At 73.2% G+C, this 56,425-nt stretch carries 52 protein-coding genes (2 of these 52 running past the window's edge); 16 read left to right on the plus strand and 36 right to left on the minus strand.

All coding sequences use genetic code 11. The features are described 5' to 3' along the window. Both hisD and CHC11_RS14750 read right to left on the minus strand, forming a co-directional pair. A protein-coding gene (hisD, locus tag CHC11_RS14745; RefSeq protein ID WP_089312281.1) for a histidinol dehydrogenase crosses the window boundary here: on the minus strand, positions 1 to 339 show its 5' portion. It extends 969 nt beyond the left edge of the window; 339 of the gene's 1,308 nt are visible here — the first part of the coding sequence; the start codon lies at positions 337 to 339; the stop codon falls past the left edge of the window. Positions 340 to 400: 61 nt separating this feature from the next. After that, entirely contained in the window at positions 401 to 1,225 is an 825-nt protein-coding gene (locus CHC11_RS14750) for a PhzF family phenazine biosynthesis protein (RefSeq protein ID WP_089312282.1), read from the minus strand. Between the two features lie 120 nt (positions 1,226 to 1,345). On the opposite strand from CHC11_RS14750, the gene CHC11_RS14755 reads away from it, so the two are divergent. Beyond that, on the plus strand, positions 1,346 to 2,068 hold the full coding sequence (locus CHC11_RS14755; RefSeq protein WP_425427312.1) for an LON peptidase substrate-binding domain-containing protein: 723 nt from the start codon (positions 1,346 to 1,348) through the stop codon (positions 2,066 to 2,068). Positions 2,069 to 2,090: 22 nt separating this feature from the next. Then, positions 2,091 to 2,588, plus strand: a complete 498-nt coding sequence (gene ybaK, locus CHC11_RS14760; protein ID WP_089312284.1) for a Cys-tRNA(Pro) deacylase — start codon at positions 2,091 to 2,093, stop codon at positions 2,586 to 2,588. On the opposite strand, the gene CHC11_RS40320 is transcribed toward ybaK, so the two are convergent. Beyond that, positions 2,472 to 3,074: a hypothetical protein gene (locus CHC11_RS40320; protein ID WP_245919224.1), complete on the minus strand. Its 603-nt coding sequence runs from the start codon at positions 3,072 to 3,074 to the stop codon at positions 2,472 to 2,474. The two genes, ybaK and CHC11_RS40320, sit on opposite strands and share 117 nt — an antisense overlap. 128 nt (positions 3,075 to 3,202) lie before the next feature. Between CHC11_RS40320 and CHC11_RS14765 the strand changes: the two genes are divergently transcribed. Beyond that, positions 3,203 to 3,898, plus strand: a complete 696-nt coding sequence (locus CHC11_RS14765) for a DUF6882 domain-containing protein (RefSeq protein WP_089312285.1) — start codon at positions 3,203 to 3,205, stop codon at positions 3,896 to 3,898. A 321-nt stretch (positions 3,899 to 4,219) separates the two neighbouring features. Here CHC11_RS14765 and dnaE read toward each other — a convergent pair whose 3' ends face one another. After that, positions 4,220 to 7,750: a DNA polymerase III subunit alpha gene (gene dnaE, locus CHC11_RS14770; RefSeq protein ID WP_089312286.1), complete on the minus strand. Its 3,531-nt coding sequence runs from the start codon at positions 7,748 to 7,750 to the stop codon at positions 4,220 to 4,222. Positions 7,751 to 8,209: 459 nt separating this feature from the next. Between dnaE and CHC11_RS14775 the strand changes: the two genes are divergently transcribed. The 3 genes from CHC11_RS14775 to CHC11_RS14785 are packed head-to-tail and all read left to right on the plus strand — an operon-like array spanning position 8,210 to position 9,755. Beyond that, on the plus strand, positions 8,210 to 8,572 hold the full coding sequence (locus CHC11_RS14775) for a chorismate mutase (RefSeq protein ID WP_089312287.1): 363 nt from the start codon (positions 8,210 to 8,212) through the stop codon (positions 8,570 to 8,572). Beyond that, positions 8,569 to 9,447 carry an AzlC family ABC transporter permease gene (locus tag CHC11_RS14780; RefSeq protein WP_089312288.1) on the plus strand — a complete coding sequence of 293 codons (879 nt, stop codon included), beginning with the start codon at positions 8,569 to 8,571 and terminating at the stop codon, positions 9,445 to 9,447. The genes CHC11_RS14775 and CHC11_RS14780 overlap by 4 nt, the downstream gene beginning before the upstream one ends. Next, complete coding sequence (locus CHC11_RS14785; RefSeq protein WP_089312289.1) at positions 9,444 to 9,755, plus strand: AzlD domain-containing protein; 312 nt, start codon at positions 9,444 to 9,446, stop codon at positions 9,753 to 9,755. Before CHC11_RS14780 ends, CHC11_RS14785 begins: the two co-directional genes overlap by 4 nt. A 2-nt stretch (positions 9,756 to 9,757) precedes the next feature. Here the strand turns inward: CHC11_RS14785 and CHC11_RS14790 are convergent, their stop codons facing one another. From CHC11_RS14790 to CHC11_RS42655, 3 genes are read right to left on the minus strand one after another with little or no spacing between them, the layout of a single operon-like run. Next, positions 9,758 to 10,690, minus strand: coding sequence for an RluA family pseudouridine synthase (locus CHC11_RS14790; protein ID WP_089312290.1), 933 nt, complete (start codon positions 10,688 to 10,690; stop codon positions 9,758 to 9,760). Beyond that, positions 10,690 to 11,442, minus strand: coding sequence for a signal peptidase II (lspA, locus tag CHC11_RS14795; RefSeq protein ID WP_089312291.1), 753 nt, complete (start codon positions 11,440 to 11,442; stop codon positions 10,690 to 10,692). The genes CHC11_RS14790 and lspA overlap by 1 nt, the downstream gene beginning before the upstream one ends. After that, a complete protein-coding gene (locus CHC11_RS42655; protein ID WP_245919293.1) occupies positions 11,415 to 11,795 on the minus strand; it encodes a TraR/DksA family transcriptional regulator in 381 nt (126 codons plus the stop codon). Before CHC11_RS42655 ends, lspA begins: the two co-directional genes overlap by 28 nt. Positions 11,796 to 12,655: 860 nt before the next feature. Between CHC11_RS42655 and ileS the strand changes: the two genes are divergently transcribed. Then, the gene (ileS, locus tag CHC11_RS14805; RefSeq protein ID WP_089312592.1) at positions 12,656 to 15,829 is read left to right on the plus strand and encodes an isoleucine--tRNA ligase; all 3,174 of its coding nucleotides are present in this window, start codon (positions 12,656 to 12,658) and stop codon (positions 15,827 to 15,829) included. A 115-nt stretch (positions 15,830 to 15,944) separates the two neighbouring features. Then, positions 15,945 to 16,721 (plus strand): DUF1707 SHOCT-like domain-containing protein, encoded by a 777-nt coding sequence (locus tag CHC11_RS14810; RefSeq protein ID WP_342749984.1) that lies wholly within the window; start codon positions 15,945 to 15,947, stop codon positions 16,719 to 16,721. Positions 16,722 to 16,748: 27 nt separating this feature from the next. Here the strand turns inward: CHC11_RS14810 and CHC11_RS43875 are convergent, their stop codons facing one another. The 20 genes from CHC11_RS43875 to mraZ form a co-directional block, all read right to left on the minus strand. Then, positions 16,749 to 16,916, minus strand: coding sequence for a pentapeptide repeat-containing protein (locus CHC11_RS43875; RefSeq protein ID WP_425427325.1), 168 nt, complete (start codon positions 16,914 to 16,916; stop codon positions 16,749 to 16,751). Beyond that, a complete protein-coding gene (locus tag CHC11_RS42660) occupies positions 16,865 to 18,253 on the minus strand; it encodes a hypothetical protein (RefSeq protein WP_089312292.1) in 1,389 nt (462 codons plus the stop codon). Before CHC11_RS42660 ends, CHC11_RS43875 begins: the two co-directional genes overlap by 52 nt. Positions 18,254 to 18,406: 153 nt before the next feature. After that, the gene (locus CHC11_RS14825; RefSeq protein ID WP_089312293.1) at positions 18,407 to 19,327 is read right to left on the minus strand and encodes a DivIVA domain-containing protein; all 921 of its coding nucleotides are present in this window, start codon (positions 19,325 to 19,327) and stop codon (positions 18,407 to 18,409) included. Positions 19,328 to 19,384: 57 nt separating this feature from the next. Continuing rightward, positions 19,385 to 19,681 (minus strand): YggT family protein, encoded by a 297-nt coding sequence (locus CHC11_RS14830; RefSeq protein ID WP_089312594.1) that lies wholly within the window; start codon positions 19,679 to 19,681, stop codon positions 19,385 to 19,387. A 21-nt stretch (positions 19,682 to 19,702) separates the two neighbouring features. Next, on the minus strand, positions 19,703 to 20,239 hold the full coding sequence (locus CHC11_RS14835; protein WP_089312294.1) for a cell division protein SepF: 537 nt from the start codon (positions 20,237 to 20,239) through the stop codon (positions 19,703 to 19,705). 105 nt (positions 20,240 to 20,344) lie between these two features. Further along, the gene (locus CHC11_RS14840) at positions 20,345 to 21,040 is read right to left on the minus strand and encodes a YggS family pyridoxal phosphate-dependent enzyme (protein ID WP_245919294.1); all 696 of its coding nucleotides are present in this window, start codon (positions 21,038 to 21,040) and stop codon (positions 20,345 to 20,347) included. A 74-nt stretch (positions 21,041 to 21,114) separates the two neighbouring features. Further along, complete coding sequence (gene pgeF, locus CHC11_RS14845) at positions 21,115 to 21,843, minus strand: peptidoglycan editing factor PgeF (protein ID WP_089312296.1); 729 nt, start codon at positions 21,841 to 21,843, stop codon at positions 21,115 to 21,117. After that, complete coding sequence (ftsZ, locus tag CHC11_RS14850; protein ID WP_089312297.1) at positions 21,840 to 23,294, minus strand: cell division protein FtsZ; 1,455 nt, start codon at positions 23,292 to 23,294, stop codon at positions 21,840 to 21,842. Before ftsZ ends, pgeF begins: the two co-directional genes overlap by 4 nt. A gap of 313 nt (positions 23,295 to 23,607) precedes the next feature. Continuing rightward, entirely contained in the window at positions 23,608 to 24,375 is a 768-nt protein-coding gene (locus CHC11_RS14855) for a cell division protein FtsQ/DivIB (RefSeq protein ID WP_089312298.1), read from the minus strand. Between the two features lie 133 nt (positions 24,376 to 24,508). Continuing rightward, positions 24,509 to 25,948: a UDP-N-acetylmuramate--L-alanine ligase gene (murC, locus tag CHC11_RS14860; RefSeq protein ID WP_089312299.1), complete on the minus strand. Its 1,440-nt coding sequence runs from the start codon at positions 25,946 to 25,948 to the stop codon at positions 24,509 to 24,511. Next, the gene (murG, locus tag CHC11_RS14865) at positions 25,945 to 27,039 is read right to left on the minus strand and encodes an undecaprenyldiphospho-muramoylpentapeptide beta-N-acetylglucosaminyltransferase (RefSeq protein ID WP_089312300.1); all 1,095 of its coding nucleotides are present in this window, start codon (positions 27,037 to 27,039) and stop codon (positions 25,945 to 25,947) included. The genes murC and murG overlap by 4 nt, the downstream gene beginning before the upstream one ends. A gap of 39 nt (positions 27,040 to 27,078) precedes the next feature. Then, entirely contained in the window at positions 27,079 to 28,335 is a 1,257-nt protein-coding gene (gene ftsW, locus CHC11_RS14870; protein ID WP_143227070.1) for a putative lipid II flippase FtsW, read from the minus strand. A 2-nt stretch (positions 28,336 to 28,337) separates the two neighbouring features. Then, the gene (gene murD, locus CHC11_RS14875; RefSeq protein ID WP_245919226.1) at positions 28,338 to 29,756 is read right to left on the minus strand and encodes a UDP-N-acetylmuramoyl-L-alanine--D-glutamate ligase; all 1,419 of its coding nucleotides are present in this window, start codon (positions 29,754 to 29,756) and stop codon (positions 28,338 to 28,340) included. Continuing rightward, positions 29,753 to 30,811, minus strand: coding sequence for a phospho-N-acetylmuramoyl-pentapeptide-transferase (mraY, locus tag CHC11_RS14880; protein ID WP_089312302.1), 1,059 nt, complete (start codon positions 30,809 to 30,811; stop codon positions 29,753 to 29,755). Before mraY ends, murD begins: the two co-directional genes overlap by 4 nt. Beyond that, positions 30,808 to 32,250: a UDP-N-acetylmuramoyl-tripeptide--D-alanyl-D-alanine ligase gene (locus CHC11_RS14885; RefSeq protein ID WP_089312303.1), complete on the minus strand. Its 1,443-nt coding sequence runs from the start codon at positions 32,248 to 32,250 to the stop codon at positions 30,808 to 30,810. The genes mraY and CHC11_RS14885 overlap by 4 nt, the downstream gene beginning before the upstream one ends. Further along, on the minus strand, positions 32,247 to 33,821 hold the full coding sequence (locus CHC11_RS14890) for a UDP-N-acetylmuramoyl-L-alanyl-D-glutamate--2,6-diaminopimelate ligase (RefSeq protein WP_089312304.1): 1,575 nt from the start codon (positions 33,819 to 33,821) through the stop codon (positions 32,247 to 32,249). The genes CHC11_RS14885 and CHC11_RS14890 overlap by 4 nt, the downstream gene beginning before the upstream one ends. An 81-nt stretch (positions 33,822 to 33,902) precedes the next feature. Beyond that, positions 33,903 to 35,984, minus strand: a complete 2,082-nt coding sequence (locus CHC11_RS14895) for a penicillin-binding transpeptidase domain-containing protein (protein WP_179278866.1) — start codon at positions 35,982 to 35,984, stop codon at positions 33,903 to 33,905. A gap of 325 nt (positions 35,985 to 36,309) precedes the next feature. Then, positions 36,310 to 37,104, minus strand: coding sequence for a cell division protein FtsL (gene ftsL, locus CHC11_RS14900; RefSeq protein WP_089312306.1), 795 nt, complete (start codon positions 37,102 to 37,104; stop codon positions 36,310 to 36,312). Next, complete coding sequence (gene rsmH, locus CHC11_RS14905; RefSeq protein WP_089312307.1) at positions 37,101 to 38,123, minus strand: 16S rRNA (cytosine(1402)-N(4))-methyltransferase RsmH; 1,023 nt, start codon at positions 38,121 to 38,123, stop codon at positions 37,101 to 37,103. The genes ftsL and rsmH overlap by 4 nt, the downstream gene beginning before the upstream one ends. A gap of 245 nt (positions 38,124 to 38,368) precedes the next feature. Then, entirely contained in the window at positions 38,369 to 38,800 is a 432-nt protein-coding gene (gene mraZ, locus CHC11_RS14910) for a division/cell wall cluster transcriptional repressor MraZ (RefSeq protein WP_089312308.1), read from the minus strand. Positions 38,801 to 39,203: 403 nt separating this feature from the next. On the opposite strand from mraZ, the gene CHC11_RS14915 reads away from it, so the two are divergent. From CHC11_RS14915 to CHC11_RS14925, 3 genes are all read left to right on the plus strand, one after another. After that, positions 39,204 to 40,244 (plus strand): AAA family ATPase, encoded by a 1,041-nt coding sequence (locus tag CHC11_RS14915; RefSeq protein ID WP_089312595.1) that lies wholly within the window; start codon positions 39,204 to 39,206, stop codon positions 40,242 to 40,244. Between the two features lie 3 nt (positions 40,245 to 40,247). Next, on the plus strand, positions 40,248 to 41,516 hold the full coding sequence (locus CHC11_RS14920) for a DUF58 domain-containing protein (RefSeq protein ID WP_089312309.1): 1,269 nt from the start codon (positions 40,248 to 40,250) through the stop codon (positions 41,514 to 41,516). A 118-nt stretch (positions 41,517 to 41,634) separates the two neighbouring features. Then, complete coding sequence (locus CHC11_RS14925; protein ID WP_245919230.1) at positions 41,635 to 44,139, plus strand: transglutaminase TgpA family protein; 2,505 nt, start codon at positions 41,635 to 41,637, stop codon at positions 44,137 to 44,139. 17 nt (positions 44,140 to 44,156) lie between these two features. Here CHC11_RS14925 and CHC11_RS14930 read toward each other — a convergent pair whose 3' ends face one another. Beyond that, entirely contained in the window at positions 44,157 to 44,723 is a 567-nt protein-coding gene (locus CHC11_RS14930) for a CGNR zinc finger domain-containing protein (RefSeq protein WP_089312311.1), read from the minus strand. A 108-nt stretch (positions 44,724 to 44,831) separates the two neighbouring features. Between CHC11_RS14930 and CHC11_RS14935 the strand changes: the two genes are divergently transcribed. Continuing rightward, positions 44,832 to 45,869: an alpha/beta hydrolase gene (locus CHC11_RS14935; RefSeq protein WP_089312312.1), complete on the plus strand. Its 1,038-nt coding sequence runs from the start codon at positions 44,832 to 44,834 to the stop codon at positions 45,867 to 45,869. Further along, positions 45,869 to 46,774, plus strand: a complete 906-nt coding sequence (locus CHC11_RS14940; protein ID WP_089312313.1) for an arginase family protein — start codon at positions 45,869 to 45,871, stop codon at positions 46,772 to 46,774. The genes CHC11_RS14935 and CHC11_RS14940 overlap by 1 nt, the downstream gene beginning before the upstream one ends. Before the next feature lie 179 nt (positions 46,775 to 46,953). On the opposite strand, the gene CHC11_RS14945 is transcribed toward CHC11_RS14940, so the two are convergent. From CHC11_RS14945 to CHC11_RS14970, 6 genes are all read right to left on the minus strand, one after another. Next, positions 46,954 to 47,346: a DUF3040 domain-containing protein gene (locus tag CHC11_RS14945; RefSeq protein WP_089312596.1), complete on the minus strand. Its 393-nt coding sequence runs from the start codon at positions 47,344 to 47,346 to the stop codon at positions 46,954 to 46,956. 147 nt (positions 47,347 to 47,493) lie between these two features. Then, entirely contained in the window at positions 47,494 to 48,750 is a 1,257-nt protein-coding gene (locus tag CHC11_RS14950; protein ID WP_089312314.1) for a DNA polymerase IV, read from the minus strand. 4 nt (positions 48,751 to 48,754) lie between these two features. Then, entirely contained in the window at positions 48,755 to 49,507 is a 753-nt protein-coding gene (locus tag CHC11_RS14955; RefSeq protein ID WP_089312315.1) for a methyltransferase domain-containing protein, read from the minus strand. Between the two features lie 218 nt (positions 49,508 to 49,725). After that, entirely contained in the window at positions 49,726 to 50,142 is a 417-nt protein-coding gene (gene nusB / locus CHC11_RS14960) for a transcription antitermination factor NusB (protein ID WP_089312316.1), read from the minus strand. Position 50,143: 1 nt separating this feature from the next. After that, complete coding sequence (gene efp, locus CHC11_RS14965; RefSeq protein WP_089312317.1) at positions 50,144 to 50,701, minus strand: elongation factor P; 558 nt, start codon at positions 50,699 to 50,701, stop codon at positions 50,144 to 50,146. A 34-nt stretch (positions 50,702 to 50,735) separates the two neighbouring features. Then, a complete protein-coding gene (locus tag CHC11_RS14970) occupies positions 50,736 to 51,827 on the minus strand; it encodes a M24 family metallopeptidase (protein WP_089312318.1) in 1,092 nt (363 codons plus the stop codon). 159 nt (positions 51,828 to 51,986) lie between these two features. Between CHC11_RS14970 and CHC11_RS14975 the strand changes: the two genes are divergently transcribed. Further along, positions 51,987 to 53,465 (plus strand): flavin monoamine oxidase family protein, encoded by a 1,479-nt coding sequence (locus tag CHC11_RS14975; protein ID WP_218826100.1) that lies wholly within the window; start codon positions 51,987 to 51,989, stop codon positions 53,463 to 53,465. A 127-nt stretch (positions 53,466 to 53,592) separates the two neighbouring features. Continuing rightward, positions 53,593 to 54,303 carry a hypothetical protein gene (locus CHC11_RS14980; RefSeq protein WP_089312319.1) on the plus strand — a complete coding sequence of 237 codons (711 nt, stop codon included), beginning with the start codon at positions 53,593 to 53,595 and terminating at the stop codon, positions 54,301 to 54,303. Here CHC11_RS14980 and CHC11_RS14985 read toward each other — a convergent pair. After that, positions 54,278 to 55,324, minus strand: a complete 1,047-nt coding sequence (locus CHC11_RS14985) for an LLM class F420-dependent oxidoreductase (RefSeq protein WP_089312320.1) — start codon at positions 55,322 to 55,324, stop codon at positions 54,278 to 54,280. The genes CHC11_RS14980 and CHC11_RS14985 overlap by 26 nt on opposite strands. Before the next feature lie 79 nt (positions 55,325 to 55,403). Further along, complete coding sequence (locus CHC11_RS14990) at positions 55,404 to 56,069, minus strand: enoyl-CoA hydratase-related protein (protein ID WP_089312321.1); 666 nt, start codon at positions 56,067 to 56,069, stop codon at positions 55,404 to 55,406. Positions 56,070 to 56,240: 171 nt separating this feature from the next. Here CHC11_RS14990 and CHC11_RS14995 point away from each other — a divergent pair, with 171 nt between their 5' ends. After that, a protein-coding gene (locus tag CHC11_RS14995) for a TetR/AcrR family transcriptional regulator (RefSeq protein ID WP_089312322.1) crosses the window boundary here: on the plus strand, positions 56,241 to 56,425 show its start. 391 nt of this gene lie beyond the right edge of the window; 185 of the gene's 576 nt are visible here — the first part of the coding sequence; the start codon lies at positions 56,241 to 56,243; the stop codon falls past the right edge of the window.

Here is a 56,425-nt window from a genome sequence, read left to right on the forward strand (position 1 = left end):
GGTGCCGCCGGGCACGACCTGCGTGGTGACGTCGGTGCGGCGCTGGGCGCGGTGCACGGCCCTGGCGCGGCGGATGCTCTCCTCAAGCGCGTCCCGGACGGCCGGGTCGAGTTCGGCGAGCGCCCGGTGCACGGCGTCGACCGGGACCCGGACGCGCTCCAGCTCGACCCCGTCGAACCGGCTGGTGTGCTCCCGTACCGCCGCCGAACCGCGATGGCGCACGTCCTCGCAGATGGGCCGCACCTTGTCCAGGGCGGCCTCGACGTCGAGTTCGGCGCGGGGCAGCACGGAGCGCAGATCGCCGGGAAGCGAGCCGCGCAGGTCGATACGGGAAATCACCCGTCCAGTCTACGGAGTGCCCTCGGTCCCTCGCGCACCGTCTCACGTCCCGAGACGGAGGTCACGGCGCGATCCTCAAGGCCCCGTCGAGGACGGTCACGGCGGTTCCGGACAGGACCACGCGGTCGCCCCGCAGGACGACCCGGACATACCCTCCGCGCTCAGACGCCTGGAAGCCGAGCAGCTCGCCACGCCCCAGGCGGGCGGCCCAGAAGGGGGCGAGGGCGCAGTGCGCCGAGCCGGTCACCGGGTCCTCCCCGTCGCCTTCCAGCACGCGCGCCCCGAAGAAGCGGGACACGAAGTCGTGCCGCCCGGCCGGATCGGCCGCGGCCGTCACGATCACCCCGCGCCCGTCGATCCGGCCGAGCGCCGCGATGTCCGGGGTGAGGCCGAGGACGGCGGACTCGCCGTCCACCTCGATGAGCCAGTCGTTCTGCGCGTTCCGTCCCGCTCCGGCGATCGCGGCCCCGAGCGCTTCGGCGAGCCCCTCCGGGGCCTCGGCGGGCTCGGCGGGCTGGGCCGGGAAGTCCATGGCCAGCTCGCCCCCGGGGTCCCGGGTGACGGTCAGGACACCGCTCCTGACCGTCTGGAACCGGATCGGACGGTCGGGAGCGACCGCCCCGGCCTCGTAGAGGGCGTGGGCGCTCGCCAGGGTGGCGTGCCCGCACAGCGCGACCTCGACCTTCGGCGTGAACCACCGCAGTTCGAAGTCCGCACCGGGGTGCGCGGACCCGAGCGGCCGGACGAACGCGGTCTCGGAGTGCTTCATCTCCGCCGCGACCCGCTGCATCCACTCCGGCGGGACCGGCCCCTCGAGCAGGCAGACCCCGGCGGGGTTGCCGGAGAAGGGGCGAGTGGTGAAGGCGTCCACGACCAGCATCCTCATGGCATCGGACGCTACAAGGCGCATGTTCGGCGGCGGCAGAGCCAATCCACCGGGAATGGCCCGGCGGCCCGCGGCCCAGGCCCCACATTGCGACAAAGGACCACTTATTAAGATCATCATATGGACGTACCCTTGCGGCGAGGGCGCTTCGGCGGCGCCCAGGAGCGCGGGAGAGAAGATGTGACCGAGCGGCTCGCCCTGTTCCCCCTCGGCACCGTGCTGTTCCCCGGCCTGGTGCTGCCCCTGCACCTGTTCGAGGACCGCTACCGCCGGCTGGTCGGCGACCTCCTCGAACAGCCCGAGCCCCGCGGCTTCGGCGTCGTCGGCATCGAACTCGGCCACGAGGTCGGCGAGGGCGCGGCGCACCGCCTCGCCGAGGTCGGCTGCCTCGCCGAGCTGCGCGAGGTGACGCCGCACCCGGACGGGCGGTACGACATCGTCGCCGTCGGCGCCCGGCGGTTCCGGGTGAAGGAGCTGGACCGGTCCCGGCCCTACCTGCGGGGCGAGGTCGAGTTCCTGCCCGAGGAGCCCGGCGCCGACCCCGAGCCCGCCGCGGCGCGGGTCCGGCGGCTGTTCCGGAGCTACCGGCGGCGCCTCGGCGCGGCCGGCGCGGGCCCGCTGGAGGAGGTCGAGGCGCCGGGCGACCCGGTCGAGCTGTCGTATGCGATCGCGGCGTCGCTCGTCCTGGACGGGCACGAGAAGCAGCGCCTGCTGGAACACGAGGACGCGGCGCTGCGGCTGGAGGCGGAGGGCGAGCTGCTGGCCAGGGAGAACCGCATCCTGGACGTGCTCCCGATGATCCCCGCCGGGCAGTTCCTGGACGGGTCGTTCACGCCGAACTGAGCGATCACGGCAGACTGCCCCCATGAGCACTGCCAAGGCCAAGGGCGGCAAGGGCACCCCCGCGACGATCGCCGCGGCGAAGGCCGGCGTCGACTTCACGCTGCACGCCTACGAGGCGGACCCGAACGCCGAGTCCTACGGGGAGGCCGCCGCCGACGCCCTCGGCGTCCCGCACGACCGGCTCTTCAAGACGCTGCTGGCCGAGGTCGACGGGAACCTCGCCGTCGGCGTCGTCCCGGTGTCGTCGACCCTCGACCTGAAGGCGCTCGCGGCGGCGGCCGGCGGCAAGAAGGCGCGGATGGCCGACCCCCGCGACGCCGAGCGCGCCACCGGGTACGTCGTCGGCGGGATCAGCCCGCTCGGGCAGCGCAGGCGGCTGCCGACCGTGGTCGACGCGTCGGTCTCAGGGCTCGCGACCGTCTACGTCTCGGCCGGCCGGCGCGGACTCCAGATCGAGCTCGTCCCCGCCGACCTCGTCCGCCTCACCGGCGCCCGCGTCGCCGCCATCGCCCGCGGGTAGCCTCCGCACGACCAGTTCCAGCAGCCCGTAGGCGGCGACCGCCGGCAGCGCCCAGAACACCAGCACGCCCCTGGCGCGCAGGTCGGCGACGCCGGTGACGGTGGAGCCGTCGCGCCCGTGCCGGACCGCGTCCTCGAAGTGCCCGAGCCCGATCAGGTGGCCGGTCTGCCAGGCGAGGACGGCCGCCGCGACGCCGCCCACGGCCAGCCCGAGCAGCAGCGCCGAATCGTTGCCCCGCCCGCCGGCCAGGTAGGCGCCGACGCCGCACGCGATCCCGGCGACGAGCGCGATCAGGGCGAAGCGGGCGTCGATGTCGATCGGGCCCTGGCCTTCCGGGTCGGCCAGAAGGGCCTCACCCTGCACGACCACGTACGTCACCTTCGGGACGACCGCCGCCCACAGCAGGCCGGCGAGCGGCCCCAGCAGCGTGACGACGGCGCTGGTGACCGCCCAGACCGCCAAGAGCCTCCCGGTGGGTCGCCGCACCTCGTACGCTCCTAGTTGCAAGTCGTCCGACAGCGAAAGCCTAGCCTGCCCCGGTCAGCCGATCGACTCTCGAAGGGTGTCCGATTCCCGCCCACGGCAGCCCCGATTACTGGGATAATGTGCCCGACATGTCCGGATTCAGCCCTGCGTTCGAACGCCTCGGCGCCGCTCTCGCGGCCGTCGTCCTGCAGCAGCAGGAGACGCTCGCCGAGTTCCTGCCGCGCGAGGACTGGAGCGCCGACCTGACCGCCCGCACCTACACCAGCGGCGGTGTCACGGTCCGCGTCTCGCTGCTCGGCAGCTACGCCGCCCGCGAGCGCACCTGGCTGTGGGGCTGGGCCAACCCCCAGTTCGGCGACGCGCACCCCGCCGTCGCCCCGACCCTGGTCATCCGGGCCATCGGCGAACGGCTCGGCATCACCGAGTTCACCACCCCCGAGGTCGACCTGTCCTGGTACGAGGGCCCGGCCGGGCACGGCGGCGAACTGATCGCGATGGCCGCCGGCGGCGTCCTCGGCGGCTCCGGATACATCGGCGCGGGCTACGACGGCGGCTCCGCCTACCTGCACGTCGACGACCCCCAGGCGCCGCCCGCCCAGTGGGACCCCGTCCCGCTCCCCCGCCTGGTGGCCAACGCCGCCAGCCTCTTCCCCCACGAGCCCCGCCTCACCCTCGCCGGGTTCCTGTCGCACCACCGCGTCCCCTACCGGCAGAGCGACGTCCTCACCGAGGTGTCCCTCCCCGGCGGCGGTAACGCCCGCGCCCACTTCGACGGGCTCGGCCGCTTCGTCGACTGGAAAGCTGAACTTGTTGCGGTTTCTTAGGTTTTCGGGCCTTGGGGGCCTGAAAACCTAAGAAACCGCGTGCGATCGCTGCATCGCTTCGACTCGCCTTGCGGCTCGCTGCGCGATCAGTTTCCTGCTTCGCTCGAAACTGCCTTCGGACGCGATCGCGATTCCCGAGGTCCCGGGATGGCCGGGATGCCGGTCGCGGTCGCTGGGGTGGCGGTTGCGGTCTGTGCGCCGCTGTCGGCGAGGGGCGGATCCCATGACGCCCTGAACGTGGGGTGTGTCAGGGGATCACCGCGCCGTACCCCTTGGCGGGTTGCGGGCGCGGCCTCGTTCAGCGGCGGGACGGCGGCCGGGTCATCCCAGGCAGGATGGGCCCAGGAGTTGTTTCAGGTCGCCCATCAGCGCGGGGGACGGTGCCACGCGGAGCCTGTCGTCCAGGCGGACGACGGTCGTGCGCGGGCCGTTCTGGAGGTGGAGGTGCACCTCGGCGGTGCCGGGATGGGTGATCAGCACCTCCTTGAGGCGGGAGACCGTGGGGGGCGTGCAGCGGCCGAGCGGCATCGTGACCGAGAGCGGGCCGGTCGCGTCGGTGACGCTGAGGTCGGGCTGGACGACCTCCATCGCGATGATCTTCGCGACGTCCTCGCGGCGGTCCAGGCGGCCCTTGACGACGAGGACGGCGTCCTCGGCGAGGAGGGTCGAGCACAGCTGGTAGGACGACGGGAAGCACATCACCTCGATGGAGCCGCCGAGGTCCTCCAGCTGGAACATGGCCCAGGAGTTGCCCTGCTTGGTGACCTTGCGCTGGAGGCCGGAGAGCAGCCCGGCCACGATGACCACCTGGCCGTCGGGGCGCTCGCCCCCGTTCAGGACGGCGATCGTGCAGTCGGCCTCCCGTTCGAGGATGTGCTCGACACCGAGGAGCGGGTGGTCCGACACGTACAGGCCGAGCATCTCCCGCTCGAAGGCGAGAAGGGTGGTCTTGTCCCACTCCTCGGCCTCGGGAATCGCGACGGTGAACGCGTTCTCGCCGCCGTCGTCCTCCAGGGCGCCGAACAGGGAGTCCTGGCCGACGGCCTCCTTGCGCTTGATGTCGATGACCGAGTCGATGGCCTGCTCGTGCACCATCAGCAGCGCCTTGCGCTGGTGGCCGAGCTCGTCGAAGGCGCCCGCCTTGATCAGCGACTCCACCACCCGCTTGTTGCACACCGGCGGGGGGACCTTGCTGAGAAAGTCGTTGAAGTCGGTGTAGGCGCCCTTCTCGCGGCGGGCCGCGACGATCCCGTCCACGACGTTGGTGCCGACGTTGCGGACGGCCGACAGACCGAAGCGGATCTCGGTGTCGCCGAGCGGGGTGAAGTCGGCCTCGGAGGTGTTGACGTCGGGCGGCAGCACCTTCAGGCCCATCCGGCGGCACTCCGACAGGTACAGGGCGCTCTTGTCCTTGTCGTCGCCGACGGAGGTGAGCACGCCCGCCATGTACTCGGCCGGGTAGTTGGCCTTGAGGTAGGCCGTCCAGTAGGAGACGAGGCCGTACGCCGCGGAGTGCGCCTTGTTGAAGGCGTAGTCGGAGAACGGGACGAGGATGTCCCACAGCGTCTTCACGGCCTCCTTGGAGAAGCCGTTGTCGATCATGCCCTGCTCGAAACCGACGAACTGGGCGTCCAGCTCGGCCTTCTTCTTCTTGCCCATGACGCGGCGCAGCAGGTCCGCCTTGCCGAGCGTGTAGCCCGCCACCTTCTGCGCGATCGCCATGACCTGCTCCTGATAGACGATCAGGCCGTAGGTGGTGTCGAGGATCTCCTTGAGCGGCTCGGCCAGCTCCGGGTGGATGGGGGTGATCTCCTGCGCGCCGTTCTTGCGCAGCGCGTAGTTGGTGTGGGAGTTCGCGCCCATCGGACCCGGCCGGTACAGGGCGCCCACGGCGGAGATGTCCTCGAAGTTGTCCGGCTTCATCAGCCGGAGCAGGGAGCGCATGGGGCCGCCGTCGAACTGGAAGACGCCGAGGGTGTCGCCGCGGGCGAGCAACTCGTAGGTCTTCGGGTCGTCCAGCGACAGGGCGAGCAGGTCGACCTCGACGCCCTTGTTCTTCTTGATGCCCTTGAGCGCGTCGTCGATGATCGTCAGGTTGCGCAGGCCGAGGAAGTCCATCTTCAGCAGGCCGAGCGACTCGCAGGTCGGGTAGTCGAACTGCGTGATGATCGCCCCGTCGGCGTCCCGGCGCATGATCGGGATGTGGTCGGTGATCGTCTCGCCGGACATGATGACGCCGGCGGCGTGCACGCCGGTCTGGCGGATCAGCCCCTCCAGGCCCTGCGCCAGGTCCATGATCTGCTTGACGTCGGTCTCTTCCTCGTACAGCTTGCGCAGCTCCCCCGCCTCGCCGTGGCGCGGGTGCTTGTCGTCGAAGATGCCCGACAGCGGGATGTCCTTGCCCATGACGGCGGGCGGGAACGCCTTGGAGATCCGGTCGCCGAGCGCGTACGGGAAGCCGAGGACGCGGCCCGCGTCCTTGATGGCGGCCTTCGCCTTGATGGTGCCGAACGTGGCGATGAAGGAGACCTTGTCGGCGCCCCACTTCTCGGTCGTGTACTTGATGACCTCGGCGCGCCGGTCTTCAGGGAAGTCGATGTCGATGTCGGGCATGGACGCGCGCTCGGGGTTCAGGAACCGCTCGAAGATCAGCCCGTGCGGGATGGGGTCGAGGTCGGTGATGCCCATCGCGTAGGCGATCAGCGAGCCCGCGGCGCTGCCGCGTCCCGGGCCGACCAGGATGCCGTTCTCCTTGGCCCACATGATGAAGTCGGCGACGACGAGGAAGTAGGACGGGTACCCCTTGCCGAGGATGACGCCCATCTCGTACTCGGCCTGCTCCCTGTAGCCGTCCGGGAGGCCGTCGGGGAAGCGGCGCTCCAGGCCCTGCCAGACCTCCTTGCGGAACCAGCTCTCCTCGGTCTCGCCCTCGGGGACGGGGAAGCGGGGGCTGAGGTCGCGGTACTCGAACATCCCGGCGGGGTCGACGCGCTCGGCGATCAGCAGGCTGTTCCTGCAGCCCTCGGCCCAGATGTCGGAGGAGTCGATGGCGCGCATCTCGTCGGCGGTCTTGAGGTAGTAGCCGCTGCCGTCGAACCGGAACCGGTCGGGGTCGGCGAGCTGCTTGCCCACCTGCACGCACAGCAGCGCGTCGTGGGCGGTGGCCTCGGACTCGTGCGTGTAGTGGGAGTCGTTGGTGACGACCGGCGGGATGTTCAGCCGCCTGCTGATCTCGATGAGGCCGTCGCGGACGCGGCGCTCGATGTCGAGGCCGTGGTCCATCAGCTCCAGGAAGTAGTTCTCCTTGCCGAGGATGTCCTGGAAGTTCGCGGCGGCCTTCAGCGCCTCGTCGAACTGGCCGAGCCGCAGCCGGGTCTGGACCTTGCCGGACGGGCAGCCGGTGGTGGCCATCAGGCCCTCGGAGTGCTCGGCGAGCAGCTCCTCGTCCATGCGGGCGTACTTGAAGACGAAGCCCTCGGTGTAGGCGCGGCTGGAGAGCTTGAACAGGTTGTGCAGGCCGGCCCTGTCGCGCGCCCACAGCGTCATGTGGTTGATCAGGCCGCCGCCGGAGACGTCGTCGCGCTTCTGGCTCGGCTCGCCCCAGTGGACCTTCTTCTTGTGGAACCGTGACTCCGGCGCCATGTAGGCCTCGATGCCGATGATCGGGGTGACGCCGGCCGCGGTCGCCTGCCGGTGGAAGTCGTAGGCGCCGTGCATGTTGCCGTGGTCGGTCATCGCGATCGCCGGCATCTTCTGCCGGCCGACCTCCTCGAACATCTGCTTCAACCGGGCGGCTCCGTCGAGCATGGAGTACTCGGTGTGAACGTGCAGGTGAACGAAAGAGTCGGCCATGCGTGCTGCGCCTCCTGCTCGTCGCATGCGACCGCCCACGTGGCGTGGTCGACACGTGGTGGCGGCATCGGTACCGGGGGAAGGACGTCGGGCCGGCGGGCGCCGGAACGACGCGGCTCTGAGAGCCTAACCCGCATCCCTGGTCACTCGCGCCCCGACGCGCCCAATCGCGGGGGACCCCTTCCGGTCGTCTCGAAACCCTGGACGGGGTGTCCGGAGTTTGGCCGCCCGGGCGGCACGGAATACGATCGCGTCCGTGGAACGTCGCCATTTCAGGTTTACGCAGCCGGCTCCGGGTGAGCCGGTCGCCCCCGCGACCTAGCGACGACCCCGGAGCCGGCCGAGGCAGAGTCCCAGGGGACTCTGCCTTTCTGCTGGAGCTGCCTTTTCTGCTGATCAGGCGCGGCCCGGGGCACCTGCTCCCCTCGCCCGGACGGGCCGCACGAGAGGGGACCCGAGATGAACGACCAGATGACCGATCCCGCCGCCGCGGACGCGGGCCGCCCGGTACGCGAGCCGTCCGGCGTGGTGCGGGTCGCGCTGCCGTCGCCCGCCGCCATCACCACGCTCGCCGAGGCCCGCGAGGCGATCGACGGCCTCGACGCCGCCCTCGCGACGCTGCTGGAGCACCGCACCGCGGTCGCCGCCGTCGTCCAGCGGCTCAAGCCGGTCGGCGGCTTCGCCGGCCGCGACCCCGAGCGCGAGCGGCGGATCGTCGAGACCATGGCGGCGCACGCCCCGTCCCTCGGCCCGGACCGGCTCGCCCCCATCGTCAACGCGATCATCGAGGCGGGGCTGGACGCGGCCGAGTCCGGCCGATGAGCGCGCCCGAGTCCGCGCGCGCGACCGGCGAGGAGCTCCCGGGCGAGGCCCCTGGTGACGCGGCCACCCCGGACGACGCCGCCGAGGCCGCCGAGGCCGCCGAGGCCGCCCCGGACGACGTCACCCCGGCCCAGGGCGTTGCAGACGAGGGCACTGGGGACGAGGGCGGTTCGGACGAGGGCGGTTCGGACGAGGGCGGTTCGGACGAGGGGGCGCGGGCGGCGGCGGTCCGCGACGGGCTCAGCGTGGGCATCGCCGTCGGCGTGTCCGGCCTGGCGTTCGGCGCGGCGGCGGTCACGGCGGGGCTCACGGTCGCGCAGGCGTGCGCGCTGAGCCTGCTGGCGTTCACGGGCGCGTCCCAGTTCGCCCTCGCCGGGGTGATCGGCGGGGGCGGCGGGCTGGTCGCCGGGACGCTCGGCGCGGTCCTGCTCGGCGGGCGCAACGCCCTGTACGGGATGCGGCTCGCGGCGACGCTCGGCGTGCGCGGCCGGCGCAGGCTGGTCACCGCGCACGTCGTCATCGACGAGACGGCCGCCGTGGCGACCGCGCAGCGCGGCCGGGACGCCGCCCGCGCCGGGTTCTACACGACGGCGGTCACCCTGTACCTGGCGTGGAACCTCACCACGCTGCTGGGCGCGGTGGGCGCGGCGCGGCTGGGCGACCCCGAGGCCGTGGGCCTGGACGTCCTCGGCCCGGCGGCGTTCCTCGCCCTGCTCTGGCCGCGGCTCACCAGCGGGCGGACGGCGGTCCGCGTCGCCGTCGCGGCGGCGGTGATCGCGGTGGCGGCGACGCCGGTGCTGCCGCCGGGCGTGCCGGTCATGCTGGCCGCCGTCGCCGCGCTGCCCGCCCTGCTTGGCCGGAGGGCGGCGCGGTGAGCGTCTGGATCGCGGTGATCGCCACCGGTCTCGGCTGCTACGCGCTGAAGCTCGGCGGGCTGGTCACCCCGCGCCGGATGCTGGACGACCCGCGGGTGCGCCGGTTCACCGAGCTGGTCCCGGTGGCGCTGCTCACCGCGCTGATCGCCGTCCAGGCGCTCGCCGACGGCCGGACCCTGGAGTTCGACGCCGCGCGGCTGGCGGGCCTGGGCGCCGCCGTGGCCGCGCTCCTGCTGCGCGCGCCGTTCCTGGTGGTGCTGGTCGTCGCGGCCGGTGCCGCGGCGGGGCTGCGCGTGCTCGGCCTCTGAGCTCAGGACTCCGCCGCGACGATCTCCAGGGCGCGGGCCAGGTCGTCCGGGTAGGGGCTCTCGAACTCCACCCATGCGCCCCTGGTGGGGTGCTCGAACCCGAGCCGGAGGGCGTGCAGCCACTGCCGCCTGAGGCCCAGGCGCTCCGCCAGGGTCGGGTCGGCGCCGTAGGCCATGTCGCCCACGCACGGATGCCGGATCGCGGACATGTGGACGCGGATCTGGTGCGTGCGGCCCGTCTCCAGGTCGATGTCGAGCAGCGACGCCGCCCGGAACGCCTCGACGGTGTCGTAGTGCGTGACGGACGGCTTTCCGCCCGCGACGACCGCGAACCGGCCGTCGCCGGAGGGGTGCCGGTCGATGGGCGCGTCGACCGTCCCGCGGAACGGGTCGGGGTGGCCCTGCACGAGCGCCTGGTAGCGCTTGTCGATACGGCGCTCCTTGAACGCGCGCTTGAGCCGCGAGTAGGCGACCTCGCTCTTCGCCACGACCATGGCGCCGGTGGTGTTGGCGTCCAGCCGGTGCACGATCCCCTGACGCTCGGACGCGCCGCTGGTGGCGATCGTGTGCCCGGCCCCGAGCAGCCCGCCGAGGACGGTCGGGCCCGTCCAGCCGGTGGTCGGGTGCGCGGCGACGCCGACCGGCTTGTTCACCACGACGATGTCGTCGTCCTCGAACAGCACGCCCATCCCGGGGACGGGCTCGGCGACCGGGGCGGGCGGCGCGGGCGGCGGCGGGAGCGTGACCTCCAGCCAGGCGCCGGCGTGCAGCCGCTCGGACTTGGTGGCCACGGGCGCACCGTCCAGCGCGACGTCGCCCGCGGCGATGATGTCGGCGGCGCTGCCGCGCGACAGCCCGAACAGCCGTGCCAGCGCGGCGTCGATCCGCTCGCCCTCCAGGCCGTCCGGGACAGGGAGGCTTCGCACGTCGCCCATCACGACTTCTCCTCCGGCGCCGGAACCCCGGCCCCGTCCTCGGGCGCACCGGCGGGCGCGTCCCCGGCGGCGTCGTCCTCCGGGGCGTCGCCCTTGCCGGTGTCGCCCTTCGGGGCGTCGCCCTTGCCGGGGGAGGTGTCCGCTTGGGGGCTCTCGTCCGTGCCCGGAGCCTCGTCCGCGCCGGAGCCCTCGTCCTTGAGGCGCGTCCCGTCCACCTGGAGGCCGCGCGCCGCCAGCAGGACGGCCAGCACGCCGCCGCACACGATCGCGGAGTCGGCCAGGTTGAACACCGGCCAGTGCGGCAGCTGGATCCAGTCGACGACGTGGCCCTTCAGCGGGGCCGGGGCCCGCAGCAGCCGGTCGATGAGGTTGCCGACCGCGCCGCCGAGCAGCAGCCCGAGGCAGACCGCCCACGGCGCGCTGCGCAGGTTCCGGGCGGTCCGCAGGATCGCCACGACCACCCCGCAGGCGATCAGCGTGAACACGATGGTGTAGCCGGTGCCGATCGAGAACGCGGCACCGCTGTTGCGGGTCTCGCGCAGCGTCAGCAGCCCGCCGAGCAGCCGGACCGGCGCGCGGTCCTGCAGCGTCGACACCACGATGATCTTGGACACGATGTCGGCGGCGAGCGCGGCCAGGGCCACGGCGACCAGCACGCCGACGCGGCGCGGCCGGGGAGATCCCGCGGTCTCCCCGGCCTGCCGCTCTGGGTTCGTTGAGTCGCTCAGCGACGTTCCTCGCGTTTTTTGCATGTCACACACAGGGTCGCACGCGGGAAGGCCTGGAGGCGCGCCTTGCCGATCGGCCTGGCGCAGGACTCGCAGATCCCGTACGTGCCGGCGTCCATCCGCTGGACGGCCCGCTCGATCTGGGCGAGCAGGTCCTGTGAATTGTAGGCCAGTGCGAGCTCGTGCTCGCGCTCGTAGGTCTTGGCGCCCGCGTCGGCCTGGTCGTCGCCGGCCCCGTCGCTGGAGTCGCCCTCGGCGATCTGGCTGGCGGAGGCGGCGATCTCGCTGCGCAGCCCCTGGATCTGCTCCTCCAGGCCCGCCCGCACCTCGGCCAGCTCACCCGGCGTCCACTGGTGCTCTCCCTCGCGGACCGGCAGCTCCGCGGCCGCCGTCCTCGCCGGTTCCCGCGCGTCCGGCGCCGCCGCCTCGCCGGTCTTGGCGGCCGGCCCGCCCTTGCCCGGCTTCGCGGGTCCGCGCCCGGCCCCCGGCCTGCCCGGCTTCACGGCGGTGCCCTTCGCGGGGTTCTTGGCGGCGCCCGGCTTGGCCGGCCCCTTTCCGGCCCTGCCCTTTCCTGCGGCGCCCTTTTCGGCAGCGTCCTTCTCAGCCGTCCCCATTTCAGCCGCGCCTTTCCCCGCCGCGCCCGTTCTCGTGCCCGTGCTCGCGGCGGGCGTCCTGGTCTGGGACGGCCGCGCCGCGCCCCGGCTCTTGCTTGCGGCGGGCGTCGCGCCCCTCCTCGCGCCGGCCATGTCGGCCTCCCTCGCGCTGGTCGCCTCGACGGGCAGTGCGGGCAGCATCGGTCCCCTCTCTGGACACGGTAAACAACCTGGGCCGTGTTACCGACCGCTTATGCCCGGTCGCCGAACGCTTGGAAACTCCAGCACGACGTACGAGATCGCAAAGGAACCGTGCCTCCGGGGTGGGAAAGGGGAAGAGCCGGGGTCGGGCGTGCGTTAAAGTCGGGACGAGCAGTCGCATGGCAGGCACTGATGGGGACGCCTGCCGCCGCACGCAGCCATGAGCGACCCGGGGACGGTGCGAGCCCGGGGGCGAGCCCGGCGGTCTGATCACCCCGGAGCCGCCGGAAGAACCGCCCCGCCGAGGGGCTCAGTAGATCCGGCCGCCCAGACTGGAACGAAGCGGGCCGCGCCGTCAGGCACGGTCAAGGAGGGTGGTACCGCGGGGCAGCCGCCTCGTCCCTCCGGTCAACGTGTTCGCGTCGATCCGGAGGTCCGCCATCGTGAGCCGAGGTTTTCGGCCGCTGCCCGCGCAGGTCGATCTGCCCGCCCTGGAGCGGGACATGCTGCGCCGCTGGCAGGAGAACAAGGTCTTCGAGCGGTCGCTGGAGCGCACCGCTTCCGGGACCCCCTGGGTGTTCTACGAGGGGCCCCCGACCGCCAACGGGATGCCCGGCGTCCACCACGTCGAGGCCCGCGTCTTCAAGGACGTCTTCCCGCGCTTCAAGACCATGAAGGGCCACCACGTCCCGCGCAAGGCCGGCTGGGACTGCCACGGCCTGCCCGTCGAGGTCGCCGTCGAGAAGGAGCTCGGCCTCACCGGCAAGAAGGACATCGAGGAGTACGGCGTCGCGGAGTTCAACGCCCGCTGCCGCGAGTCGGTCCTGCGCCACGTGGACGCCTTCGAGGAGATGACCGAGCGGATGGGCTACTGGGTCAACACCGACCAGGCCTACCGCACGATGGACCCCGAGTACGTCGAGGCCGTCTGGTGGTCCCTGAAGCAGGTGTTCGACAAGGGCCTGCTGTTCCGCGACTTCCGCATCACGCCGTACTGCCCGCGCTGCGGGACGGGCCTGTCGGACCACGAGCTGGGCCAGCCCGGCGGGTACGAGACCGTGTCCAGCCCGTCGGTGTTCGTGCGGATGCCCGTCACCTCCGGCCCGCTGGCCGAGATGGGCGCCGCCCTGCTGATCTGGACGACGACCCCCTGGACCCTGGTGTCGAACACAGCGGTGGCCGTCCACCCCGACGTCACGTACGTGGCCGCCCGGCCGCAGGGGTCGGACGAGGTGCTCGTGGTCGCCGAACCCCTGGTCGACCAGGTCCTCGGCGAGGGCGCCGAGCGGCTCGCCACGTTCCAGGGCACCGAGCTTGAGCGGACCCCCTACCGGCGGCCGTTCGACCTGGTCGACATCCCCGACGCGCACTACGTCGTCCTGGGCGACTACGTCACCGTCGAGGACGGCACCGGGCTCGTCCACCAGGCCCCCGCGTTCGGCGGCGACGACATGACCGTCTGCAAGCGCTACGGCATGCCGATCGTCAACCCGATCGGGCCGGACGGGCGGTTCCTGCGCGAGGTGCCCCTGGTCGGCAACAAGTTCTTCAAGGACGCCGACGAGCCGCTCACCGACGACCTACGCGCGCGCGGGCTGCTGTTCCGCGGCGGGCACTTCGACCACAGCTACCCCCACTGCTGGCGCTGCCACACGCCGCTGCTCTACTACGCGCTCCCGGCCTGGTACATCCGCACCACGCAGATCAAGGACCGGCTGCTGGAGGAGAACGAGAAGACCAACTGGTACCCCGAGACCGTCAAGCACGGCCGGTACGGGGAGTGGCTGCGCAACAACGTCGACTGGTCACTGTCCCGCAGCCGCTACTGGGGAACTCCGCTCCCCCTGTGGGTCTGCGGCGAGGACGAGGAGCACGTCACCTGCGTCGGGTCGCTCAAGGAACTGGGCGAGCTGGCGGGCGGCGACCTGTCCGCGCTCGACCCGCACCGCCCGTACGTGGACGACGTCGCGTTCCCCTGCCCGCAGTGCGGGGCGGAGGCGCGCCGCGTCCCGGACGTCATCGACGCCTGGTACGACTCCGGGTCCATGCCGTTCGCGCAGTGGGGCGCCCCCCACCGCAACAACGACGTCTTCGAGGACGCCTACCCGGCCCAGTACATCTGCGAGGCCCAGGACCAGACCCGCGGATGGTTCTACTCGCTCATGGCCGTCGGCACGCTGGTGTTCGACCGGTCGTCCTACGAGAACGTCGTGTGCCTCGGCCTGATCCTCGCCGAGGACGGCCGCAAGATGAGCAAGCACCTCGGCAACGTGCTCCGCCCCATCCCGCTGATGGACCAGCACGGCGCCGACGCGGTGCGCTGGTACATGGCCGCGAGCGGGCTGCCGTGGGCGTCGCGCCGCGTCGGGCACGGCGCCCTTGAGGAGATCGTCCGCAAGGTCCTCCTCACCTACTGGAACACCGCGTCCTTCTTCGTCCTGTACGCGAACGCGGCGCAGGCGCAGGGGCGCGCGTGGACGCCCGACCGGCTGCCCGAGGCCCCCGCCCCCGCCGACCGCCCGCTCCTGGACCGCTGGGCGCTCGCCGAGCTGCACCGCACCGTCCGCGAGGTCGACGCCGCGCTGGAGGAGTTCGACACCGCCCGCGCGGGACGCCGGCTCTCGCAGTTCGTGGACGACCTGTCCAACTGGTACGTGCGGCGCTCCCGGCGGCGCTTCTGGGAGGGTCCGGAGACGCCCGAGGGCTCCGCCGCGTTCGCGACGCTCTACGAGTGCCTGGAGACCCTCACACGGCTGATGGCGCCGATCGTCCCGTTCATCACCGACCACGTCTGGGACGTGATCCGCCCCGAGGACGGCCCCGGGTCGGTGCACCTCGCCGACTGGCCCGCCGTCGACGAGAGCCTCCTCGACGAGGAGCTGACCGAGCGGATGGCGCTCGTCCGCCGGCTGGTCGAGCTCGGCCGGTCCGCGCGGGCCGCCAGCGGCGTGCGGACCCGGCAGCCCCTCGGCCGCGCCCTGGTCGGCGCCCCCGGCTGGTCCGCGCTGCCCGAGCAGCTGCGCGCGCAGATCTCCGAGGAGCTGAACGTACTCGGCTTCGAGGAGCTGTCCTCGATCGGCGGCGACCTGGTCGAGTACGAGGTCAAGCCCAACTTCCGCGAGCTGGGCAAGCGGTACGCCAAGGACACCCCGAAGGTCGCCAAGGCGATCACCTCCGCGGATCCGGCCGCCCTCGTCCGGGCGGTGCGGGCGGGCTCGGCGCAGGTCGAGGCCGACGGCGTCGGCGCGGTGCCGCTCGGCCCGGACGACGTGATCGTCACCGAGCGCCCGCGCAGCGGCTGGGCGGTCGAGAGCGCCGCCGGCGAGACGGTCGCGCTCGACCTCACCGTCACGCCCGAGCTGCGCCGCGCGGGACTGGTGCGGGAGGCCGTCCGGCTCGTCCAGGAGGGCCGCAAGGCGGCCGGGCTGGAGGTCACCGACCGCATCGACCTGTGGTGGGAGGCCACCGGCACCGACCTCGCCGAGGCGCTGCGCGCCCACGGCGACGAGGTCGCCGCCGAGGTGCTCGCCGCCACGGTGGCCGAGGGCCGCCCCGAGGGCCTGACCGCCACCCGCGACGAGGACCTCGGGCTCACGTACTACCTCCGCAAGGCGTGAGCCCCTCCGCCGCGGCCCGCCCCTCCGGGCCCGGCCGCGGCGGAGGCTTTCGCGGTTTTGGCGAAATTTCAGGATGGGGTTCTTCGCGACACATCGCGTTTGCGATGATGGACCCGTGAATCTTCCCGAGCAGCCGTCCGGTTCCGAGCCGCCCGCGCGTCCCTCCTCCGCGAGCATGCGCGCGTCGGACGCCGATCGTGACGAGGTCGCCGACCGCCTGCGCGAGGCCCTGGCCGAGGGGCGCATCACGCCGGAGGAGCACGCCGAGCGCATCGACGCCGTCTACAACGCCAAGACCTACGCCGAACTGGAGCCCGTGCTCAGCGACCTGCCCTCGCAGCACATGCCGCGACCCCGGGTCGACCTGCGCAAGGAGCAGGCACCCGCCCCGCCCTCGCCGCAGTCGCCGCACCTCGTGGCGGTGTTCAGCGGGGCGGAGCGCAAGGGGCGCTGGCTGGTCGAGCCGACCACCACCGTCACCTGCGTGTTCGGCGGCGCGGAGGTGGACTTCCGGCAGGCGGTCCTCAGCAGGAACGAGGTGACCCTCGCGGTGACCTGCGTGTTCGGCGGCGTGAACATCGTGGTGCCGCCGGGTGTGCGGGTCGTCGGCTCCAACTTCGCGATCTTCGGCGGCACCGACCTGCCCGAGGACGACACCACGGATCCGGACGCGCCCGTCATCCGGCTGACCGGGGTGCTGCTGTTCGGCGGCGTCTCGGTCGAGCGCAGGGCCGTGGGCGAGAAGCGCGGCCGCGCCCGGCACCGGGAGCGCCACCAGCTTCACCGTGGACACCAGGAACTGCACGGTGGCCACCAGGAACACCGCGAGCGGCGCGACGCGCGCCGGGACCGCCTCCGCGAGCTGCGCGACGAACGGCACCACGGCCGCTGACCCCGGACGGCTCCGGCCGCCCGGGACTCAGCCGGATACGAGCCTGGCCCGTTCGAGCCTGGCCCGTTCGAGCCTGGCCCGTTCGAGCCTGGCCCGTTCGAGCCTGGCCCGTTCGAGCCTGGCCTGTACGAGCCGGGGCGGGGTCAGTCGCGGGCGTGCTCGCGGTCGGGCTGGCAGACCAGGCAGGGCGTGCAGCCCCGGGCCTTGGCGTCCGCGCGCGACAGCGACTCCAGGTCGTCGGCCTCGTCGCCGATGTCCTCGATGAGGGCGCAGTCGACGCGGTGGTAGCGCTTGGTGCCGCTCAGGATGCGCACCTGCGGGCCGTCGGCGCCGGCCTCGCCCGCCGCGTCGCCTGCGGACGGCTCGGGCTCGCTCTCCCCGGCGAGTTCGGCGCCCGACGGCTCGTGCTCGGGCGCGGGGGCGTCCTCCGCGTCGGAGTCGCCGAACGGTGCGGCGCCGAGGTCGGCGGTGACGTCCGGCGGCGCGGATTCGGTCGCAGCGCCCCGTTCCGCACTACGCCGGGCCTCGGCCTCGGCATCGGCGGGTTCGGCCCTCTCCGGCGCCGTGGAGGCCTCCTCGGCGCCGTCGCCGGAAGCGAACAGGCCCGCGACGGGCATGTCGGTGCGGGTGGGACCGGCCGTGGTCCGCTTCGGGGCGCCGGGGTCCTCGGCGCTCCGGTCGTCGGCTTCGTCGGCGGCCGGCTCGCCGGTCCGCGGAATCTCCGCCGTCATGTCAAAGGCACCGGGCTTGTCGAACGCACCGGGCTCGTCAGAGGCGCCGGGCTCGTCGAAGGCGCCGGGCTTCTCGAAGGCGCCGGGCTTGTCGAACGAGGTGGGGGCGGGCTTGGCGAGGCCCGCGAGGCCGCTCTCGGATCGCTCGGCGCCGGGCTTGCGGGTGGCGGGTGCGGTCCCCGCCGCCTTGCTCGCATCCGACTTGCTCGCATCCGAGGACGCGGGTGCCGACGCCGCCGCGCGCGCCGCGAGTGCGGTGTCGGGCAGGCAGGCGGTGCAGGGGCTGAACCCCTCCTCCTTGGCCTCGGCGTAGGTGAGCTCCTCGGTGTCACGGCCGGCGAGCTGCCGGCAGGTGTCGAGGTGGTAGCGCTTGCGGCCGCGGACGACGAAGACCAGCGTGTCGTCGGGGACGTCGACGGCGGGGGCGGGGATCTCGACCTCGTCGCCGGTGGGGTCGGCCGGGGGCTTGGCCTCCACGGCGCCCTGCGCGTCCTTGGCCGGAGCGGACGCGGCCGGGGCGCTCTCCCGGCGCTTGGCCCGCTTGTCCTTCTTGGCCTTCTGCGCCTTCTTGCTCGGGCGGGCCGGGCCCGGCGACGCACCCGGGCCGAACAGCTCCTTGCGCCGCAGGAACACCCCGATGGCCAGGCACACCGCGGAGACGATGCTGACGGCGATCGAGATGTAGATCACCACCAGGGCGTCCAGGCCGAAGACCTGGGCGCTGTCTCCGTTGCCCGCGACGATTCCCGCTACCAGCAGGGCGATCGCCACCACCACGAGAACGCCACTCAGGATGATCACAGGGTCACTCCCACTCGTTCAGACCGCTAGGCTCCGGGCCGCGCGAAAAAGCCGGCGGCCGGCCCAGGGCACGACCGCCAGGCGCCGCGGGGATGGCGGCGCGCCATCCCCGGCGCGGCGATCGGAACGACACTATCGCCTGAGGCGTCCGTGTCAGCGCCTGTCGTGCGGCGGGTTGTCGCCGCCGGAGTGGAAAGCGCCCGTCGCCGAGTGCTGGACCTGCTGGGCGTGCTCGGGCGCGGGGAACGTGCCCGGCGCCGGCGCGCCGCCGCCGTTGCGGTTCTCGGCGTGCGGCAATGCGTTCTGCGGGCCCGTCGGCGGACCGACCTGGGGCGTGTTCTGCTGCGTCTGCACGGGGGCCGCGCCCGGGACGGCGGCGAACGCGCCGGTCTCGGTGCTGCCCGCCTCCAGGTCGCGCAGCTGGCCTTCCAGGTAGACCTTCAGGCGGCTGCGGTACTCGCGCTCGAAGGCGCGCAGGTTGTCGACCTCGCGCTCGAGCTCCTCGCGCTGCTGCACGAGCGAGCCCATGACCTGGCGGTGCCGCTCCTGGGCGTCGCGGTCGAGGGCCTCGGCGCGGGAGCGGGCCTCGCTGACGATCTGGTCGGCCTGCCGGCGGGCCTTGCCGAGGATCTCCTCGGCCTCGCGGCGGGCGCGGCCGAGCGTCTCGTCGGCCTCGCGCCGGGCGTCGGCGATCGCCTGGTCGGCGGTCTGCTGCGCGAGCGCCAGCACGCGGGCCGCGGTGTCCATGTTGTCCTCGCCGGTGGGAGCCGGGGACATGCCGAGGCCACCGAGGACGGGCTCCGGCTCGGGCTGCGGCAGCGGCTCGGGGCGGGGAGGCTCGGGCATCTTCTGGATGTCCGGCTTGGGCTCAACGATGGGAGCGGCCATGGCGGGAACCTTGCCGCGCAGGCACTCGGCCAGCTTGGCCCGCAGTTCCTCGTTCTCCTGGATGAGGCGGTCGAGCTCGGCCTCGACCTCGTCGAGGAAGGCGTCCACCTCCTCCTCGTCGTACCCCGGCCTCAACCTGGTGGTACTGAACTGCTTGTTCCGCACATCGGCGGGTGTCAGCGGCATGTTCTCGTCTCCTTGGCGCGCTTGGAGTCTGTCCCCGAAGGACGGTATCCGATCGACCTAACCTCCGCCGAATATGGAACCGACGAAGACGATCAAGACCCAGACCACAAGGATGAGGACCGTGAAGCTGAGGTCCAGGGCAACGTTACCCAGCCGGATGGGCGGGATGAAACGCCTGAGGAGTTTCAGCGGCGGATCGGTGACCGTGTAGGTCGCCTCAGCGATCACCAGCACCACCCCGGTCGGCTTCCATTGCCGGGCGAACGACTGCAGCACCTCCAGGACCAGCCTGCCGATCAGGAACAGCAGGAAGAGGTACAGGACACCCTGCAGGACGGATCCAACGATGTTCACGGACACTCTCGCATGCGACTCTCAGCTCTGGTTGAAGAACCCACGTTCTGCCATCCGGGCCTTGTCCTCCGCCGTCACCTCGACGTTGACGGGCGACAGCAGGAACACCTTGTTGGTAACACGCTCGATGCTGCCGTGCAGCCCGAACACGAGACCCGCCGCGAAGTCGACCAGGCGCTTGGCGTCGCTGTCGACCATCTCGGTCAGATTCATGATCACCGGCGTGCCCTCCCGGAAGTGCTCCCCGATCGTCCTGGCCTCGTTGTAGGTCCTCGGATGCAGCGTAGTGATACGCGCAAGGTCGGTGGTACCGGACTCGTAGAGCGCCACGGACCGTCGCTCGATGGTCGACGTGGAGTGATGGTCGCGATCGCGGTCCGACGCCTCTTCGGCTCGGGTAAGCTGACCGCCGGATTCGTCATCGCGACGGCGGCCCTGCCCGGTGTCGGTCTCCTCGTCGTAGACCTCGTACTCGTCGTATTCGCCGTACTTGTCGTCGTAGCGGTCGTCCTCCACAAGGCCGAGGTAGACCGCCATCTTGCGCATCGCGCTGGCCATACGTCCCTCCGTGTCCTGTGGCTTCGGCGCCGGGCGCGTCCGGCCCCGCCGTTGGACTGATCCGTCGTGGCCTCCCATGTTCAGGCAGGTACCACTCGGGGGACATTACCTGACGATTGCCCGTCGGCCGCCGAGCAACGCCGTACCGATCCGCAGGTGTGTCGCGCCGCACGCGATCGCCTGCTCCAGATCGCCGCTCATACCCGCACTGACGATCCGCGCTTCCGGATGGTTCCGCCTTGTTTGCGCCGCCGTCTCCGCGAGCCGGGCGAAGGCGGGCAGCGGGTCCGCGCCGAGGGGCGCGACGGCCATCACGCCGCCGAACTCCAGGCCGGGGGCGGCGGCGATCTCGTCCGCGAGTCCGGGGACGTCGCCGGGCACGGCCCCGCCCCTCTCCCCCACCTCGCCCGCCTTCCCCGCCTCGTCCAGGGAGACCTGCACGAGGCAGCGGAGCGTGCGGCCGGCGCGGGCGGCGCCCTCCGCGAGGGCCGTGACCAGTCGCGGACGGTCCACGGAGTGCACGACGTCGGCGTAGCCCGCCACGGCGCGCGCCTTGTTGGTCTGGAGCCGTCCGACGAAATGCCAGGTGAGCGGAAGGTCGGCGCAGTCGGCGGCCTTCGGGCGGGCCTCCTGGTCGCGGTTCTCCCCGACCTCGGTGACGCCCAGCCCGGCCAGCAGCCGCACGTCGGACGCGGGGAACGTCTTGGTCACCGCGATCAGCGTGATCTCGTCCTCGGTCCGGCCGGCGGCCGCGCACGCGGCGGCGATGCGCGCCCGGACGGCGGCCAGGCCCTCGGCGATCTCGGCGCGCCGCTCGGCCGCGGCGCGGTCCCCCGCCGCGTCGTCCCCGGCGGCGCCGGTGCGGTCCCGGTCGGTCACGTGCCTTCCTTCAGCCAGACATATCCGGCAAAACGCCCGGTGCGCCCGTCGCGGCGGTAGGAGTAGAGGCCCGGGTCCTCGATCGTGCAGCGGCCGTCGGCGGTCACGCGGGTCACCCCCGCGGACGCGAGCTGCTCGGCGACGCCGGCGCGGATGTCGAGGCCCGGAGTGCCCTTGGACGTGGTGGCGTACGCGGCGGGGACGGTGGCGGCGACCTCGTCCCGCATCTCCGCGGGGACCTCGTAGCAGCGGCCGCACGCGGCCGGGCCGATGGCCGCGGCCATCCGGGCGGGGTCGGCGCCCCGCTCGCACATCGCCTTCACCAGGGCCGGGACGACGCCGGCGGCCGTGCCGGGGCGGCCGGAGTGGGCGGCGCCGACGACCCCGGCGGCCGGGTCGGCGAGCAGGACGGGCGCGCAGTCGGCGACGAGGACGGCGAGGGCGAGCCCGGGCACGGTCGTGACGACGGCGTCGACCGGGCCCGGCAGGTCGGTCGAGGAGGCGAACGCGACCTCGGCGCCGTGCACCTGCCGCATGAAGACGGTGCGCTCGGGGTCGGCGCCGAGCGCGGCGGCCGCGCGCCGCCGGTTGTCCAGGACGGCGGCCGGGTCGTCGCCGACCGCGCCGCCGAGGTTCAGGGAGTCGAAGGGGGGCCCGCTCACGCCGCCGGCGCGGCCGGTGAAGCCGGCGCCGACGCCGTCGCCCAGGGCGACGGCGGTGATCACTTCAGGAAGTCCGGGACGTCGAGGTCGTCGTCCTCGTCGAACACCACGGGACGGCGGCGCTGCCCGGCGGCGGGGCCGCCGTCGTTCTCCCCCGCGTGCACGCGGGGGGAGGGCTGCTCGGAGGGCGGGCGGGGCGCGGGGGCGCGCGAACCGCCGGACTCGCCGCCGCCGGACGCGCCGGCGTCCCGGTCGGCGGGCGGGCCCGGCTGCCCGGACGCCACCCCCTCGGACCGGGACTGCTCGCCGCGTCCGCCGGACCGGTCGTCCTGGGCCCGCGCGGGCGGCTGCGCCCGGTCGCCTTCCGGCCGCTGCTGCTGGGTCGGGACCGGCGGCGGCGCGGCGGCGGCCTGCGCCACCGACTGCTGCTGCGCGGTCGGCTGCGGGACCGGGGGCTCGGACCGCCCGACCCGGCTGGGGATCGGGTTGGCCGGCGCGGGCGGCGGGACGGGACGCGGGGGCGGGGGCAGCCGCTTGCTCTCCGGTTCAGGGAGCGGCTTGGCGGGACGTCCCTCGTCGAAACCCGCCGCGATCACCGTGACCCGGACCTCGTCGCCGAGCGCGTCGTCGATGACCGCGCCGAAGATGATGTTGGCGTCGGGGGCGGCCGCGTTGGACACCAGCTGCGCCGCCTCGTTGATCTCGAACAGCCCGAGATCGGAGCCGCCGGAGATGGACAGCAGCACGCCGTGCGCGCCGTCGATGCTGGCCTCCAGCAGCGGGCTGGAGATCGCCATCTCGGCGGCGGCGACCGAGCGGTCGTCGCCGCGCGCCGAGCCGATGCCCATCAGCGCCGAGCCGGCGCCGGACATCACGGACTTGACGTCGGCGAAGTCCAGGTTGATCAGGCCCGGGGTGGTGATCAGGTCGGTGATGCCCTGGACACCCGACAGCAGCACCTGGTCGGCGGCCTTGAAGGCGTCCAGCACGCTGACCTGCCGGTCGGAGATCGTCAGCAGCCGGTCGTTCGGGATGACGATGAGGGTGTCGACCTCGTCGCGCAGGGTCTCGATGCCGGCCTCGGCCTGCATCGCGCGGCGCTTGCCCTCGAAGCTGAACGGGCGGGTGACCACGCCGATCGTCAGGGCGCCGAGCGTGCGGGCGATGTTGGCGACCACGGGCGCGCCGCCGGTGCCGGTGCCGCCGCCTTCGCCGGCGGTGACGAACACCATGTCGGCGCCCTTGAGGACCTCCTCGATCTCCTCCCGGTGGTCCTCGGCGGCCTTGCGGCCGACGTCGGGGTTCGCCCCGGCGCCGAGGCCCCGGGTGAGCTCGCGGCCCACGTCCAGTTTCACGTCGGCGTCACTCATCAGCAGCGCCTGGGCGTCCGTGTTGATCGCGATGAACTCGACGCCCTTGAGTCCCTCTTCGATCATCCGGTTGACGGCGTTGACGCCGCCGCCGCCGATGCCGACGACCTTGATGACCGCGAGGTAGTTCTGCGGTGCTGCCACGACGAGGGGCCTTTCCGCTCTCTCCGACCGCCCTGCCCGATCTGCCGACCGTGCCGTCGCGGTGTTCCCGACCTGATATTCCGAACCGTGTTCTTCGAGCTGCGTGTTCGAGCTGGTGGTGAGGCTGTGTTCCGAACCCGCGTGCGGGTAAACCCTCACCCTCAACTTGAGGCTTACAGTTATGTCAACCTGAGGACTGATACGGACAGTAGGGCGGCCTTACCGCCAGGGTCAACTAACCTCCCCCGAACTCGACCGGCGTGTCGCGGGCCGCCCGCCTCCGCGGGTTCCCCGCCCGGTCGCCCGGGTGGCGTCATTTCGTCTTGAGGACCTCCGGCGAGCTGACGTCGACGGTCCGGACCGCGCGCCCTGCCGCCGTCCGCCGCACGGCGTCCAGCAACCTGACCTTCTCGTCCGCCCGTTCGGCGGCGCCCCACACCACCGTCTGACCGCCCGCCATGTAGAGGGTCACCGCCTCCGGGCCGCTCGCCTCCACCTCGGTGAGCTTGCCGCTGAGGCGTTCGGGCAGGGCGGACAGCACGGTGAGCGCCGCCAGGGTCGCCCGGTCGGACGGCCCGGGCGAGGCGACCGTGAGCAGGGGAAGCCCCGCCGGGCGGGACTCCTCGTCGGCGACGGTCACGCCGTGCCGGTCGAGCAGGTGGTAGCCGCCTCCGCCGCGGAACACCGCGACCGGCTCGCGCTCCCGGACGACGATGCGGACCGTCCCCGGCCAGCGCCGCTCGATCGCCGCCGACTCGACCTCGCGGAGCCGCTCGACGCGGTCGCGCACAGCGCCCGTCCTGAGCCGCACCATCGGCGTGCCGAGATCGATCCCGGCCGCGGCCACCACCTGGTCGGCGGACGCGAGGCGGGTGCCCGTCACCTCGACGTGCCGCACCACCAGCAGCCTCGACCCGAGCAGGACCCAGGACACCGCGCCGAGCGCGCCGACCACCAGGAGGGTGACGAACACCACCTTCCAGCGGTTCGCGCGGCCGCGCCCCTCCGGCTCCGCGGCCCCCGGCTCCGGATCGTGCTCCGGCTCCGGCGACGCGCGGCGGCCCGTCTGCGCCTCGGTCATGGCCCAAGCCTGACAGTGATCCCCGCGTCCGCGGCCGACCGCGCGGGCGGCGGCGTGTCACGCCCCGTCCCCCGGCAAGCCGTATGCCCCGACAAGCCCGATCGCCCTGACAAGCCCGGTCCCCCGACCGGCCCTAACTCCCCGACGGTCCCGGTGCCCCGGCGAGGCGCTCCAGGACGAGCGGGCCGAGTTGCGTCACGTCCCCGGCGCCGAGCGTGATGACGACGTCGCCGGGACGGGCGAGCGACGCCGCGAGACCGGGCACCTCGTCCCGCTCGGGCGCGTAGACGGTCTCGGTGCCGGCCGGGACGGCGTCGGCGACCAGCGCGCCCGTGACGCCGGGCTCGGGGTCCTCGCGGGCGCCGTAGACGTCCAGGACGACCGCGACGTCGGCGAGGCCGAGCGCGGCGCCGAACTCGGCGGCGAAGAACCGGGTGCGGCTGTACAGGTGCGGCTGGAAGACCGCGACGATGCGGCCCCGCCCGCCCGGGCCCGCGCCCTTCTCCCCCAGGTAGTCGCGCGTGGCGTCCAGGTCGGCGGTCAGCTCGGTCGGGTGGTGGGCGTAGCTGTCGAAGACTTCGACGCCGCCCGCCTCGCCCTTGCGCTCCAGCCGCCGCATCGCCCCGCCGAACGCGGCGAGGCCGTCGCGCACCGGCGCGTCGTCCAGGCCGAGGGACCGCGTGACCGCGACGACGGCGGCGGCGTTGAGCGCGTTGTGCCTGCCCGGCACGGCCAGCGCGAACTCCCCGTCGCCCTCGATCTCGAAGCGGGAGCCGAGGCCGCGCGGCGTGAAGCCGGTCACGCGCAGGTCGGCGCCCTCGGCCACCCCGTAGGTCAGCACGGTCAGACCGCGGGCCCGCGCCCGCTCGACCAGCTCCATCGCGACCGGGTCGTCGGCGCCGGCGACGAGGGTGCCGCCCGGCTCGATCCGGTCGACGAAGCGGGCGAAGTTCTCCTTGACCTTCTCGAAGCCGCCGTAGTTGTCGAGGTGGTCGGCCTCGACGTTGGTGACGACCGCGATGCTCGGGGCGTACATGAGGAACGAGCCGTCGCTCTCGTCGGCCTCCGCGACGAACACGTCGCCGGTGCCCTCGTCGGCGCCGAGCCCGGTGGTGACGAGCTGCCCGCCGATGCAGTAGGACGGGTCGGCGCCGGCGTGCTGGAGCGCCACCGTCAGCATCGAGGTGGTGGTGGTCTTGCCGTGCGTGCCGGCGACCGCGACGGCCCGGCGGCCCGTCATCAGCGAGGCGAGCGCGGCCGAGCGGTGCAGGACGCGCAGGCCGCGCGCGCGGGCGGCGACCAGCTCGGGGTTGGTGTCGCGGATCGCCGTGGACACCACGACGGTGTCGGCGTCGCCCACGTGCGCGGCGTCGTGCCCGACGAAGACCTTGGCGCCGAGGTCGCCGAGCTGGGCGAGCAGCTCGGAGTCGCGCGCGTCGCTGCCGGACACGGCGATGCCGCGCCGCAGCATGATGCGGGCGACGCCGGACATCCCGGCGCCGCCGATCGCGATGAAGTGGACCCGGCCGAGCTCGGCGGCCGGCACCACCTCCCCCGGGTCGACCAGGCTCATCGGGCGGCGCCCGCGGACCGGACCACTTCGTAGACCATCTGGGCGAGCGCGACGTCGGCGTCGCGGCGGCCCATCCGGCCGGCGGCCTCCGACATGTGCGCGACGCGGGCCGGGTCGGCCAGCACCGGCAGCAGGTGCCGGGCGATCCAGTCCGGCGACAGCTCGGCGTTGTCGACCAGCATGCCGCCGCCCGCCGCGACGATCGGCTCGGCGTTCAGCCGCTGCTCGCCGTTGCCGATCGGGAGCGGGACGTACACCGCCGGCAGCGCGACCGCGGCCAGCTCGGCGCAGGTCATCGCGCCCGCGCGGCACATCGCCATGTCGGCGGCGGCGTAGGCGAGGTCCATCCGGTCGCAGTAGGGGATCGTGACGTACTGCGGGCCGCCGGCCGCGGGCTCGGGCTCCTCGGTGTTCTTCGGCCCGACGATGTGCAGCACCTGGATGCCCGCCTGCCGGAAGTACGGCGCGGAGGCCACGGCGGCCTGGTTCAGCGAGCGGGCGCCCTGCGAGCCGCCGAAGATCAGCAGGGTGGGCAGGTCGGGGAGCAGCCCGAAGTAGGAGCGGGCCTTGTCGCCCATCGCGAGCCGGTCCAGCGTCGCGATCTCGCGGCGCAGCGGGATCCCGACGAACCGGGCGTTCGGCAGGGGCGAGTCGGCGTGCGAGACCGCGACGTGCTCGGTGAACCGGGCGCCGAGCTTGTTGGCCAGGCCGGGCTTGGGGTTGGCCTCGTGCACGATGATCGGCACCTTGCGCTTGCGCGCCGCGAGGTAGCCCGGGGTGGCGACGTAGCCGCCGAAGCCGACCAGGATGTCGGCCTGGGCCTGGTCGAGGACGGAGGCGGCCGCGTTGATCGCCCCGCGCAGCCGGCCGGGCACCGACAGCAGCTGCGGGGTGAGCGTGCGCGGCAGCGGCACCGGCGGGATCAGGGCGAGCTCGTAGCCCCGCTGCGGGACGAGACGGGTCTCCAGGCCCCGCTCGGTCCCGAGGCAGACGACCCCCGTGTTCGGGTCGTTGCGGCGCAGCGCGTCGGCGAGCGCCAGGGCGGGCTCGATGTGTCCGGCGGTGCCGCCGCCGGCCAGGACAACCCTCATGTCCGTTGACAACTCCTCAGCGTGGTTCGAAGGGGGGATTCAACGCCGTGCCAGACCCAGCCAGCTTAGAGCCCTCACGACCGGTCCGGGACCCCGTGCGGAGAGTGCCTGCCGCGCGCCGGGCTCGCGCTTGGCGAACGCGAGCAGCATGCCGAGCGCGAACAGGGTCGGGATGAGCGCCGAGCCCCCGTAGGAGACCAGCGGGAGGGGGATCCCCGTGATGGGCAGGACGCCGATGACCGCGCCGATGTTCACGATCGCCTGGACCACCAGCCAGGCCGTGGCCCCCGCGGCGGCGAGCCGGGTGAACGGGTCCTTCACGCGCCTGGCGATGCGCAGGCCCGCGTAGGTGAGCAGGCCGAACAGGCCGAGCACGACGAGCGTCCCGACGAGCCCGAACTCCTCCCCCACGATCGCGAAGATGAAGTCGGTCTCGGCGTGCGGCAGGTAGTCCCACTTGGCGCGGCCCTCGCCGAGGCCCGTCCCGAACAGGCCGCCCGAGGCGACCGCGAACAGCCCCTGCGTGCCCTGGTAGTTGGTGGTGAGCTGGTTGCCGGACGGGTCGAGGAACCCGGTGAGGCGCTGCATCCGGTAGGGCTCGACGACGATCAGGATCGACACGAGCAGGCACACGAGCCCCGCGATGCCGACGAACAGCCGGCCCGGGGCGCCGACGACCCACAGCAGCGCCAGGAAGATCGTGAGGAGCACCAGCGTGGTCCCGAGGTCGCTGCCCAGCATCACCAGCAGGACGAGCACCCCGGCGCCCGGCATCAGCGGCACCAGCAGCGGCCGCCACTCGGTGAGCTGGCCGAGCCGGTCCTTGCGGGCCAGCAGGTCGGCGCCCCACAGCACGAGGGCGAGCTTGGCCAGTTCGGACGGCTGGATCTGCACCGGGCCGAGGTCGACCCAGCGGGTCGCGCCGCCCGCGCTGCGCCCGAGCCCGGGGACCAGCACCAGCGCCAGGGCGACCACCGACAGCAGCAGCAGCGGGTAGGCGAGCGCGCGGAACGTCTTCACCGGCAGCCGGGACGCCAGCCACATCCCGGGCAGCCCGATCGCGACCCACATGGCCTGCTTCTGGAACAGCGTGTACGCCGAGCCCGTCGCCTGGAGCTGCTTCACGCTGGAGGCCGACAGCACCATCGTCAGGCCGAGTGCGAGCAGCATCACCGAGCAGCCCAGCACCAGGTAGTAGGAGGTGAGGGGGCGGTCGAGCAGCCCGACGGCGGCGACCACCTGCTCCCGTGGCCCCGGACGCCGGGCGGCGCCGTCCTCCCCGGCCGCGGTGGTCATCGTTACCGGGCGTCCCGGGAGAGGCGCCCGACCGCCGCGATGAAGGCGTCCCCGCGGGCCGGGTAGTTGGCGAACATGTCGAAGGAGGCCCCGACGGGCGCGAGCAGCACGGTGTCGCCGGGCCGGGCGAGGCCGGCGGCGTGGGCGACGACGCGGTCCATGGCCCCAGTGTCGGTGTCGGGCACGTCCACCACGGGGACATCCGGGGCGTGTCGCGCGAGTGCCTCGGCGATCCGGTGCCGGTCCCGTCCCATCAGCACGGCGCCGCGCAGCCGCCCGGCGCACGAGCGCACCAGGTCGTCGACGTCCAGGCCCTTCAGGAGGCCGCCGGCGATCCACACGACGCTGTCGTAGGCGGCGAGGGACGCGGCGGCGGCGTGCGGTTGCGTCGCCTTGGAGTCGTTGACGTAGGCGACGCCCGCGATGTCGGCGACGTGCTGGATGCGGTGCGGGTCGGGGACGAACGCCCGCAGTCCCTCGCGGACGGCCTCGGGCGGCACGCCGAACGCGCGGGCCAGCCCGGCGGCGGCGAGCGCGTTGGCGACGTTGTGCGGCGCGAACGGCCGCACGTCGCCGAGCGCGGCCAGTTCGGCGGCCTGGCTCGCGGGGTCGTCGGTGAAGGCCCGGTCGACCAGCAGCTCCTCCACGACGCCGAGCTCCCCGGGGCGCGGCACCCGGAGGGTGAAGCCGATCCGCCGGGACACGCCCTCGGCGCGTTCGGCGAGCGCCGCGGAGGTGTCGTCGTCGGCGTTGTAGACGGCGACGCAGCCCGGGGCGAAGATCTTCGCCTTGGCGCCGACGTAGGCGTCCATCGAGCCGTGCCAGTCGAGGTGGTCGGGCGCGACGTTCAGCACCGCGGCCGCGTAGGGGGCGAGCGAGCGGGACCAGTGCAGCTGGTAGCTCGACAGCTCCACCGCCAGCACGTCGTAGGGCTCGCCGACGGCCTCCGCTATGGGCGTTCCGACGTTTCCGACGGCGAGGGCCTTGCGGCCGGCGGCGGTGAGCATGCAGGCCAGCATCCGCACGACGGTGGTCTTGCCGTCCGTCCCGGTGACCGCCAGCCAGGGCGCCGCGCCCTCGGGGCGGAGCCGCCACGCCAGCTCCACCTCACCGATGATCTCGATTCCGGCCGCGGCGGCCGCGGCGAGCAGCGGCGCGTCCGGCCGCCAGCCCGGCGAGGTCACGACGAGGCCGGTGCCCGCCGGGAGGGACTCGCCGTCGCCGAGCCGGACCGCGACCCCGCGGGCCTCCAGCTCGGCGGCGTGCCCGCGCTGCTCCCCGCCGTCGCGGGCGTCCACGATGGTGACGCGGGCGCCGCGCGCGGCCAGGACGCGGGCCGCGGCGCGGCCGGACACGCCGAGCCCGGCCACGCACACGCTCAGGCCGTCCCAGGAACGGCCCTCCCAGGGGCGCTCACTCACTTCTTCGGCATCCATTCCAGGTAGAACAGGCCGATGCCGATCGCCACGAAAAGGGCGGACATCAGCCAGAAGCGCACGACGATGGTGGTCTCCGCCCAGCCCGACAGCTCGAAGTGGTGCTGCAGCGGCGCCATCTTGAACACGCGTTTCCCGGTCATCTTGAACCCGCCGACCTGGATGATCACCGACAGCGTGATCATGACGATCAGCCCGCACAGGATGGCGAGCAGGAACTGGGTGCGGGTGAGGATCGCCAGGCCGACCAGCACGCCGCCGAGGGCCAGCGAGCCGGTGTCGCCCATGAAGATCTTCGCGGGCGGGGCGTTCCACCACAGGAACCCGAACACGCCGCCGAGCACGGCCGCGGCGACCACCGCGAGGTCGAGGGGGTCGCGGACGCTGTAGCAGTTGGGGGCGAGGGCGGCGGCGCAGCTGTTGCGCAGCTGCCAGTTGCCGATGATGACGTAGGCGGCCAGCACCATGCCGGCCGGGCCCGCCGCGAGACCGTCCAGCCCGTCGGTGAGGTTCACGCCGTTGGACATGGCCGCGATGAGCAGCAGGGCCCACACCACGAACAGGTACGGGCCGATCGAGGGGCCGAAGTCGCGCAGGAAGGACAGGTGGGGGTCGGCGGGGGTGACGTCGTAGCCGTTGGGGAAGTTCAGCGACCCGACCGCGAACACGACTCCGACGAGGATGATGCCGATCATCTTGGCGCCGCTGCGCAGGCCGAGGCTGCGCTGCTTGAAGACCTTGATGTAGTCGTCCACGAACCCGACGAGGCCGAGGCCCGTCATCAGGAACAGCACCAGGATCCCCGAGATGGTGGGGACCTCCCCGGTGAACAGGTGCGCGGCCGCGTAGCCGACGAGCGAGCCGACGATGAAGACCGTCCCGCCCATCGTGGGGGTGCCGCGCTTGTTCAGGTGGGCCTCGGGGCCCTCGTCGCGGATCATCTGGCCGTAGCCGAGCCGGTTGACGATGCGGATCCACACCGGCGTGCCGACCCCGACGAAGATCAGCGCGATCCCCGCGGCGATGATGATGTTGGTCATCGGCCGTCCTCCGCGAGGATCGCCTCGGCCACCCGTTCCAGGCCGGCCACGCGGGAGCCCTTCACCAGCACGACGTCCCGCGGCGCCAGCCGCTCCCTGAGCACGGTCACCGCCGCGCCGACGTCATCCACCTGTACGCACTCTCCCGTCCATGACGCCACCTGCCCGGCCCCTTCGGCCATCGCCGCCGCGTTCGCACCGACCACCACGAACCCGGCGATCCCACTGCGCGCGACATGCTGCCCGATCCTGGCATGTTCCGCCATGGACGAGTCACCTAGTTCGGCCATCTCGCCCAGCACCGCGTAGGCGCGCCGGCCGCGGGCCAGGTGGACGAGCACGTCGATCGCGGCGCGGGTCGAGTCGGGGTTGGCGTTGTAGGCGTCGTTCACCACGGTCACCCCGTCGGCCCGCTCGGTGACCTCCATCCGCCACCGGCTGACCGGCACGGCCGCCGAGAGCGCCTCGGCGATCGCCCCGGTCGCGAGCCCCGCCGCGCGCGCGGCGGCGGCCGCGGCCAGCGCGTTCGGGACGGCGTGCGAGCCGTGCAGGCGCAGCGCGACCGGCGCGGCGCCCTCCGGCGTGACCAGGGTGAAGCGCGCCCGGCCCTGCTCGTCGAGGGTCTCGTCCGCGGCGCGGACCGCGGCTCCCGGCGAGCGGCCGAACGTGACGACCTCGCCCTGCGTCCGGGACGCCATCGCGCTGACCAGCGGGTCGTCGGCGTTGAGGACGGCGGTGCCGCCCGGCGGGACCGCCTCCACCATCTCGCCCTTGGCCAGGGCGATGTTCTCCCGGCCGCCGAACTCCCCGACGTGCGCGGTGCCGACGTTCAGCACGACGCCGACGTCCGGGCGCGCGATCCCGGTCAGGTAGGCGATGTGGCCGATGCCGCGGGCTCCCATCTCCAGCACGAGGTGCCGGGTCGCGGCGTCGGCGCGCAGCACGGTGAGCGGCAGCCCGATCTCGTTGTTGAACGAGCCCGGGGGGTGGACCGTCGGGCCCGCGCCGCTCAGGACCTGCCCGATGAGGTCCTTGGTGGAGGTCTTGCCGGCCGAGCCGGTGACCGCGACGACCGTCACGTCCGGCAGCCGCTCCAGAACGGCCCTGGCGAGCCGTCCGAGCGCCTCCTGGACGTCGTCGACGACCACGCACGGCCCGTCCACCGGGTGCTGCGCGAGCACGCCCGCCGCCCCGGCCGCGAGGGCCCCGGCCGCGAAGGCGTGCCCGTCCACCCGCTCGCCCTTCAGCGCCGCGAACAGCGCCCCGGGCTCCACCGCACGGGAGTCGATCACCACGGGCCCGGTCACCACGGGGTCTTCCACCACGGGGTCGTCCACCACGGGGTCGTCCGTTACCGGGCCGTCCGCCACCGGGTCCGGCGGCCCGTGCCGGATCCCTCCCGTGATCTCCGCGATCGTCGACAGCGGAAGTGGGATCACGCCTGCGTCCCGTCCCCTCTTGTCCCTTGTCCATGGCGCCGGAGCGCGTCCGCACGGCGCCGGAGCGCGGCGCGCACGACCTCCCGGTCGTCGAACGGATGTACCTCGCCCGCCACGTTCTGGCCCTGCTCGTGCCCCTTGCCCGCGACGACGACGACGTCCCCGCGGCGGGCGCGGCCGACGGCCAGGTCGATCGCGGCGGCGCGGTCGGGCTCGACGACGATGTGCGCGCGCTCCGGCTGCGGCACCTTGAGCCCGCCCTCGACCATAGCGGCAAGGATGGCCAGTGGATCTTCCGACCTCGGGTTGTCGTTGGTGAGGTACGCCATGTCGGCCAGCCGCGCGGCGGCCTCGCCCATGAGCGGCCGCTTGCCGCGGTCGCGGTCGCCGCCGCAGCCGATCACCACCGCGAGGTCGCCCTCGGTGACGGGCCGCAGCGCGTTCAGGACGGCCTCGACCGCGCCCGGCTTGTGCGAGTAGTCGACGAGGGTCACGAAGTCCTGCCCCTCGTCGACCCGCTCCAGCCGCCCGGGGACGCCCGGCAGCGACGCCACCCCCCGGACCGCCGCCTGCAGCGGGATGCCCGCCTCCACCAGCGCGACGATCGCGGCCAGGGCGTTGGCGACGTTGAACGGCCCGGCGAGGCGGACCTCGCCGTCGGCCTCGATGCCGAGGGGCCCGACGACGCGGAACACGCTGCCGTCGGCGCCGACGCGCACGTCCTCGGCCCGCCAGTCGGCCGCCGGGTCCCCGGTCGGGGAGAACGTCGTCGCCGGCACCGTGGCGATCTCCAGCAGTTCGCGGCCGTAGTGGTCGTCGAGGTTGATCACGCCGACCCGCGAGTACTCGGGCGTGAACAGCCGCGCCTTCGCGAGGAAGTAGTCCTGCATGGTCGGGTGGTAGTCGAGGTGGTCCTGGGACAGGTTCGTGAACACCGCGACCTCGTAGCGGGCGCCGCCGACCCGGCCCTGCACGAGCGCGTGGCTGGACACCTCCATCGCGGCGGCGCCGACGCCGCGCTCGCGCATGATCGCCAGCAGCGCGTGCAGGTCGGTCGCCTCCGGCGTGGTGAGCGCGCTCGGCACCCGGTCGCCGCCCACCCGGATCTCGACGCCGCCGACCAGGCCGGTCTCGATCCCGGCGGCGCGCAGGCCCGCCTCCAGCAGGAACACCGTGGTGGTCTTGCCACTCGTGCCGGTCACGCCGATGAGGGTGATGTCGCGGCCGGGCTCGCCGTACACCCACGACGCCGCGTCGCCGAGCCGCGCCCGGACGTCCGTCGTCACCAGGACGGGAAGGCCGCTCGCCGCGGCCCGGTCGTATCCCTCGGCGTCGGTGAGGATCGCCACGGCGCCGGCCTCCGCCGCCTGGGCGGAGAACTGGGCGCCGTGCGCGCGGGCGCCGGGCAGCGCCGCGTAGATGTCGCCGGGCAGCACGGCGCGCGAGTCGTGAGTGATCCCCGTGGCGGACACCGCGTCCCATGCGCTCCGCCCGTCCTGCCCGTCCTGTCCGTTTCCGAGAAGCGCCGCGAGTCCGCTCAGCGGACGAGCCGGGTTGGTGGTGGGACGCATGGCGTTTCTTTCGTTGCGGACGGTACGGGACTGGTGGGACACGGGTGGCGGACTCACAGGCGAGGAGGGTACTCGCTGCGCTCAGTCGCGGGCGCGGATCTCGATGATCGGCGGTCTGCTCCCCGTCGGCGGGATCTTCTCGGACTGAAGCGCGAAGCTCATCACGTCCTTGAAGACCGGTGCCGCCGCATCGCCACCATAGTGGCTCCCGCGCTTCGGATCCTGCAGGACGACCTGCACCACTAGGCGCGGGTCGTCCGCGGGCGCGAAACCGGCGAACGAGGCGGTGTAGCCGCCGCCGTCGTAGCAGCCGCAGCGCGGGTTGACGATCTGGGCGGTGCCGGTCTTGCCCGCGACGCGGTACCCCTTGATCTGGGCCTTCGGGGCGGTGCCCTCCTTCGTCGTGACGCCCTCCAGCATGTCGCTGATCTGCCGGGCCGTCTTCGCGCTGATGACCTGTTCGCGCTCCGGCGCGGGCGCCGGGGTGAACCTGTCGTGCTCCCCGACGGTGCCCGCGACCAGGTTCGGCGCGACGCGGACGCCGCCGTTGGCGATCGTGGAGTACACGCTCGCCATCTGCACCGCGTTCACCGAGACCGTCTGCCCGAACGCGATCGGGAACCGGTCGGTGCCCGACCACTTGGCCGGCGGCTCCAGGAGGCCCGCCGTCTCCCCGGGCAGCGGCAGGCCGGTCCGCCGGCCGAACCCGAAGTCCCGCAGCGTCTGGTAGAGCCGCTGCTGGCCGATGCTCTCGCTGGCCATGATCGTGCCGACGTTGCTCGACTTGGCGAGCACGCCGGCGAACGTGAGCCGCTCGGGCGGGTGGGGGTGGGAGTCGTGGAACACCACGTCGTACTTCTTGATCTTGTCGGGGACGGTGTAGGGCGTCTGCGGGGTGACGCCGCCGTGCTCCATGACGGCCGCGGCGGTGACGACCTTGCCGGTGCTGCCCGGCTCGTAGGCGTGCTGTACCAGGGGGCTGCCCCAGCGGGACCGGTCGGAGTCGGCGTAGTCGTTCGGGTCGAACCCCGGGGCGGAGGCCATCGCGAGGAGCCGGCCGGTGCGCGGATCCATGACGATCACCGTGCCGCTCTTGGCCCTGCTCGCCCTGACCTGCTGCTCGATCGCCTGCTGCGCCTTGAACTGCAGGTCGCGCTGCAGCGTCAGGCGGACCCCGCGGCCGGGCACCGACGGGCGCTTCTGGTCCTCGCCCATGGGGATGTGCTGGCCCTCGGGGCTGATCTCGACCCGCTGCCAGCCCTCCTTGCCGGCGAGCACGCCGTTCAGCGAACTCTCCAGGCCGGCGGCCCCGCTCCCCGTGTCGTTCACGAAACCTATGACGCTCGCGGCCAGCGAGTCGTTGGGATATTCCCGGCGGTATTCCGGCAAAGTACCGATGCCGAGGAAGTTCCACGAGCTGACCAGCCGCGCCTGGTCGGGGCGGACCCCGTGCGCGAGGTACACGAACCGCGCCTGGGGCTTGCTGATCTGCCTGAGCAGCGTCGCGGGGTTCAGCCCGAGCGTCGGGGCCAGCGCGTTGACGATCGGCTGCCGCTTGTCCGCCTTGATGAGCGAGGGGTCCGCGAAGATCGCGCGGGCCTCCACCGTCATGGCGAGCGGGTTGCCCTGCGCGTCGGTGATGTCGCCGCGGACGGCGGGCAGCCTGAGCTCCCGCATCCGCTGCAGCATCGCCTGCTCGGTGTACTGCCCCGAGTCGATCGTCTGGAGCTGGACGAGCCGCCCGGCGAACAGCGACAGCACGAAGGCGACGACGAGCAGCCCGACGTTGAGCCGCTTGAGCGGGTCGCGCCGGTGGAAGGGGACCCGGGGCCGCGGGGGGCGGCCGGGCGGCGGACGCCGTCCCGAGCCGCCGCCGGAACGCGCGGCGCGGGGGGCGGAGCCGTCCGCCTTCGGCCGCGCGCCCTGGGCGTTGCGGGCCGTGCGGCCCTCCGCGGCCGTGCCCCTTGCGGGCGCCTTCTTCCGCGCGGAGCGCTTGGTGGTCGTCGCGGCTCCGCCTGTCCGCCCGCTCGGCTTCTCCTTGCGTGCGGTGCCCTTGCCCGGGGTCTCCTTACGCACTGTCTCTTTGCGCGGAGTCTCTTTGCGCGGAGTCTCCTTGCGCGGGGTGTCCTTGCGCGGGGTCTCCTTGCGGGGGGCGGGGACCATGCCGCTGCGCGCGGGACGGCGGGCGCCGCCGCCCGTCGTGCCCGACCGTCCCGCGCCGTCCGCCCGTCCCGCGGGCGGGCGCGGCGTGCTCCCCGTCTGACGCCCGGACGCGCGCGCCGCGCCCGGGCCGCTCTTGTCGTCCCGCCCGGCCGCGCCACGGGGGCCGCGCCCGTCCGAGCCGCGTCTCGGGCCGGGGGGCGGCCCGGCGGTACCGCGTCCCGGGCCCTTCGTCACCGTGCCACCCGCTCCCCGCCGTAGCCGCGCCCGCTCACGGTGCCCCGTGCCCGGTCTGCGCTCCCGTGCCGTGTCGCGTGGCCGCGCCCGCTCACGGTGCCCCGTGCCCGGTCTGCGCTCCCGTGCCGTGTCGCGTGGCCGCGCCCTGCCCGTTCCCTGTTCCCGCGCCCTGCCCGTTCCGTGTTCCCGCGCCGGTGCCGTTCGTCCGGGCGTCGGCGGGCGGGACGCCGTCGCCGGGGATCACGGTGCCGGGCACGCCGAGGACGCTCGCCGCGCCGGCCGACGCCGCCGCCGAGTGCGGGACGGGGCGGATGGTGCCGCCGGGGCGGCCGGGCTCGGTGGAGAAGAAGGCCGGGTCCTCGCCCTGCCTCATGCCGAGCCACTCGGCCTTCTTCGACAGCTGCTGCGGGGCCCCCTCGCGGGCGATCTCCTCCTCGTAGGCCTGGCGCTGCTGTTCGAGCTGCTTGTTGCTCTGCTGAAGCCGCGTCAGCGTGAAGGCGTCCTTGGCGAGGACGGTGTTGAGCAGCAGCAGGCTGACCAGCGCGCCGCCGAGCAGCCCGACGATGAGCAGGACGAACGGGGCGCGCGGCGCGGGCTGCCCGCTACGCCTCGACGCCGCGGCGCCTTCTGTGCTTCCGGTCGCGCCGCCGGAGCCCTTCGTGTCCTTCGCTGCCTTCGTGCTCTTGACCGGCGCGGCCTTCGTCCGCGTCTTGGCGGGCGCCGGCTTGGCGGGCGCCGGCTTCGCAGGGGCCGGCCCGACGGGAGCGGTCCCGGTGGCCCGGCTCTTCGGCGGCACGGGCCTTGCCGGGGCGGCGCCGTCCGGGCGCTCCGGGGCCCTCTTCTTCTTCGGCGGCTTGGTCGGCGGCCGCCTGCTCGTCGTGGTCATGTCGCCTCCCGGACGCGCTCCGCGGCGCGCATCCGCACCGATCCGGCCCGTGGGTTGGTCGTTGTCTCCTCGTCGGACGCCAGTTCGGCTCCGCGCGTCAGGAGCCGGAACCTCGGCTCGTGCTCGGGCAGCGGGACCGGCAGCTCCGGCGGGGTCGTGTCGGCCGCCTGGGCGGTGAGGACCTGCTTGGTGATGCGGTCTTCGAGCGAGTGGTACGACAGGACGACCACCCGGCCGCCTACCGGGAGCGCGCCCAGGGCTGCGGGCAGCGCCCGGCGCCAGGTGTCGAGCTCGGCGTTCACCTCGATGCGCAGCGCCTGGAAGGTGCGCTTGGCCGGGTTGCCGCCGGTGCGGCGGGTGGCGGCGGGAATGGAGGTGCGCACCAGGTCGGCGAGCCGCCTGGTGGACTCCAGCGGGGCGCGCTCGCGCTCCCGGACGATCGCGGCGGCGATGCGCTGGGCGAACCGCTCCTCGCCGTACTCGCGCAGGATGCGGGCGAGCTCGGCGGGCGGGTAGCCGTTGACGACCTCGGCCGCGGTGAGGCTCTGGGTGCGGTCCATCCGCATGTCGAGGGGGGCGTCGTAGGAGTAGGCGAAGCCGCGGTCGGCCTCGTCGAGCTGCGGGGAGGACACGCCGAGGTCGAACAGGACGGCGTCGACCGCCCGGACGCGGAGCCGGCGCAGCACGGTGGGGATCTCGTCGTAGACGGCGTGTTCCAGCGTGACGCGGTCGCCGAACGGTGCGAGCCTGCGCGCGGACCGCTCCAGCGCCGTGGTGTCGCGGTCGAGGCCGATCAGGCGCAGCTCCGGGACGGCCCGCAGCATCGCCTCGGCGTGACCGCCCATGCCGAGCGTGGCGTCGAGGTACACGGGAGCGCGGCCGGCCACGGCCTCGGCCGCGGGGACGAGAAGTTCGAGAACGCGGCCGAGCATGACCGGGACGTGGCCGCTGTCGGGCCCCCGCTCCTGCGGCGCGTGGTTCCTTGCGCTGTTCCCCGCTCCGCTCTCCACGCCGTCCATGCCTCACCCCCTGTACTGCCACCTCGCTCGCGGACTGTGTGGCATCGCCGGACCGGACCGTCCCGCGCCCCCGGCGGCGGCCTCGCCCGGCCAGGTCCCCATCCGCTGCCCTGGAGGAAGATCACCGCGTTGCCCGCGGGGGGTCGCCGTCTGGCACCGGGGAAGCTGCGCCAGCTGACTGGAGAGCGGCTGGAGACCTGGCCGAACGTGGGCCAGTGCCGGTCAACGGACCGACGAGTCGTATCTCAGAGAATCCCTGGCAACACCTCCTCCGAGACGTCGGAGAAGGTCTGCTCCTCCTGCTCCAGGTAGGTCTCCCATGCCTGGGTGTCCCAGATCTCCAGACGCGTGTTGGCCCCGATGACCGTGCAGTCGCGGGTGAGCCCCGCGTACTTGCGCAGCGGCGGGGGAATCGTGACGCGGCCCTGCTTGTCGGGGACCTCGTCGGAGGCGCTGGCGAAGAAGACCCGGCTGTAGCTCCGGACCGCCTTCTCGGTGACCGGCGCGGCACGCAGAGCCTCGGTTATCCGCTGGAACTCCGCCATGGGGAAGACGTACAGGCAGCGTTCCTGGCCCTTCGTGATCACCAATCCCCCCGACAGCTCCTCGCGGTACTTCGCCGGCAGGAACAGTCGTCCCTTGTCGTCGAGGCGCGGTGAGTGGGTGCCGAGAAACAACGGCCCCACCTCCCGCGCCGCATGGAGCGCTACCGCCCCCCACGGCGCCCCACTCTACTCCACTCTTCCCCACCGTCAACAAGAAAAACATCGTCCACGCGCCGTTTTCCGCCACGAAATCGCAGGTCAACGGGGGTGGTGTGGAGTGGGGCCCAGCGGCGCCCCCTCAGCGCGCCGCATCGGCACAAGCCGTGCCGTGCCCCCCGCGCGGGGGGCACGGCACGGCCCCGAGGGACGGGGTGGAGTGAAGTGGTGCGTCGCGCCCGTCGTTTGTCGTCGTCCCCGTGGAGCACAATTGGCTCGCGTTCCACATGAACATCGCAGTGGGCGTTCCTAAGACGTACTGTCGTTTGGAACGGCTGAGGAGGGTTTGGTGGCAGTAGGCACGCACGGCGAGTCGTTCATGGAGACCGACCCACCGGCATCCCACCCGGCCCGGCGCGGCGGCCGTGACGCCGGGGGCGGCGACTCGGGGGGCCGTGAGGCGGGAGGCGGCGGGCTCGACGGGCTCGCCCACGTCGCGCACAAGATCCGCGACGCCGTGGAGTCGGTGATCGAGGGCAAGCCCTCGGCGGTGCGGCTCGCGCTGACGGTGCTGCTGGCGGAGGGGCACCTGCTCATCGAGGACGTGCCCGGGGTGGGCAAGACGATGCTCGCCAAGGCGCTCGCACGCTCGGTCGACTGCTCGGTGCGGCGCGTGCAGTTCACGCCCGACCTGCTGCCGAGCGACATCACCGGGGTCAGCGCATACAACCAGGAACGGCGCGAGTTCGAGTTCAAGCCCGGCCCGGTGTTCGCCAACATCGTGGTCGGCGACGAGATCAACCGGGCCTCCCCGAAGACGCAGTCCGCGCTGCTGGAGTGCATGGAGGAGCGCCAGGTCACGGTCGACGGCACAACCTACGCGCTGGAGCCGCCCTTCATGGTGATCTCCACGCAGAACCCGGTGGAGATGGAGGGGACCTATCCGCTGCCCGAGGCGCAGCGCGACCGGTTCACCGCCCGCATCTCGATGGGCTACCCGGACCCGGCCGCCGAGCTGGAGATGCTCGAGACGCACGGCGAGACGTCCCCGCTCGACCGGCTCACCCCGGTCGCGCACGCCGCCGACGTCCGCGACCTCATCGAGGTGGTGCGGGCCCAGCACGTCGCGCCGGCGGTGCGGCAGTACGCCATCGACCTCGTCTCCGCCACCCGCAGGCATCCGGACCTGCGGCTCGGGGCGTCCCCGCGGGCGACGCTGCACCTGGTGCGGGCCGCGCGGGCCTACGCCGCGCTCGACGACCGCGACTACGTCGTCCCCGACGACATCCAGGACCTCGCCGTCCCCGTCCTCGCGCACCGGCTGCTGCCGACCGACGAGGCGCAGGTGGAGCGCCGCCGCCCCGAGCAGGTGGTCGCCGACCTGGTGAAGCGCCTGCCGGTGCCCTCCCCCGGAAGGTGACGGGTGCGACGGGCACTGGCCGGCCTCACCACACGCGGGCGGTCGTTCGTGGCCGCCGGGGCGACCGCGATCGTCTGCGCGGTGGCGCTCGGAGAGCGCGACCTGCTGCGCGCCGGCGTGCTCGTGCTGGCGCTGCCCCTGCTGTGCACGATCGCGGTGGCGCGGACGCGGTACCGGCTGGCCTGCGCGCGGCGGCTGGAGCCGGCGCGGCTGCCGGTCGGCCACGAGTCCCGCGTCGACCTGCGGCTGGAGAACGTGTCGCGGCTGCCGAGCGGCCTGCTGATGGTGGAGGACCGGGTCCCCTACGCGCTCGGCGGGCGGGCCCGGTTCGTGCTGGAGCGGATCGAGCCGCACGCCTTCCGTGAGCTCGGCTACCGGATCCGCTCGGACGTGCGCGGGCGCTACCGGGTGGGGCCGCTGACCGTCCGGCTCGCCGACCCGTTCGGGATGGTGGAACTGGTCCGCTCGTTCAGCCTGTCCGACACGCTCACGGTGACGCCGTCGATCGTGCCGCTGCCGTCGAGCCGGCTGTCGGGCGCGTGGACGGGCGGCGGCGACAGCGTGGCCCGCGCGGTCTCCGCGGCGGGCGAGGACGACGTGGCGCCGCGCGAGTACCGGCACGGCGACGACCTGCGCCGCGTGCACTGGCGCTCCACCGCCCGGTACGGGGAGCTGATGGTGCGGCGCGAGGAGCAGCACTTCCAGAGCAGCGGCACGCTCTTCCTCGACGCCCGCCGCTCCGCGCACTGGGGCGACGGGCCGGCCGGCTCGTTCGAGCAGGCGGTGTCGGCGACCGCGTCGATCGGCGTCCACCTCGCCCGGACGGGCATGAGCCTGCGGTACGTCACCGACGGCGGGGAGGCGCTACCGGCCGGGCCGTCCAAGGGCGCGTTCGAGGGGCTGCTGCTCGACGCGCTGGCCGTCGCCCGCCGGTCCAAGGGCGGCTCACTGGCGGCGGGACTGGCCGCGCTGCGCGGGCGCGGCGCGGGCCGGGAGGGCGACGGCCTGGTCGTCGGGGTGTTCGGCGTGCTGTCGGACGAGGAGGCCCGCGCGGTCTCCGCGGCCCGGCGCGGCACCGGCACGTGCGTCGCGGTGCTCCTGCGGGGCGGTCCCGAAGACGGCGCACCGCGGGACGGGGGAACGGCCGCGGGGCTGCTGCGCGCGGGCGGCTGGCGGGTGGTGACCGTCCGGTCCGCGGCGGAGCTGGCCGGGGCGTGGGCGCGGGCCGGCAAGGCCGGCGAGGATTTCGTGTCAGGGTCGGCGCATGACTGAGGGCAGTGCACGGGCGAGGGCTGCGTGAACGAGGGCTGCGTGAACGAGGGCTGCGTGAACGAGGGCTGCGTGAACGAGGGCTGCGTGAACGAGGGCAGTGCATGAACGAGGGCGGCGCATGAGGGTCCGGATGACGGTGATGGCCGGGCTGGCGACGCTCGCCGGCTCGCTCGGGCTGTACCCGCTGTTCGAGAGGGCGAGCTGGTTCTGGGCCGGGTTCGGCGCGGTGCTGGCCGTGTCCGGCGGCGGCCTGCTGTCGCGGCGCCTGCGCATGCCCGCTCCGGTCGGCCTGATGTTCGGGCTGGCGGCGCTCCTCCTCTACCTCAACCTCGCGTTCGCCGGCGGCGCGGCATGGTTCGGGGTCGTCCCGTCCCCGGAGTCGCTGCGGCACCTCGGCGAGCTGGCGGACGAGGGCTGGCGGGCGGCCAACCGGTACGCGGCGCCCGTCCCGCTCGTCCCCGGCATCACGATGCTGGCCGCCGCGGGCATCGGCCTGGTCGCCGTCCTGGTGGACCTGCTGGCCGTGCGGCTGCGCCGCGCCGCGCCCGCCGGGCTGCCGCTGCTGGCCGTGTACAGCGTGCCCGCGGCGATCCGCGAGGACGGCGTCAGCTGGCTGGCCTTCGGCATCGGCGCGTTCGGCTTCCTCGCCCTGCTCATGGCCGACGCCCGCGAGCAGGTCGGCGGCTGGGGCCGGACGGTGACGACGCGCCGCCGCCCGCGGGAGGTGCCGCTGGCGGGGGCGCAGCCGCCGCCCGGAGACCCCGCCGACCGGCCCGACGCCTCGGCGCTGGCGGCCAGCGGCCGCCGGATAGCGGCCGGAACGGTCGCCGTCGCCGTGCTCCTCCCGGCGGCGGTGCCCGGCCTGCACCCGCGCGGAGTGTTCGGCGTGGGCGGCGGCTCCGGTACGGGCACGCAGACCGTGACGACGCCCGACCCCCTGGTCAGCCTGAAGCGGGAGCTGACCCGGCTGGACGACTCGACCGTCCTGACCTACCGCAGCGACGCCGCGGACAGCCCCGGCTACCTGCGCCTCTACGCCCTCGACCGGTTCGACGGAGACCGGTGGACCTACAGCCCGCTGAAGAGCAGCTCCAAGGACCGGCTGAGCGGCGACCGCGCCCTGCCCTCCCCGCCGGGGCTGACCGCCGCGTCCTCGCGCGAGGTGACGACCGAGGTGCGGGTGCGGCCGGAGGTCAGGAACATGACGTTCCTGCCGGTGCCGTACGCCCCGGCCAAGGTGTCGATCAAGGGCGACTGGCGGGTGCACGGCCCGTCGCTGATGATCTACTCGCTGCGCGACTCGGCGGGCGGGCGCTCCTACACCGTCAAGAGCCTGCTCCCGCGGCCGACCGCCGGGCAGCTCGCCGCCTCGGGGCCCTCCCCGCCCGAGGTCGTCGCCCACTACACGGCGGTGCCCAAGAACGTCCCGCCGCAGGTCAGGAAGCTCGCCGCGGACGTCACCGCCGGGTCGGCGACCGCGCTCACCCAGGCCGTGCGGCTGCAGCGCTGGTTCACCATCGCGGGCGGGTTCACCTACGACCTGTCCGCGCCCGCGCCGCAGCACGGCAGCGACCTCGTCGACTTCCTGCTGCACAGCAAGCGCGGCTACTGCGAGCAGTTCGCCGCCGCGATGGCGCTGATGGCGCGGATCCTCGGGATCCCGTCGCGGGTCGCGATGGGCTACACGCCGGGCAGCGAGGTCAAGCCCGGCGAGTGGGTGGTGCGGTCGCGCGACGCGCACGCCTGGCCCGAGCTGTACTTCGAGGGCTCGGGATGGGTGCGCTTCGAGCCCACGCCGAGCGGCGCCGCCGGGCAGGGCACCGCCCTCGCCCCCGAGTACAGCCGACCCGCGGTCAGCACCGGCGGCGGCCCGGAGGAGCAGGCCACGCGCGCCCCGGACTCGACGTCCCCGGACGCGGGCTCGACCACCACGCCCGCCGGCCCCCGGCACCGCAACGACGAGGGCGCGAGCGGCGCGACCGGCGTCCGGGAGGACGGCGACGGCGGGTTCTCCGCGGCGGGGTGGCTCGCCGGCGCCCTGCTGGTGCTGCTGCTGATGGCCGTGCCGATGACGCTGCGGATCTTCACCCGGTGGCGCCGTTGGGCGGCCCTGGCCCCCTCGCCCGCCGGGACCCCGGCGCCCGCGCGGCGGAAGCGGACACCCGATCCGGCCGGGACGGCGAGACCCGCCAACGGGACGCGGGCCCCCGATCCGGCCGGGGTGGCGCACGCCGCCTGGCAGGAGTTGCGCGCGGACGCGCTCGACCACGGCCTGGAATGGCGGGCCAGCGACTCCCCGCGCGCCGCCGCCCGCCGGCTCGGCGAGCTGCTGGAGATGGACGCTCCGAGCGTGCAGGCCCTCACCCGGATCGCCCGCGCCGAGGAACTGGCGCGCTACTCGCGGACCCGCGCCTTCGAGCCCACCGAGCGGCTGCGCGCGGACGTGCGGACCGTCCGGGAGGCGTTCGCCGCGTCCGTGGGCCGCCGCAGCCGGTGGCGCGCCCGCCTGCTGCCGCCGTCGACGATGGCGCAGACCCGCACCGCGCTCCGCACCGCCGGAGACCGCGCCCTCGACGTCACCGCCCGCCTGAACGACCTGCCGTCCCGCCTCCGCCGCAGGTAGGCGCGCGAGGACCGGGGTCAGGCAGGGCGAGTCGCTCGCCGCTCGGTGAACGCGCGTGCCTTGGCGCGGTTGCCGCACACCCGCATCGAACACCACCGCCGGGACGCGTTCCTGGAGGAGTCCCAGAAGACCCAGGCGCAGTCGTGCGCCGGGCAGCGTCGCACTCGCGACCAGTCGCCCCCGGCCGAGGCGGCGAAGTAGGCGGCGGCGATCCGGCCCAGGGCCTCGGAGAACGACCCGCCGCTCGCGGCGAGGTCCGGTCCGTCCTTCGCCGCATCGGTGTCGGCCGGAAGGCGCAGGGTCAGGGGCAGGGCGGCCAGAACCTCCTGGGCGGCCTGTACGTCCTCGGGGTCGACCGGTTCGCCGGTGTTGGCGAGAGCCAGGCTGCGCAGCCCGCGTCTGAGGTCGATCGCCGCCTGGACGTCCACCGCCGTGACGGACGGCCTGGAGTGACACAGCCTCTTGTCGACAAGCCAGTTCGCCAGGGCCTCCGGACCGTCGCCGAACACGTCCGTGCCGTCCTCGACGTCGACGGTGTTGAGGAAGTCGACGACGGGTCGCACCGCCGGAGGAAGTTCTCGCATGCCCGCTCCCGATGGTCTCGCCCTAACCAGCAAACCCCATCACTGGTTGACACGCAAACTGCTAACCATCTAACTTCTTCATCGGTTAACGCAGAGCCGGGAGGTCGCATGGTGCCGTGGTCCGAAGACCTCAAGGGAGAGCTGCACGAACATGTCGTCACGAGCGAGGCGCTGCGCGACAATCCGCTGGGTGATCCGCACGAGCGGCCGCTGTGGGTTCACACCCCGCCCGGCTACGGCGAGCACGCCCGCTATCCGACGATCTACATCATCCAGGGCTACTGCGGGACCATCTCCATGTGGCGCAACAGAACGCCGTTCCGCCGCACCCTTCCCGAGTTGATCGACGCGCTCTTCGTCCGCGAGGACGTGGCGCCCGCGCTGGTCGTGTACGTGGACGCCTGGACCGGCTACGGCGGCAGCCAGTATCTCGACTCGCCGGCCATCGGCGCTTACCACACCTACCTGTGCGACGACGTGGTGGCGTGGGTCGACGAGCACTATCGCACCCTCGCCCACCGCGACGCCCGCGCTATCACCGGAAAATCCAGCGGCGGGTACGGATCGATGGTGACGGCCATGCTGCGTCCCGACCTGTTCGGCGCCTTCGCCACGCACGCGGGGGACGCGCTCTTCGACGCCTCGTACACGCCGTCCTTCCCCCCGCTGGCCAGGAGGCTGCGGGACGAGTTCGGCGGGTCGTACGACACGTTCCTGGAGTACTTCCGGAACTGCGAGGTCCCGCTCCTGCACGAGCTGGACGAACTGCTGATCGAAACCTACGGCTACGCGGCGGCGTACTCCTCGGACGCCGACGGCACGGTGCACGTGCCGTTCGATCCCGCGACCGGCAGGCTCATCCCCGAGATCTGGCAGCGCTGGCTGGCTTGGGACCCGGTGCGGATGGCGGCGGGCCACGCCGAGGCGCTCCGATCGATGCGGGCCATCTGGATCGACGCCGGACGCCAGGACGAGTACTACCTCGACCTCGGCGCGTCCGCGTTCCACCAGGCGCTCACGGACGTCGGCGTGTCACCCGGGCGGATGCACTTCGAGCTGTTCGACGGCACCCACGCCCGCATCGAGTATCGCTACCCGCTCGCGATCGAATGGTTGACCGGGCATCTCACCACGGAGGACCACTGATGATCTCCATTCTCGCGGCTCCGACGAACCTCGGACTGCGGCCACCGCAGGAGACCAGTGTCCCGGGGTGCGCCAAGGCGCCCGAGGCGTTGCGCGAAGCCGGACTGCACTCCCGCCTCCTGCGCAACGGCGCCGAGGACGCCGGTGTCGTCGTCGCGGGGAGGTACGTCGACGACTGGGTCTCCGGCTCGGGCAGGGTGCGCAACCAGGACGCCCTCGTCGACCACGCGACCCGGCTGGCCGGCCGCATCGACGCGATCCTCGACCAGGGGCGCGCTCCGCTCGTCCTCGGGGGCGACTGCAGCGTCCTCGTCGGCACCGGAGTCGCACTCGCCCGCAGGGGCCGTTACGGCCTCGTTCACATCGACGGTCACACCGATTTCCGCCACCCCGGCAACTCGGACCGATGCGCGAGCGTGGCCGGTGAGGACCTCGCCGCCGCCGTCGGCCTGCACTGGACGGCGGTGTCCGACATCGAGGGCCTGTCCCCCTACTTCGCCCCGGAGCACGTCGTCCACGCCGGCTGCCGCGACGGCGACGAGGAACTCGACGAAGTACGGGAGGTCCTGGCCGGGGTCGTGCCGGCACGCCAGTGGATCACCGACCCGGCCGGCGCGCTCGACACGATCCGGAGGACCGTCGCCGCCGACGGCCTCGACGGCTACTGGTTGCACGTCGACATCGACGTCCTCGACCCGGCGTACATGCCCGCCGTCGACAGCCCCGACCCCGGCGGACTCGCGCCCCGCCAACTGACCGCGCTGCTCGGCGAGCTGGCCGCCGGCGCGACCGGCGCCGATGTCTGCATCTTCGACCCCGACCTCGACCCCGGCGGCGGGTACGCACGGCTCGTGGCCGACACGATCGCCGATGGTCTCGGCGGCCTCGGCCTTCGTGGGGCCTGATCTTCCCCCCGGGGCACGATGACCTGCCGGCGGGGGCGATCGGACGCCACGGCGCCCGGACACGCGTTCGTCCCGGCCCCGCGATCACTCCGCGTACGGCCGGGACGAGTCCATCATCAGCGCCCGGGACTCTGGGGACGCCCCGAGACCTCGGGACGGGACCGGGCGTCGCCTTCCGCTCAGTCGCCCTCGGTGCGGCGGCGCCAGCGTTCCTCCATGCGCTCCATGAAGCCCGCCTTGGCGGGGCGCGCCTGCCGGCCGCCTGCGCGCGCGGGCTCGTTGCCGATGCCCGTCATCCGCTTCCAGCTCGTCAGCGCCCAGACGCAGCACACGACCATCAGCAGGAAGCCCGTCACGCTGATGGCGATCGTGACCGTGCCCGCATTGATCACGAGACCGGCCATCAGTGCGCACACGCCCACCACGAAGCCGAGGGCCGCCTTGACGATCCGGCGCTTGTAATGGACCTGGGGGTTGGTCGAGCGGACCGCGTGAGCGAACTTCGGATCCTCGGCGTACAACGCCGATTCGATCTGTTCGAGCATGCGCTGCTCGTGCTCAGAGAGCGGCACGGCACCTCCCAGCGACAGCTCCGCGACGGAGTATCCGATGCGGGACGCGAACGTCAACGGTGATATGCCCAGAATACGAGCACTCTCGAGCGTACGAAAGCGAACGGCCCGCCGAGGGCCCGGCGCCGGTCACCTCACAGCCTTCTTTCATTGTCTTCCGTCCCGTGCGTCACCCTCCGCCGCACGCCGGACCAGCGCGGCGGGGCGCACCGCGCCGCGCCCGAACCGGTGCGCGACCTGATCCATGGCTCGCTCGGCCTCACGCCAGCCGCTTTCCGGCTCGTCGAAGGCGAGCTGACGGGGGGCCTCGCCGGCCGGACCCAGGTTCTCCACCCGTACCCCGACCAGACGGAGTCGTACCCGTTCCAGGCCGGACGCCTCGTACAGCTCGCGGGCTGTGACATAGATCACACGAGCCAGGTCGGTGGGCTCGGCCAGGGTGCGCGCCCGAGTGATCGTCTTGAAGTCGGACATCCGCAGTTTGACGCTGACCGTCCGACCGGCGTTCCCGCTCTCGCGCAACCGCGCGCCGACCTTCTCCGCCAGCCGCAGCAGCTCCCGCCGGATGACCTCGGGGTCGTCGACGTCGGTGTCGAAGGTCTCCTCGGCGCCGATGCTCTTGTCGGGCGTGTGCGGGACGACCTCGCGCGGGTCGCGTCCCCAGGCCAGCTCGTGGAGGTGTGCGCCGAGCGCGTTGCCGAGTTCGCGCCGCAGCGTGGCGAGGGGCACCTGGGCCAGCTGCCCCACGGTGCGCAGGCCGAGGCGGGTGAGCGCCTGCTCCGTCCGCTCGCCGACCCCCCACAGGGACGCGACGGGCAGCGGGTGCAGGAACTCGACGGCGCCGTCGGCCGGCACCACGAGCAGCCCGTCGGGCTTGCACCGGGTCGAGGCCAGCTTCGCGAGGAACTTGGTGTTCGCGACGCCGACCGAGCAGGTGATGCCCTGCTGGTCGCGCACCTGGTCGCGGATGAGCTGCGCGATCGCGGCGGGACGGCCCAGCCGCCGCCGGGCGCCCGCCACGTCGAGGAAGGCCTCGTCCAGCGACAGGCCCTCGACCAGCGGCGTGATGGACCGGAAGATCTCGAAGACCGCGGCGGACACGCGGCCGTACTTGCCGTGGCTCACCGGCAGCACGACGGCCTGCGGGCACAGCCGCCGCGCCCGCGTCATCGGCATCGCCGAGTGCACGCCGAACCTGCGGGCCTCGTAGGAGGAGGCGGACACCACGCCGCGCGGCCCGGTCCCGCCCACGATGACGGGACGTCCGCGCAGCTCGGGCCGCTCCAGCAGCTCGACGCTGACGAAGAAGGCGTCCATGTCGACGTGCAGGATGGCGCATCCTGTGTCGTCGGCGGGCGGACCCGGCTGCGGCCCCGGCCGATGCAGCTGCTGCTTGCGGCTCACGGTGCTAGCCGGCCGGTTTGTCCGCCACCAGGTGCAGCTGGGTGGCGAGGTCCCGCAGGACGGGGTGGACGGCCGCGACGGACTCCAGCGCGATCAGCGCGTCGGCGGAGTCGGCGTCGCCGTCCACCAGGCCGCTCGGCACGAGGTCGGCGAAGATCCGGACGCCGTGCAGCTCGGCGACCCCCAGCCCGGCGTCGCGCACCAGCCCCGTCAGCGACTCACGGGTGAACCGGCGGGGCATCCTGTCGCCCTCGCCCCACCGCCCGGACGGGTCCGTCAGCACCCGCCGCGCGTCGTCGAAATGCCCCGACACGGCGCGGTGCAGCGCGGCCGCGACCTGCCCCGCCACCAGCACGCTGACCGAGCCGCCCGGGCGGACGGCGCCGGTCAGCGCCGCCATCGCCGCGTCCGGATCGTCGACGTACTCCAGGACGCTGTGGCACAGCACGAGGTCGGCGGTGTCGGGGCCGAGCAGGTCGGGCAGGTCGACGGCGTCGCCCTGCACGGCCCGCACCCGCACCCCGGACTCGGCGGCCCGCCGCTCCAGCGCGGCCAGCGCGTCCGGGTTGGCGTCGACCACGGTGACCCGGTGCCCCAGCTCGGCGAGCGGAACGGCGAACCCTCCGGTCCCGCCGCCGACGTCGACGACGTCGCTCAGGCCGGCCTCGGGAGTGATGCGGTCGAGGACCGCGCGCAGGGCGTCCCACAGGACGGCGCTGCGCACCCGGCTGCCGCCCCGCACCCGCTTCGAGTTCATGGCAGTGCTCTCCTCCTTCGGGCCCGGAGGGCCCTCCATCGTCGATCACCGCGGGCGATCGCCGGCATCGCTCCGACTCGCCTTGCGGCTCGCTGGGCGATCAGATTCCTGCTCCGCTCGAATCTGCCTTCGGACGCGATCGCAACCGTCGAGGTCGTCGAGTGGTTGCGGTGCAACCGCCGTGGGCCGAACGCTATTTCGCGACCAGACCTGCGCGGTTACAGACTCAACGAAGGTTTGAGTTGTTGGAGGCGGGAGAGGAGGCCGTTGACGAAGCGGGGGGACTCGTCGGTGGACAGTTCGGTGGCCAGGCCCACCGCCTCGCTCACCGCGACGCCGTCGGGGACGTCGTCCACCCACAGGAGTTCGAACGTGCCCATCCGCAGGATGTTGCGGTCGACGACGGGCATGCGTTCGAGCGTCCAGCCGGTCGCGTAGGTGGCGAGCAGCTCGTCGATGCGCTCCCGGTTCTGCTGGACGCCCTCGATCAGCCGGACGGCGTGCGGGTACTCCGACAGCTCGTCCTGGTTCGGACGGCCGCGGGCGGCGAGCACCTCCGTCGGCTGCTCCTCCCGGAGCTCCGCGGCGAACAGGATGTCCAGGGCGAGTTTCCGGGCCTTGGTGCGCGCGGCCATCTCAGGCGCGGCCGAGGTACTCGCCGGAGCGGGTGTCGACCTTGACCTTCTCGCCGGTGGTGATGAACAGCGGGACCTGGATCTGCGCGCCGGTCTCCAGGGTGGCGGGCTTGCTGCCGCCGGTGGAGCGGTCGCCCTGCAGGCCGGGCTCGGTCTCGGTGATCTCCAGCACGACGGCGGCGGGCAGCTCGACGTACAGCGGGTTCTCGTTGTTGAAGGCGATCACGGCGTTCTGCTCGGGGAGCAGGTAGTTCGCGGCGTCGCCGACGACGGCCGCGGGGATGTGCGGCTGGTCGTAGGTCTCGGTGTCCATGAAGACGAAGTCCTCGCCCTCGCGGTAGAGGTACTGCATCTCGCGCTTGTCGACGCTGGCCACCTCGACCTTGGTGCCGGCGTTGAAGGTCCTGTCGACGACCTTGCCCGACAGCACGTTCTTGAGCTTGGTGCGGACGAACGCGCCGCCCTTGCCGGGCTTGACGTGCTGGAACTCCTGGACGGTCCACAACTGGCCGTCGATGTTCAGCGTCATGCCGTTCTTCAGGTCGTTCGTCGTCGCCACTGCGTTGTTCTCCCGGTCGCGGGCCCCGCGCGTCCTACAGGACGAGCAGGTCCTTGGTCGTTGTGGTGAGGAGCTCCGGCCCGCCCGCGCGGACCACCAGCGTGTCCTCGATGCGGACCCCGCCCCGGCCCGTGAGGTAGACCCCCGGCTCCGCGGTGATCGGTACCCGATCCGTCAGCTTACCGGTCTTGTCGTACCCCATGAGCGGCGCTTCGTGGATCTCCAGGCCGACGCCGTGCCCGAGGCCGTGGGTGAACGCCTCGCCGTGCCCGGCCTCCGCGATGACGTCGCGGGCGGCGGCGTCCACGTCCTTCGTGTCGGCGCCGGGCAGGGCGGCGGCCAGCGCGGCCGCCTGGGCGCGGTGGACGAGGTCGTAGAGGTCCCGCTGCCAGGCGGCGGGCTCGCCGATCGCGACGGTGCGGGTCATGTCGGCGTGGTAGCCGCCGTAGAGGGCGCCGAAGTCCATGGTGACGAGGTCCCCGCGCTGGAGCTCGCGGCCGCCCGGGTGGTGGTGCGGAACGGCGCCGTTGGGGCCGGACGCGATGATCGACTCGAACGCGGGGCCTTCGGCGCCCTGGTCCACCATGGCGCGTTCGAGGGCGATCGCGACGGCGCGCTCGGTGACCCCGGCGCGGATCTCGGGCAGGACGGCCTCGAACGCGCGGTCGGTGACGGCGCACGCCTCGCGCAGCAGGCCGATCTCGTCCTCGTCCTTCACCATGCGCAGCTCTTCGACGAGATGGCCGAGCGGGACCAGTTCGGCCGCGGCGCCCTCGGGAAGGGCCGCGTCGAGGAGGGCCGCGTGGTGCTCGACGGTCAGGTCGTGGGCCTCGAAGCCGACGCGGCGCCGGCCGTCCTCGGCCGCCCGCCTCACCAGCGCCTCCGCCACCTGCCGGTCGACGACGACGGGCAGTTCCGGGCAGACCTGCGCGGCCATTGCGGCGTAGCGGCCGTCGGTCGCGAGCACGGCGGGCCCGTCGGCCGGGACGAGCAGCGCGGCCCGCGAGCTGTCCAGGCCGGTCAGGTAGCGGACGTTGACCAGGCGGGTCACCAGCAGGGCGGCGGCGCCCCGGTCGGCGACGAGCGCGGCGAGCCGGCGGCGCCGCGCGTAGTGAGTCTCCCCCATGGCCAGGACTCTAGATCATCGCTTCGGGGGCCGTCTCAACGCGGTCACGAACATGAAGAACCCTCGACTTCTGGCTGAGGGCTGGCCTAGCGTGACCGGGCGTGTGCTCCGTCCCCCCGAATGTCCGTCCCCCATGGACTTCCCCAGGAGTGATTTCCCTTGACCCGAGTCAGCCGTAGAAGACTGCTGGGCACAGGCGCGCTCACCGCCGCGGGCGCCGTCGTCTCCGCGGCCGCGGCCCCCTCCGCCGCCGCCCGCACGGCGCCGCGCACCGCCGACGTGGTGATCGTCGGCGCCGGGCTCTCCGGACTCACCGCCGCCCGCGACCTCGTCGCGGCCGGCCGGTCGGTGGTCGTGCTGGAGGCGCGGGACCGTCCCGGCGGCCGCGTCTACGGGATGCCGCTCGGCGACGGCACCACCAACGAGGGCGGCGCCGAGTTCATCGGCCCGACGCAGGACCGCATCGCCGCGCTCGCCGAGGACATGGGCGTCGGCACCTACGCCACCTACAACGAGGGCAAGAACGTCTACTACCGGGACGGCAAGCGGTCGCTGTACGCGACCGACGGCCCGCTCGGCGCGGTCCCGCCGGACTGGGGCGTGGTCGACCTGGAGCTGGCGCTGCTGAAGCTCGGCGGCATGGTCGAGGAGGTGCCCGTCGGCGAGCCGTGGAAGGCGGCCAAGGCCGCGGAGTGGGACGCGCAGACCTTCTACACCTGGTCGCGGTCGAACTCGCTGAGCAGCGGCGCGCGGTTCCTGATGGACGCGTTCGCCTCCTCCACCCTGTCGATGCGCTCGCAGGAGGTCTCGCTGCTCTACCTGCTGAACTACGCGGCCTCGGCGGGCAACGAGGCCAACCCGGGGACGATCGACCGGCTGATCAACACCAGGGGCGGGGCGCAGGAGTCGCGGTTCGTCGGCGGCTCCCAGGAGGTGCCGATCCGGCTGGCGGCACGGCTCGGCGACATCGTCCACTACAACGCGCCGGTCCGGTCGGTCGTCACGGATGCCGGCGGTGCGACGGTGACCGCCGACGGGATCACGGTGTCGGCCAGGCGGGTCGTGGTGGCGATGTCCCCGGCGATCGCCGGGAAGATCGACTTCTCGCCGGCGCTGCCCGCGAGCCGGGCGCAGCTCATGCAGCGGTACCCGATGGGCTCGGTCGCCAAGTTCGTCGCCGTCTACGACACGCCGTTCTGGCGGGCGGACGGGCTGACCGGGCAGGCCGTGGCCGACAGCGGCGCCATCGACGCGACGTTCGACAACAGCCCGCCGGACGGGTCGCGGGGCATCCTGATGGGCTTCATGAACCAGGCCAGCATCAGGAGGCTGGACGGCGCGCCGGCCGCGGACGTCCGGGCGGCGGGACTCGACTCCTTCACCAAGCTGTTCGGCGACAAGGCCGCGAACCCGAGGCTGACCGCCTTCCAGCGCTGGGACAACGAGGTCTGGAGCGGCGGCGGCCCCGTCGGCGTCGCCCCGCCCGGCACGCTCACCGCGTTCGGCCCGGCGCTGCGGGAGCCGTGCGGCCCGATCCACTGGGCGGGCACCGAGACGTCCGGCTACTGGACGGGCTACATGGACGGCGCCGTCCGCTCCGGCGAGCGCGTCGCCAAGGAGATCGACGCGGCGCTCTGAGCCCGTCCCTCCCGGGCTGTTCCCCGCACGGCTCTGCCGCCGCGAGAAGTAAGGATCAGGTGGCGATCCGGTCGGCGGATCCGCGCGTCTCATCCAGGGACGCGGATGGACGACGGGACGGATTCCGATGGTGGGGTACGGGAAGCGGCCGGACTGGGCCCTGGCGGCGCTGCTGGCGGTCGGCGCGCCTCTGACCGGGACGGCGCTGATCGTCGCCCGGGCCGTCCTGGTCGCCTACGGGCCGTCGGCGCTGGCGGGCAACTGGGCGGGCACGGCGCTGCTCTTCGTGATGATGATGGCCGGATACGCGCTGCTGGTCTTCACACAGCTGCGCTACGAGAACGTCCTGGTCTTCTTCGGCGCCTTCTTCCTGCTGGTCATCGGAGCGACCATGGTCGCGCACTCGGTGTCGGACCGGGCTCTGCACGAGCGCGGCCGGACCACGGCGTGCACGGTCCAGAAGGTCGACCGGCGCGAGGTCACCAGCACCGACAGCAACGGGAACACGACCACGGACGTCTACTACGACCACGACCTCGCCTGCGCCGAGCCGCGGGTGCGGACGATGACGACCGGGTCCAGGGTCGCGGACCGAGGCGAGCGCGTCCAGGTCGTGTACGACCCGCGCGGCCGCCTCGGCCCGCGCCCCGCCGGCTCGGTGGGCGATCCGGGCACCTCCCTGAGATGGGGGGCCGCCCTGCTCGGCGGCGGTGTCCTGCTCCGCGTGCTGTTCGAGCTGGACGTCCCGCCGCTCGGGCCCGGGACGGGCCTCCGGCTCGGCCGCCTCCGCCGCAGGCGGCGGAGGCGGGCCGTCAGAGTCCGGCCGCCATCTCCTTGACCTTCTCGATCAGGGCGAGCCGGCTCTTGTGGTCGCCCGCGATGGGGGCCACGTTGAGCGTCGTGACGCCGGACTCCTTCATCGCGGCGAGCCGCTCTCGGACGTGGCCCTCGGGGCCGATGAGGGACATCTTCTCCAGCAGCTCCTGCGGGACCTTCGCGGCGGCCTCGTCCTTCTTGCCGTCCAGGTACAGGTCCTGGATCTCCTCGGCCTCCTTCTCGTAGCCGTAGCGCCGCGCGAGGTCGTTGTAGAAGTTCCTGCCCTTGGCGCCCATGCCGCCGATGTAGAGGGCGGCCATCGGGCGGCCGAACTCCAGGAAGCCCGTCACGTCGTCGCCGATGGCCAGCGGGGACTGCCCGACCACGTCGAGCTCGCCGAGCGCGGGGTCGCGCCTGGCCTTCCCGGCCGCGAGGGAGGCGCCCCACACGTCCGCCGCCTTCTCCGGCACGTAGAAGATCGGCTCCCAGCCGTTGGCGATCTCGGCGGTCAGCTCGACGTTCTTCGGGCCGATCGCGGCGACCATGATCGGGATTTCGGCGCGCACCGGGTGGTTGATGAGCTTGAGCGCCTTGCCGAGGCCGGTGCCCTGCCCCTCCGGCAGCGGCAGGTGGTAGTACCTGCCGTCGTGCTGCACCCGTTCGCGGCGCCACACCTTGCGGCAGATCTCGATGATCTCCCGGGTGCGGCCGAGCGGCGCGGTGTAGGGCACCCCGTGGAAGCCCTCGATGACCTGCGGGCCGGACGCGCCGATGCCGAGCGTGAACCGCCCGTCGGAGACGTAGTCCAGCCCGGCGGCGGTCTGGGCGATCGCGGTCGGGGTGCGTGAGTAGATGTTGAGGATGCCGGAGGCGATCTCCACCCGCTCGGTCCTGGCGGCGATGTAGCCCATCTGGCTCACCGCGTCGAAGCTGTAGGCCTCCGCGACGTAGACGATGTCGAGGCCGGCCTTCTCGTAGTCGGCGAGCTCCTCGACGGTCTCCTTGAAACCGCCCGAGTAGCTGAGCGCCATACCGATGCGCATGGTTCCCGCGCCCCTTCCTAAACCGAATCCGATTCCAGTCGAACGTAACCTACTCCGGGCCCGCGCCCGAGAGGAGGGGTCACGGCAGCGCGGGGCCGTTCAGCGCGTCCAGCGCCTGCCGGTACATCGCGGTGCGGATCGTCGCCACGCCCGGCCCGTTCTTGCTCGCCAGGGACGCCGCCCACTCCACGGCGGCGGGCAGCACCTCCTCCTCGGGCGCGACGCGCTGCACGATCCCGGCCTCGCGCGCCTCCTCCGCGGTGTAGCGGCGGCCGGTGAGCATCGCCTCGTGCGCGGTGGCCTTCGGCAGCCGCGACGTGATCAGCGCGTTCATCCCCGGGGTGAAGCTCATTCCGAGATCGACCTCCGGCAGGCAGAAGTAGCCGCGGCCGGCGCGCATGACGGCGAAGTCGTGGGCGAGGGCGAGCATGCCGCCGCCCGCGAAGGCGTGCCCGTTCAGCGCCGCGACCGTCGGCATCGGCAGGGACAGGACGCGCGCGTACAGGGCGTGCACGCGCCGCAGGTACTCCTCGAACCTGTCCTGGTTGGCGCCGAGCCAGTCCAGGTCGAGGCCGTTGGAGTAGAACTTGCCGGTGCCGACGGTGACGAGCGCGCCCGGGCCGTCGTTCTCGGCCACCGAGTCCAGGGCCCCCTCGACCGCGTCGAGGAAGCCGGGGCCGAACCGGTTCTCGCCCGCGTCGAACCGCAGGACGTACACGTCTCCGTCGCGCTGGAGGTCGATCACGAACGTCTCCTTCTTCCCTGCCCGGCCCCGTCCCGGAGTCCGCGCGCCGATCGCGTGCCTGAGCCGACCCTACTCGCGGGTACTAGCTATGACGTCCGACATAGCCAAAGTTCTCCATGACGGTCGTCATGGTCAACGCGAGGACCGTATGATGAATGTCATAATCGGTCCATGGGGACGGACAGCAGGGAACGCATGGTGCGCAGCGCCGCCTACCTCTTCCGCGAGCGCGGCTACAGCGGCACCGGGTTCCGCGACGTCATCACGCACAGCGGCGCCCCGCGCGGGTCGATCTACCACCACTTCCCCGGCGGCAAGGCGCAGCTCGCCGAGGAGGCCGTCCGCTACGCCGGCGA

The organism is Actinomadura mexicana, assembly GCF_900188105.1.
Classification (GTDB): domain Bacteria; phylum Actinomycetota; class Actinomycetes; order Streptosporangiales; family Streptosporangiaceae; genus Spirillospora; species Spirillospora mexicana.

Coding starts and splice junctions, on each gene's coding strand:
- nusB (WP_089312316.1), bottom strand. CDS start 50,142: ATGGCCGCGCGCACCAAGGCCCGGAAACTCGCCCTGGACATCCTGTTC.
- CHC11_RS14940 (WP_089312313.1), top strand. CDS start 45,869: ATGATCTCCATTCTCGCGGCTCCGACGAACCTCGGACTGCGGCCACCG.
- CHC11_RS14915 (WP_089312595.1), top strand. CDS start 39,204: ATGGAGACCGACCCACCGGCATCCCACCCGGCCCGGCGCGGCGGCCGT.
- CHC11_RS14980 (WP_089312319.1), top strand. CDS start 53,593: ATGGTGGGGTACGGGAAGCGGCCGGACTGGGCCCTGGCGGCGCTGCTG.
- CHC11_RS14855 (WP_089312298.1), bottom strand. CDS start 24,375: ATGACCGAGGCGCAGACGGGCCGCCGCGCGTCGCCGGAGCCGGAGCAC.
- CHC11_RS14780 (WP_089312288.1), top strand. CDS start 8,569: ATGAGCGCGCCCGAGTCCGCGCGCGCGACCGGCGAGGAGCTCCCGGGC.
- CHC11_RS14755 (WP_425427312.1), top strand. CDS start 1,346: ATGGACGTACCCTTGCGGCGAGGGCGCTTCGGCGGCGCCCAGGAGCGC.
- mraY (WP_089312302.1), bottom strand. CDS start 30,811: ATGACCAACATCATCATCGCCGCGGGGATCGCGCTGATCTTCGTCGGG.
- CHC11_RS14825 (WP_089312293.1), bottom strand. CDS start 19,327: ATGCCGCTGACACCCGCCGATGTGCGGAACAAGCAGTTCAGTACCACC.
- CHC11_RS14925 (WP_245919230.1), top strand. CDS start 41,635: ATGAGGGTCCGGATGACGGTGATGGCCGGGCTGGCGACGCTCGCCGGC.
- CHC11_RS14790 (WP_089312290.1), bottom strand. CDS start 10,690: ATGGGCGACGTGCGAAGCCTCCCTGTCCCGGACGGCCTGGAGGGCGAG.
- murG (WP_089312300.1), bottom strand. CDS start 27,039: ATGAGGGTTGTCCTGGCCGGCGGCGGCACCGCCGGACACATCGAGCCC.
- CHC11_RS14985 (WP_089312320.1), bottom strand. CDS start 55,324: ATGCGCATCGGTATGGCGCTCAGCTACTCGGGCGGTTTCAAGGAGACC.
- CHC11_RS14775 (WP_089312287.1), top strand. CDS start 8,210: ATGAACGACCAGATGACCGATCCCGCCGCCGCGGACGCGGGCCGCCCG.
- CHC11_RS14895 (WP_179278866.1), bottom strand. CDS start 35,984: ATGGTCCCCGCCCCCCGCAAGGAGACCCCGCGCAAGGACACCCCGCGC.
- rsmH (WP_089312307.1), bottom strand. CDS start 38,123: ATGGACGGCGTGGAGAGCGGAGCGGGGAACAGCGCAAGGAACCACGCG.
- lspA (WP_089312291.1), bottom strand. CDS start 11,442: ATGCAAAAAACGCGAGGAACGTCGCTGAGCGACTCAACGAACCCAGAG.
- ftsL (WP_089312306.1), bottom strand. CDS start 37,104: ATGACCACGACGAGCAGGCGGCCGCCGACCAAGCCGCCGAAGAAGAAG.
- CHC11_RS14750 (WP_089312282.1), bottom strand. CDS start 1,225: ATGAGGATGCTGGTCGTGGACGCCTTCACCACTCGCCCCTTCTCCGGC.
- CHC11_RS14955 (WP_089312315.1), bottom strand. CDS start 49,507: ATGAACTCGAAGCGGGTGCGGGGCGGCAGCCGGGTGCGCAGCGCCGTC.
- CHC11_RS14930 (WP_089312311.1), bottom strand. CDS start 44,723: ATGCGAGAACTTCCTCCGGCGGTGCGACCCGTCGTCGACTTCCTCAAC.
- CHC11_RS14970 (WP_089312318.1), bottom strand. CDS start 51,827: ATGGGGGAGACTCACTACGCGCGGCGCCGCCGGCTCGCCGCGCTCGTC.
- CHC11_RS14890 (WP_089312304.1), bottom strand. CDS start 33,821: ATGCGTCCCACCACCAACCCGGCTCGTCCGCTGAGCGGACTCGCGGCG.
- murC (WP_089312299.1), bottom strand. CDS start 25,948: ATGAGCCTGGTCGACCCGGGGGAGGTGGTGCCGGCCGCCGAGCTCGGC.
- CHC11_RS14835 (WP_089312294.1), bottom strand. CDS start 20,239: ATGGCCAGCGCGATGCGCAAGATGGCGGTCTACCTCGGCCTTGTGGAG.
- ftsW (WP_143227070.1), bottom strand. CDS start 28,335: ATGACCACCGCGGCCGGGGAGGACGGCGCCGCCCGGCGTCCGGGGCCA.
- dnaE (WP_089312286.1), bottom strand. CDS start 7,750: ATGGCCGACTCTTTCGTTCACCTGCACGTTCACACCGAGTACTCCATG.
- CHC11_RS14765 (WP_089312285.1), top strand. CDS start 3,203: ATGTCCGGATTCAGCCCTGCGTTCGAACGCCTCGGCGCCGCTCTCGCG.
- ybaK (WP_089312284.1), top strand. CDS start 2,091: ATGAGCACTGCCAAGGCCAAGGGCGGCAAGGGCACCCCCGCGACGATC.
- CHC11_RS14935 (WP_089312312.1), top strand. CDS start 44,832: ATGGTGCCGTGGTCCGAAGACCTCAAGGGAGAGCTGCACGAACATGTC.